Source organism: Modestobacter sp. SYSU DS0290, assembly GCF_054050955.1.
Window position 1 is genome coordinate 1 of the sequence record NZ_JBJHAI010000024.1, and the last position, 57,671, is coordinate 57,671.

Here is a 57,671-nt window from a genome sequence, read left to right on the forward strand (position 1 = left end):
CCCCCCCCCCCCCCCCCCCCCCCCCCCCCCCCCCCCCCCCCCCCCCCCCCCCCCCCCCCCCCCCCCCCCCCCCCCCCCCCCCCCCCCCCCCCCCCCCCCCCCCCCCCCCCCCCCCCCCCCCACCGGGGTCAGGACGACGGGGTCAGGGACCGGACCCGCTCGATCAGCTCGTCCTTGCAGACCTGCATGAACCCGTCCGGGTCCGGGCCCGCGTTCTGGAAGACGATGTGGTCGAAGCCGGCGTCCACGTAGGGCTGCGCCTGCTGCACGTGCCGGTCGAGGTCCGGGCCGCAGGAGAACTGGCCCTTGATGTCCTCGGGCGTCACCGTGCTGCTGGCGGCGTCGAAGTTGACCGGGTTGGGCAGCTCGCTCATCACCGGCCAGCCCGACAGCGCCCAGCGGCTGGTCTTCAGCGCCTCCTGCGCGGCGGCGTCCTCGTCGGGCGCCCAGGCCATCGGCACCTCGGCGTACTTCGGCCCGCTGCCGCCGTGCTCGGCGTAGGCCTGCACCAGCTCGGGCTTCGGCTCGGTGGCGAACAGTCCGCTGCCGTACTGGGCCGCCAGCTTGGAGGCCCCGGGCCCGCCGCTGGCCACGGCGATCACCGGCAGCTGGTCGGGCAGGTCGAACACCCGGGCGTCCTCCAGGGTCAGGTACTTGCCTTCGTAGGACTGGTAGCCGCCCTGCCAGAGCAGGTTGATGATCTCCAGCGCCTCGCGGAGCATGTGGTGGCGGATCCGCACCGCGGGCCAACCACCCCCGACGACGTGCTCGTTGAGCCGCTCACCGGCGCCGATGCCCAGGGTGAACCGGTTGCCGGAGATGATCTGCACGGTCGCCGCGGCCTGGGCGATGACCGCCGGGTGGTACCGGATCATCGGGCAGGTGACCCCGGTGGCCAGCTGGATCCGCTCGGTGCGCGCCGCCATGGCGCCCAGCATCGACCAGGTGAAACCGCTGTGGCCCTGCTCCTCCAACCACGGGTGGTAGTGGTCGCTGAGCTCGACGAAGTCGAAGCCGGCCGCCTCGGCCGCCACCGTCTGCTCGATGATCTGCGTGGGGCTGAACGCCTCGGTGGCGAGCTTGTAGCCGACCTGCATGGGGGTCCCCTCGTCATCGTTCCCGCTGTCGTCTGCCCCGGTGCCCGGGCGGTGCGCAGGGGAAACGGCGGGCGCCGCCCTCAGCCCGCGACGAGCGCCCATTCGTCGTCGGCGACCTCGTCGGCCTCGGCCCGGGTGAGCTCGCCGACGGCGACCAGGCGGTCGAGCACGTGCGCCTGCCGGGCCGCGGCCCGCTCCGGGTGGACGAACGGGTCGTAGGCGCTGGGCGCCTGCAGCAGACCGGCCAGCAGGCTCGCCTGCGTCCAGCTGAGCTCACCCGGGGCCCGGCCGAAGTAGCCCTGGGCGGCGTCGACCACACCGGTGAAGCCGTGGCCGAAGTAGGCGTCGTCGAGGTACATCCGCAGCAGGTCCTCCTTGGACCACTCGGCGTCCAGCTTCAGCGCGAGCACCACGGCGGAGACCCGGTCGAGCACCCCGGCCTGGCCGTCCTCGTAGACGTTCTTGGCCAGCTGCTGGTCCAGCGTCGACCCGCCGAGGTCCTCCCCGGTCACGACGCCGATGGGCGCCCGCAGCGCACCTCGCCAGTCGACCCCGATGTGGTGCTCGAAGTGGCTGTCCTCGGTGGCCAGCACCGCGGCCACCACCCGGTCCGGCAGTTCCCCCTCCAGCGGGGTCGCCCCGGCCGCGGCCAGCCGCTCGGTGACGCGGTCCCGCGCATCGCCGACGTCCGGCGTCAGCACCCAGGCCACGCCGAGGACGGCCACGCAGACGACGAGCAGGCCGAGGGCGGCCGCCACCAGTCGGCGCAGCAACCGGGCCCACCACGGGCGCCGCGGAGGGGTGGCGGGGTGCGGCGACCGGGGCCCCGGAGCCACCACGACGTCGTCCTCCTGCCGGTGGCGGGAGGCGGTCGGGTGAGATGCCAGCACGGGGTTCTCCTCGGTCAGTGCGGTGGACGATCCCAGTCCACCCCGTCCACCCGTCCTCCCGCGTCCGCCTGTCGGGTGATCTTGCGGCTCCCGGCGCTCCGCCCGCGGGTGGACGGTGCGTCCGGTGGGTCGGTCCGGGTAAAGGGGGTGCACCGGCCGCGCCCGTCGCGTTGACTGCAGCGGCTGCGCAGCGCCACCACCCCTTCCACGGAGAAGAGAAAGGACCATGGAGCAGATCACCGGACGCCTGCTGAGCTGGGCGTCCATCCTGGAGCCGAGCACCCGCGAGCAGGCCGAGCGGACGGCCGAGATGCCGTTCATCCAGCCGTACCTCGCGCTGATGCCCGACGCGCACCTGGGCAAGGGCGCCACCGTCGGATCGGTCATCCCGACCGAGGGCGCGATCATCCCGGCGGCGGTCGGCGTGGACATCGGCTGCGGGATGATGGCGGTGCGCACCCAGTTCGACGCGGCCGACCTGTCCGGCAAGGACCTCAGCGTCCTGCACGGCTGGATCTCGCGGGCGGTGCCGCTGTCAGCCGGGCGCTACAACAAGCACGTCAGCGCCACCGCCGAGCCGCGCGTTGAGGAGCTGCGGGCGCTGCCCGGCGCCGATCAGGCGAACGGCACGGCCGGCAACTGGCCGCTGCAGCTGGGGTCGCTCGGCTCGGGCAACCACTTCATCGAGGTGTCGGTGGACGAGAAGGGCCGGGTCTGGCTCTTCCTGCACTCCGGCTCGCGCGGGGTGGGCAACAAGCTGGCCTCGGTGCACATCCGCCGGGCGCAGGAGTGGTCCCGGGCGCAGGGCATCGAGCTGCCCGACCGGGACCTCGCGTACCTCCAGGAGGGGACGCCGGAGTTCGACGCCTACATCGAGGCACTGCGCTGGGCGCAGCGGTTCGCCTACCTCAACCGCGAGGAGATGATGGACCGCGTCGTCGAGCAGGCCGGCCGGTTCCTGCGGGACGACGTCCAGCGGCTGGAGACGGTGAACTGCCACCACAACTACACCGAGCGTGAACGGCACCACGGGCGTGACGTCTGGCTGTCCCGCAAGGGTGCGATCTCGGCGCGGAAGGGCCAGCCCGGGCTGATCCCCGGGTCGATGGGGACGGCGTCCTACGTCGTCGCCGGGCTGGGCAACGAGGCGGCGCTGCTGTCCTCACCGCACGGCGCTGGGCGGAACCACTCGCGCAACGCAGCCCGGCGGCTGTTCACCCGGGGCGACCTGGAGCAGCGGATGGCGGGCATCGCCTGGGGGCACTCGGACGCGTTCCTCGACGAGCACCCCGACGCCTACAAGGACATCGACGTCGTGATGCGCGACGCCGCCGACCTGGTGGAGATCCGGCACACCCTCCGCCAGGTGGTGAACGTCAAGGGCGACTGACGCCCACCTCCCGCAGGAATGGCCATTTCTGCCCTCCCCCCCGGGGCGCAGAAATGGCCATTTCCGGCCTCAGGTGGCGAGGTGGGCGGCGAGGCGGTCGAGGAAGACGACCTGGCCCTTCACCAGCTTGGTGCGGGCCGTGTCGAGGTCGAACCAGGCGGCCCGGTCGATCTCGGGGAACTCCTGCACCCGGCCCGAGCGCGGTGGCCACTCCAGGGAGAAGGTGTTGCTCACCGCCGCGTCGGCGTCCAGATCGCCCTCGGCGGCCCAGACGGCGAGCACCTTCCCGCTGGTCACGCGGGCCTCGCCGAGCGCGGCGAACTCCGCGGCCGGCACCGGCGACCCGAGCTCTTCGGCGAACTCCCGGAGCGCGACCGCGAGCGGCTCCTCGTCCGGTTCCAGCTCGCCCTTGGGGATCGACCAGCCGCCGTCGTCCTTGCGCGCCCAGAACGGCCCGCCCATGTGCCCGATCAGCACCTCGGGCCCGGTGGCCCCGGGTCGGTGGAGCAGGATCCCGGCGCTGCGTCTGGCTGGCACCGGCCCAGTCTGCGCGGTGTCAGTCGGCGCGGTGTCAGTCGGCGCGGTGTCAGTCGGCGCGGTGTCAGTCGGCGGTCGGCCAGGGGCGCTCGTCGCTGATGCCCACCTCGACGCCGCAGGTGCGGTCGGGGTCGACGTCCTGCGGGCGGAAGAAGACGGTGGAGGCGGTGACGTCGTCCCCGAAGGTCTCCGGCGCCTGCGCCTCGGCGGCGGTGGCCGGGTCGGTGAGGACGGCGGTGTCCTGCGGGGTGATCTGGAACCGCATGATCCGGGTGAACTGGCAGGCCTCGGACACGAAGCCGATGGAGAAGCTGATCGGCGGCCGGTCCTCACCACGGACGATGTTGTCCAGGCCACCCGCGCCGGTGGAGCCCTCGATCAGGTTGATCGCGCCGTCGTCGTCCTGCAGCTCGTCGCTGGCGTTCTGCCGGTGCACGTGGCCGGAGACGGTCAGCCGCACCTCGTTGTCCAGGACCTCGCGCACCTCCTCGGCGGCGACGGGCTCGTGGACGGCGAAGACGTCGATCGGTGTGGTGTCGATGGCCTCGTCGGTGCGGGTGGGGGCGGCCGCGCCGGACCCGTCGGCCGGCGGGCTGGTGGCGGCCGGGCTGCCGTCCGCCGTCGGGCTGCCGTCCGCCGTCGGGCTGCCGTTCCCGGGCTGGCTGCCGTTCGCCGTCGGGCCGGTGGTCGTGGCGGTCGAGCCGGTTGAGGTCGCGGCGGCCACCTTCGTCGGGTCGCTCACCTCCAGGGCGTCCTGGACGGCGCGCCGCTGCAGCGGGTCGACGACCGAGGCCGCGTCGGCGCCGTACGCGCCGGGGCCGCCGTAGACCCGCGGGTCGGACAGGCCGGCGATGGTGAGCCCGAAGGCGTCGACCAGGCCCGCGGTGACGTCGAAGCCGTCGCTGGTGGCGGTCTTGGTGCCGAGCACCGTGACGCCGGGGACGGAGCGCATGACGCCGACGGTGTCCGGGGAGTCGTGGTTGCCGGCGATCCAGAGCATCGGGGTCTCGGCGGTGACCACCCGGAGCGCGTCCAGGTAGCCGGGGGTCAGCTCGAAGGCCGGGCCGAAGGCGCCCTCGTCGCCGGTGTTGATGATCAGGTCGACGTCGTAGGTGGCGGCGTACTGGGCGACCAGCGGGTAGTTGGCCGCCAGGTGCATGTCGGAGATGTACATGATCTGCAGCGCCGGCTCCGGGGTCTGGTCCTCCTCGACCTGCGACTGCAGCTCGGCCTGGATGCCGACCACCGAGCCGAGGACGTCCAGGGCCTTGGACCGCTGCGTGTAGTACTGGCTGAGCTGCTCGGGGAAGAGCTGTGCGGCGGCCAGCGAGCCGGTCAGGCGTGACTCCCGCACCCAGTCGGGGTTGTAGCTGACGATGCCGAACACCGAGACGGCGGCCAGGGCGAGGCCCGCGGCGCCCAGTTGCTTGGCCCGGTGCCGGAGCTCGGACGGTCGGCGGGGCCGGCCGCGCAGGTACCGGACGGACATGTTGACGGCGGCGGCGGCGGCCAGGCCGAACGCGATGCCGATCAGGGCCTCCCCGACCAGCCAGATGGCTATCTGGGGCACCTGGGCGGCGAAGTCCGCCTGCAGCCGCTCGACGAACGCCGGCAGGTCACCTTCGGCTGCGCGGGTGATCTGGAGGATGTCGACGTCCTCCGGGGAGATGTGCACGCCGATCGGCAGGTCGACGAAGTCGGGGAACTCCCAGTTGCCCAGAGTGGTGTCAGCCGAGAGGACCGGACGGTTGAAGAGGCTGCCCTGCACCTCGAACGGGATGCCCTGGACGGTGGCGTGGTACGGGAAGGCCTGCAGCGCGGCCGCGGCGCCGAGGAGCGGCAGCGCGATCCGCAGCAGCCAGCGCATGACGACGCTCAGCACGCGGGCGGAGACGTGCCGGGCCCTGCGGGTCACCTGCCGGACCCTCTCCCCCCTGCTCGGGGGGAAGGGCAGCGGGAGCTGATCACCGGGGTCGGGCTGGCGGGACATCGCGATCATTCTCCGTCGCGGGACGACGATCCGCCGCGACCACACCGGGACGTGACTGAACCGATGCGCGAGGTCGGGCCGAATGGAGCCGGATGCTCCGCTCCCCTGCCCCCGGGGCGGAGCGTTCGCCGGCCTGTCCACAGATCGGGTGACGACCGCGACCTCGAGGCCTTGCGGCTGCGTACTCTCCCGGCAACTGTGCGCAGGCACTCGGGAGGACGACGGATGCGGCGGGTTCGACTGGCGGCGGCGCTGGCCATCGGGGCGGCGGTGCTCGCGGGCTGTGCGGGCGAGCAGTCGGCCAACGAGACGCTGCCGTCGGCGAGCAGCACGACGGCGTCGGCCGAGGAACTGCCGCCCCTGGGCCCGCCGGACTTCCCGATGCCCGCTGAGGCGCGAGAGAAGACCCCCGAGGGCGCGGAAGCTCTCGTCCGCTACTACGTGGAGCTGATGAACCGGGCCCAGCTCGACTCAACCTCGGTGTACGTGCGCGAGGTAAGTAGCGACTGCGATACCTGTACTGCTTTCGCTGACGGAGTCGACTACTACGCGGAGCAGGGCTATCGATACGTCGGCGGCACCATCCGCCTGGAGGGCATTTCGGCGGCAGGTTTTAGCGATGGGAAGGCTGACTTCGCGATTTCGCTCCACCAGGAAGCGCTTGACGTCGTTGGCCCCAACGGGTCACCCCTACCGGAGGAACGCGCGGACGGCGCGATGTATCCGGGTTCCGGAATCACCGCCGTCTGGGACCGTGAGCGCTCGTCCTGGCTCGTCCGCGAACTGACGATTGCCTGAACGGTGCGCCGACTCCTTCTGTTCGTCGCACTGATCTCAATCTCGCTCCAACTGGTTCTGCCGAGGTCTGCGCAAGCCGCCGAAGAGCAAGGGCGCCCCTGCCCCCAGCTCAGTTGTCTGGCCCCAGAGGTCGGAGATGCAGAAATCGAGTTGCGTGCAGCGGACGTGGTCCCAGGCAGTCGACCGGGCCTTTACGCCGCCACCCCGTCTGCCCCTGCGATCCCGGCTTATCGCTGGCGCTTGGAGACTCCCTGCAACCTGACTGATCCGGTGACGGGAGGGTGCGAGCAGATCGGACGCGACTGCCCCGAGATACCGGGCAGGCTGATCGGCTACTACGCGATTCAACGTCAACGCCTCGCTCAACCTCTGGACGAGCAGGGGAATCAACCGCCCGTCGACGGAGTCAGTCCACCAGCATTGGTGGAGCCGGGAACTCCCTACTTCCACTGGAGCACGCTGACAACGGCATGCGTGGACATAACGGACCTGAATCCGCCGCCGTCGCCGGATGAGGTGTTCCGGTACTTCCAGACGCTGCCGCTACCGGAGCTGGTCACCCGCCAGCAGCCGCCGGGCAACGCCCTCACCGGCCTGCCGGTGATCTTCTACACGGACAGCCCCTCGACGCAGACGTTCACCGTCGACATCCGCGGCTTCACCGTCGACATCGAGGCCACGGCCACCGGCTACAGCTGGGACACCGGCGACGGCGTCACCCTCACCACCACCCACCCCGGCGCGCCGTACCCCGACCACTCGATCACCCACGAGTACGGCTCGGGCACCTACACCGCCAGCCTCACCACCACCTGGGGGGCGACCTTCTCCGTCGACGGCGGCGTCGAGGCAGAGGTCCCCGGCACCACGACCACCGACGGCCCGCCGGTCACCTTCACCGTCCTGCAGGCCCGCCCGGTGCTGACCAACCCCTACGACTGACCCGATCGGCGGGGAGGGGTCCAGCAACGTCGTGCTCTGCCCACCGGGAGTGGGCAGAGCACGACGTCCGGCGGAACACCTGTGCGGACGGGCTCAGCCGACGACGACGTCCCCGGTGCCGTTGGGCACCAGCTCCACCCAGGTGTTGCCGGGCGCCAGCTGCACCGGCATCCCGTCGGGCCCGGTGAGGATCACCCGGTCGGCCACGCCCGCCTTGGTCCAGGTCGCCTGCAGGGTCTGCCCGCCGGTCGCCACGACGGCCTGGCCGGTGCCGGTCAGCACCGTCTCCGGCACCGGGTTGCCCGCCGGGTCCAGGTAGCTGGTGTTCTGCACGTCGACCCGCAGCACGACGACGTTCACCGCCCGCAGCGGCGTCCCGTCGGCCTCCACCGCGGGCGTGGTGCCCTCGGCGCGCACCCACCGGCCGTCCGACGGGTTCCAGGTCCACTGGGGCCGGCTCACCCCGGACAGCTTCAGCTGCAGCGTCGTCGCCGGGGTGCCGGCGACGACGGCGGTGGGCTGGGCACCCGCACGGGCGACCTCGAACGCCGACGGCGGCGCCGCGAGGTGGTCGGCGTCGGCCTGGGCGACCAGCGCCGCCGGGTCGGCGTAGACGTTGTGCGGTGCGGACCGGGTGGTGATGCGAGTGAACCCGGGCGCTCCGGAGTCCTGGCTGATGATCTGCAGCCCGGCGGCGGCAGCGGCGTCGATGAACGGCGCCTGCCCGCCGGAGAACGCGAAGAGGCCGTGCAGCGGGCCGGCGATCGCCGCGTCCATCGGCCGCACCGAGCGCACCGGCCCGATCTGCGGCGGCAGGGTCGAGTGGTAGACGGCGACGTAGCGGGTGATGCCGCCCTCCACGACCGCCTCCCAGACCACATCGGCGGCGTTGAGCCCGGTCTGCGGCCGCGCGGCGACCGAGTTCTCGATCTTCACCGCGAGGGCAGGGCGGGCCGGCACCTCACCGCTCTCGACGCCGGTCAGCGGCCACAGCACCGGCGGCGGGGGCGGTGGCGGAGCAGACGACGTCGGCGCCTCGGCCACCGGCTCCTCCCCCGGGCCACAACCGACCGCGCCGGCCAGCACCGCACCGATCAGCAGGGCGGCACGCAGGACTCGACGGGGACGCCGGACGGCGGGGTGGTGCACGGGGTGGCCTGCTCTCGGTCGACGGCGCGGCGGATCGCCGCCCACGCTAGGTCGGCGAGCGGCTGCCCCGGGTCAGGCCGGACCCGCCAGCGCCCCATCCGACCCACCGGCGCCGTCCCGCCCCAGCACCACCGGCCGGCCCCCGCGGGGCGCTGGAGGCAGGGGCTCAGCGACCGCTGAAGGCGGCGACGCCGAACTGCTTGACGCCCTCCTCGTCCTCCTGGACCAGGATCGTGTACGCCGAGCCGCCGATGATCGCGCTGCAGATGTCACCGTTGCACTCCACCGTCGACACCTGGGCCCCCTGCGACTCGATCGACTGGCGGAACGCGGCCTCGGTGTCGGCGTTGCGGTCGGCGACCCGGTCGCGCCAGAGGATGAGCCCAGTGATCGCCACGGCGACGACGATGACGGCGACCATCAGCGCGATCAGCGTGCTGGTGTGCCGGCTGACCCAGCCCGGCTCGCCCTCCTCACCGCTGGTCGCGTCGGCGGCGCCCGTGGTGTCGGTGGGCTCGGTGGCCTGGCCGGCCGCGGGGACCGTCGTGGGGCCGGCGGCGGTCGCCCCCGGCTGACCGGAGGTGTTCTCGGGCGTGCTGGTGCCGTCGGTGCTCATGAGTGGAGTGCCTCGTCCTGTCGGTCTCGGGTCCGCACCGCACGGGGACGGGGTCCCGCGCCCGGCGCGCCCCCGCCGGCGCTGCGCCGGGCGGGGGGACGCGGGGGCCGGCACACCGGCCGCGGGAACCGGCCGACGCTCAGCCCTCCAGCTGACGGGCAGAACGATGCCACACGTTCCTGTGCCGCCGGTGTACGTCGCCCCCTTCCCCGGCCGGTGCCGTCAGGCGGTGGTGGCCAGCTCGGCAACCCGGTCCCCGCGCAGAGTGAACCGGTAGGTCAGGTCGGCGGGCCCCCGGCGGATGTCCCCGGTCAGGTGCTGCACCGCCACCCAGCCCTCGGCATCCCCGCGCTGAGCACCGGTCAGCTCGCCGGTGGAGCGGTACTGCGCCGCGGAGCCAGGCGGCGACATGGGTGACGCCCGGGTGCTCCGGCCCTCGACGGACGGCAAGCGGTCAGGTCGATCGTCGATGCGGTCATGCCCCCCGGCCGCTGCCACGACGCGGCCTGCTGACGCCCGCGGCACCCTCATCGCCGGCCACCCCCGTGGCGGTGATCGCGGGCGTCGTCGCCCCGCCGGCGACGACGACCCGATCGACGTCACCCACGGCGAACTCGGCGCCTGGTGGCCGGTCCGGTGCGGGAGACGTACCTGGTGGGTCTCCCGCACATTCCGGATGCGCCTTAGTGGCGCACCGAGATCGGCGGGCCGGTCTCCCGTCTCGCCTGAGAGGTCCGTGGTGCAGGACGCCGCTACCCCGCCCGTCGACGACGCCGACCTCCACGACCTGGGCACCCGGCTGCGGGCTGCGCTGGCGCTGTAAAGCGGTCGCCGCCGGCGCGACCGCCCGGGCAGGCTGCGCCCCGTGTTCTTCGACGAGCAGGTCGCCGCCGGCTACGACGACAGCGGCATGTCCGCGCCGGAGGTGGTCGATCCGGCGGTCGACCTGCTGGCCGAGCTCGCCGACGGCGGGCCGGCGCTGGAGTTCGCCGTCGGCACCGGCCGGGTCGCGCTGCCACTGGCCGCGCGCGGCGTCCCGGTGAGCGGCATCGACACCTCGCCGCCGATGCTCGCCCGGCTGCGCGCGAAGCCCGGCGCCGACGCCGTCCGCGCGACCGAGGGGGACATGACCAGCACCCGGGTGCCGGGCACCTTCTCGCTGGTCTTCCTCGTGTTCAACACGATCATGAACGTGACCAGCCAGGACGGGCAGGTCGCCACCTTCGGCAACGCCGCGGCCCACCTGGCCCCCGGCGGGCGGTTCGTGGTCGAGGTGATGGTCCCCGCGCTGCAGCGGCTGCCACCCGGGGAGACGGTGCGGGTCTTCTCGCTCACCCCGGAGCACCTCGGCGTCGACGAGTACGACGTCGTCACCCAGGGCCTGGTGTCGCACCACCACCCGGCCGGCGGAACCCCGGTCCGGGTGCCGTTCCGCTACGTGTGGCCGGCCGAGCTGGACCTGATGGCCCGGCTGGCCGGCCTGGAGCCCGAGCACCGGTGGGCACGCTGGGACCGCTCACCCTTCGTCGCCGAGAGCACCTCGCACGTCTCGGTCTGGCGCCGTCCTCCCGGCTGACGCACCTCTACGGCCCGCGGGTGTTGGCGGACCGGCGCGACGGGTAGCCGGGGTGCATGCGGATGGACAAGCGCCAGGTGCTCGAGCTCCTGCTGACCGAGGGCAACCAGACCGACCTCGCCGAGGCCGACGATGAGCTGCCCGACACGGTCGACACCGAGCAGGACGCCGAGCTGCTGCGCCGGATCGGCCTCGATCCCGACGCGCTGGCCGCCCGGGAGAACCCCGTCGGCGACGGTCTGCTGGAGACCTGACCCGCGGCAGGACGGCGTCAGCGGGCGGGGGTGAGCCCACCCAGCCACTCCTCGAAGGGGATCCGGCCGCGGTCGGCGCCGGGGCCCGGGAGCAGGCCGCCCGCGCGCATCCGCCGGCCGAGCTCCCCGGGCAGCGGCACCCGCAGCACCCGCCGGCGCTGCCCGGTCGCGGCGAGGTACTGGCGGACCAGGTCGGCGAGCTCCGCCTCCGCCGGGCCGCCCAGGTCGGTCACCCGCCCGCGCGGTGACCGCTCGGCGAGCGTGACGAGCGCGGCGCCGACCTCGCTCGCCGCCACCGTGCTCACCCGTCCGGCCGGGACGGCGACGACCGGGCCGATCCCGGTGCGCGGCACCAGCTGCCCCGCGAACTCGTGGAACTGGGTCGCCCGCAGCACCGTCCACGGCACCGGGCCGGCCGCGACCAGTCGCTCCTGGGCGACCTTGCCGGCGTAGTAGCCGCTGGCCTCCCCGTCGATGCCGACGATCGACAGCGCGACGTGGTGCCCGACGCCGGCGGCCTGCTCGGCGGCGAGCAGGTTCTCCGTGGCGCGGGTGAAGAAGTCGACCGACACCCGAGCCTTGGTGGTGACGACGCTGGTGACGTCGACGACCACGTCGGCGCCGGTGAGCGCCTCGGCCAGCCCCACCCCGGTGACGACGTCCTGCCCGGTGCCGCGCGAGAGCGGGACGACGGTGTGCCCGGCCGCCCGGGCGTGCGTGACGACGTGCGTGCCGACCACCCCGGTGGCCCCGGCGACGGCGATCCTCAGCTGCTGCGGTGTTGTCATGCCCTGTTGACGACGCAGCCCCCCGGGATGTGAGGCTGCCCGCGTGACGGTGGACGAGCAGCGCGGGCACCTGATGGGCGTGGCCTACCGGATGCTCGGCACGATGGCCGACGCCGAGGACGCCGTCCAGGAGACCTTCGCCCGCTGGTACCGGCTGACCGACGCGGAGCGGGCGGCGATCGAGCAGCCGGCCGCCTGGCTGACCCGGGTGGTGAGCCGGGTGTGCCTGGACGCGCTCGGGTCGGCGCGGGTCCGGCGGGAGCGCTACGTCGGTGAGTGGCTGCCCGAGCCGGTGCCGGTCGACGCCGTCGACGACCCGGCCGAGCGGGTGGCGCTGACCGACTCGGTGGGCCTGGCGCTGCTGGTCGTCCTGGAGTCGCTGACCCCGGCCGAGCGGGTCGTGTTCGTGCTGCACGAGGCGTTCGCGGTGCCGTTCGGCGAGATCGCCGAGGCGGTCGGGCGCACCCCCGCGGCGTGCCGGCAACTGGCCACCTCCGCCCGCCGCCGCGTCGACGCCGCCCGGGCCGCCACCCCGCCGCGGGCGCGACGCGACGCGGTGGTGCGCGCCTTCGCCGCGGCCTGCGCCGGCGGCGACCTCACCGCGCTGGTGGCGGTGCTCGATCCGCAGGTCACGCTGCGCTCCGACGGCGGAGGGCTGGTCAGCGCGGCCCGCAACCCGGTGCGGGGGTCCGCGAACGTGGCGCGGTTCCTGCTCGGGCTGCTGGCGAAGAACCCCGACGTCACCCTGGAGGAGATGACGACCGGGGACGGCGTCGGCTGGCTCTGGCGGGACGACGACGCCGTCCGCGGGCTGCTCGTCCTCGGCGTCGCCGGCGACCGGGCCACCGACGTCTGGATCGTCCTGAACCCGGAGAAGCTCACCCGCTGGGCCTGAGGCGCGGCGGACTCGCGGACCTCATCCGTCACATCCCGGCCGGGCTCCCGGACTCCGCGGTTCCGCCGGGGTAGACAGGCAGCATGGGCGACTCCCCGTGCCCGCAGCAGCCGGTGACGATCGCGGTCGAGTGCGTGCCCGTGCTGGGCGAGGCGCTGGCCGCCCTCGCCGTCCCCGTGGTGACCCGGCTGGCCGTCACCGCGGACCGCGAACGGCCCGGCGCCCGCGTCACCCTCGCCGTCACCAGCAACGGGAAGGCCCTCGCGGCGCCGGTCGAGCTGCGCACCGACCTGCTGCCCGGCCGGCCCACCGTGCTGCTCGACGTCCCGCTGCTGCTCGACCCGGCGGCGCTGGGCGCGGCCACCGACCCCGCGCGGGGCCACGTCGAGGTGCGGGTGGAGCACGAGGACGAGGTGCTGGCCCGGGCGAGCACCGACGTGCGGGTGCTCGGCGCCGGGCAGTGGCTGGCCGCGCCCGCGCCCCTGGCGCTGGAGCTGCTCGCCGCCCACGTGCGGCCCGACGACCCGGCGGTGGCCGGGCTGGTCGGCGCGGCGGCGGACCACCTGCGCCAGCGCACCGGCCGCCGCGAGCTGGCCGACGTCGACCCCGCCCAGCTCGACCAGGCCGCCGCGGCGATCGTCGAGGCGATGCGGCGCCGCGGGATCCGGCCCCTCCCGGCGGCCGCCTGCTGGGCGGACGTGCCGCAGCGGGTCCGCACGCCCACCGAGGTGCTCGACGAGCGGGCGGGCACCGGGCTGGACACCGTGCTCACGCTCGCCGCCGCCTTCGAGCACGCCGGGTTGCGGCCGCTGATCTGGGTCACCGACGACGCCGCCGGCCCCGCGCACGCCTTCCTCGGCTGGTGGCGCAGCGGCCCGGGCGCCGAGCACACGGCGACCACCGACGTCGCCGGGCTCGCCGAGCTGGTCGCCCAGGGCGTGATCCAGCTGGTCGAGCCGGCCCTGCTGCACGCCGGCGCCCCACCCGCGACCTTCGGCGACCTGCACCGGACGGCGGCGGCGACCTGGCTCACCGGGAACCGGCACCAGCTCCTCGGCGTCACCGACGTCCACCGGGCCCGGCGGGACGGCGTCCGGCCGCTCGGGGCGGCGCGCCGGACCGCACCGGCCCCGGCGACCGGGCTGCTGCCGCAGTCGCTGGACCTCACCGGCGCGCTTCCCCTCACCGTGCCGGCGGGCCGGCTCTCCGCGCTGTCCGACCGGTTGGTGGGCGGCGCAGCGCTGACCCTGCTGCCGGCCGACCAGCTCGGCGCCGCCGCCCGCCGCCGGGGCATCCGCGCCGCCCGCGACCTGCCCGCGCACCAGCTCGCCGACCTGCTGGTCGAGCACGGCGGCCTCTACACCGACCTGCCCGCGGGCGGGTACGGCCAGCAGGTCGGCGGGCTCGCCGAGCGGGCCCGCGCGATCGTCGAGGAGACCGGCGCCAACGAGCTGTGCCTCGCGCTCGGCTCGGTCAGCTGGGCCCCCGACGGCCGGGTGGTGCGCGTTCCGCTGGTGCTGCTGCCGGTCACCCTCACCGCCGGCGCCAACGGCTCGTACCGGCTGATCGCCGACCCGACCGGCGGGATCGCGGCCAACGGGCAGCTGCTCGCCGAGCTGCGCCGCCGGCACGGGGTCGCCCTGCCGGCACCGTCCGGAACGGACCCGGCCGGCCTGGTCCTCGCGGTGCGCCAGGCACTCGCCCGCAGCGGGGCGTCGGCGCGGGTGGAGGCGACCGCCGACCTCGCCCTCCTGCCGGCCGCGGCCTCCCGGGTGCGGCAGGACGCCGAGCACCTCGGCGCCGCCGCGCTGCGCAACCCGCTGGTGCCGGTGCTGCTGCGGCCGGGCCAGCCGTTCCCGGCGCAGGACCCGGTGGACGCCGACCTGGACGAGCTGGCCGCGACCCTGCCGCTGCCGGCCGACGCCAGCCAGCTGGCCGTGGTCGCCGACGCGCTCGCCGGGCGCACCTTCGTGCTGCTCGGCGCGCCGGGCACCGGGAAGGCGCAGACGGTCGCGAACACCGTCGCCGCCGTGGCCGCCACCGGGCGGCGGGTGCTCGTCGTCGCGCCCCGCCGGGACGCGCTGGACGCCGTGGCCGCGCGGCTGACCGACGCCGGCCTGTCCGCCCTGCTGACCGGGGATCCGGCACCCGACGTCCCGGTGGACGACGTCCCCGATCTGGGCCCGCTGCGCAAGCGGCTGGCCGGGTACTCCGTCCGGCTGCACGCAGCCAACTCGGCTGGCCTCTCGCTGTACGAGGCCTCCGCGGCGCTGCTGGCGTCGGGCTCGGCCGTCCCGTCGCTGCCGGTCCCGCCCACGTTCGTGGTGAGCGCGTCGACCCGGACGACGGCGGCGGTGCGGGCCGCCCTCGCCGGTCTGCCGGAGATCGCGGCCCGCACCCGGCCCGGCCCCGGCCACCCGTGGGGGTTCCTCGACTCGACCGACGTCGACCCGGTGGCGGTGCAGGCCGCGGTCCGCGCCGTCGACCGCGCGGTGGACGCGGTGCCGCCGGGTCCGGTGGCCCGGGTGGTGGCGGCCGCCCCGACGCCCGCCGAGCTGACCGCGGTCGCCGTCCTCCTCGACGGGCCGGCCGTCCCGCTGGCCGACCTCGACCGGGCCGGCACCCCGGAGTGGGAGGAGGCGGTCGCCGAGCTGCGGGCCGACGTCGCACTGTTCTGCGCCGAGGAGCACCCGGGTCTGGACGTCGCCGATCCGCGGGTGCTGGACCTGCCGCTGGCCGCGATCGCCGAGAACGCGCGGCAGGCGGCGGCCTCGGGCCGGCTCGGCCGCGGCAAGCGCCTGGCCGCGGTGCTGGCCGAGCTCGCGCCCGCGCTCCTGCCGGACGCGAAGGTGCTGCCCGCCGAGGTGCCGGTGCTGGCCGACGAGCTGCTCGCCGTCCAGGCCGCCGCCCGGGAGCTGGCCGGGCGCGCCGGGGACCTGCCGGGGGTCGACCTGCCGTGGAACTGGAACCCGTTCACCGAGGTGGACCTGCTCGACGCCCAGGTCGAGAGCGCCCGCCGGCTCGCCGCGGCGCTGCGGACGAACCCGGCGTTCACCCCGGCGCTGCGCCGGTTGCTGGACACCGGGCCCGTCCACGACCCCGCCCGGGCCGCGGTCGCCGTCCGATCGCTGCAGCGGGCGCTGGTCACGCTGCCCCGCGTCTGCGCGACCACGCCGGAGCGGCTGCTGGCCTGGGCCGGGGACCGCCGGCTGGTGGCGCGCTGGGAGGAGACCCGGGCCGGGCGGGCGATCGACGAGTTCGGCCTGCCGTCGCTCGCGCACTGGCTGGACCTGCTGCGGGCGGTGCACCTGCTGGACGCCGCGGGGCTGACCGAGATGCGGACGGCGCTGGTCGCCGGTGCGGTCCCGGCCGCGCAGGCGGTCGCCGCCTTCGACCGCGGGCTGGCCGAGGCATCGGTGGCGGAGCGCGCGATGGCCGCCGGCCTGTCCGCGGCCGACGCCCGCGCCCACGAGGACGCGGTCCGCCGGTTCCTGACCGGCTCCGCGGCGGCCCGCGCGGCCGCAGCGGGACGGGTGCTCGCGACCGCGAGCCCGGGCAGCTGCGTGCTCGCCACCCCCGACGAGGTGGCCCGGCTGCTGCCGCCGGAGCCTGGCTCCTTCGACCTGGTGGTGCTGGCCGACGCCGGAGGCCTCGCGGTCGCCGACGCGCTCGGCTCGCTGGGCCGGGCCCGCGCCGCGCTCGTGGTCGGTGGGCCGCCGGCCGCGGACGACGACGGACTGCTGGCCGCCTGCCTGCGGGCCGGTGTGCCCCACCGCGAGCTGGCGTGGCATCACCGCAGTGCCGACGAGCTGCTGTTCGCGGTGCCGAACGCGGCGCACCGGGTGGGCACCTTCCCCTCGGCGGTGCCGGGGCCGGCGCTCGGGCTGGTCGCGGTGGACGGCCGCTTCACGCGGACCGGGCCCTCCGCGGGCACGAACGAGGCGGAGGCGGCGGCGGTGGCGACCGAGGTGGCACGGCGGTTCGCCGACTCCCCCGGTGCGGCGCCGTCGCTCGCCGTCCTCACGGTGCACGCCGCGCAGCGGCGGCTGGTCGAGAACCTGCTGCGCGCGGCGGCGGACCCCCGGCTCACCGCGGCGCTGTCCTCCGGGCAGCTGGTGGTGCGTGAGGTCGAGGCGGTGCACGGCGGGGAGTGGGACGTCGTGCTGGTGTCGCTGGGCGCCTCGCTGGACGAGCGGGGCGAACTCCCACTGGACCTGGGGCCGCTCAACCGGGCCGGCGGTGAGCGGCGGCTGCGCGCCGCCGTCACCCGGGCCCGCCGGCAGCTGCTGGTGTACGCGTCGTTCCCGCCGGCGGCGCTGGTGCCGGCGGGCACGGCGCAGCGGGGGGTGCGGGAGCTGCGCGCCTTCCTCGACGTCGTCACGCAGGGCGTCGACGCGGTGCCGCGGGACGGCGCGGGCGCACCGGTGCGGGACGCGCACCGGGACGCCGTGGCGTCGGCGCTGCGGGAGCGGGGGCTCGCGGTGCGCACCGACGTCGGGCTCTCGCGGTTCCGGATCGACCTGACGCTGGCCCCGGTCGACGAGCCGGGGCGGCCGCGGGTGGCGGTGCTGCTCGACCGGCCGGACCGCGCCTCGACGTTGACCGACCGGCTCGAGCTGCCCGCGCTGGCGCTGGCCGCGCGGGGCTGGGCGGTGGAGCGGGTGTGGCTGCCGGAGTGGGTCGCCGACCGGGACACGGTGCTGGACCGGCTGGCCACGGCGGTGCGGACGGCCCGCCCACCGGCCGGACTGCCGGTGCCGCTGCGGCCCGAGACGCCCGTCGACAACCCGGTTTCCGCCGACGGCCCGGTGTCCGGTGGCGGCCCGCGGGACGAGCCGCGTCGGGTGCCGGCGCGCCCGCTGGTGCCGCCGGTGCGGCTGCCCGGTGAGGAGCCGTTCGTGCCGTGGACGCCGGGGCCGGTGGGTGAGCCGCGGGACCTGCGCCGGCTGGAGGACCCGGCGATCGCGCGGCTGGTGCGGGAGGTGCTGGTCGAGGGGATCGCCGCGGAGGGGCCGGTGCACCGGGAGCGGCTGGCCCGGCGGGCAGCGCGGGCGTTCGAGGTGCCGCGGCTGACCGATGCGCGGATGGCGGAGCTGCTGGCGCTGCTGCCCGCCCCGGCGGCGGAGTGGCTCTGGCCGGACGGGACGGACCCGGGGTCGTGGGCGGGGTTCCGCCGGCAGGGGTCGGCGGGTGACCGGCCGCTGGAGCACGTGCCGCCGGAGGAGATCGGCAACGCGATGGTGGCGCTGCTGCGGTCCAGCGGTGGGCTGACGCACGAGCAGCTGGTGGCGCAGACGCTGGCGGTGTTCGGGCACCGGCGACTGCACCCGGTGCTGATGCCGGCGCTGGAGGCGGGGCTGGCGCAGGCCGTGCGGGCGGGCCGGGTGACGCGATCGGGCAGCGGTCAGCCGATCACCGCGACCGACGCGGTGGGCGCGGACTTCTTTGCGGGTGCATGACGAGGGTTGACCCCGCCCCGGGGTGCCGGGGAGGTTGGAGGTGCGAGGCGAACCGTCTCAGGTCGACCGCCTTGTCCGCCGGCCACCGATGTCCGGCGGACTGGGCCCCCTGCAACCGAGAGGACCCCGCACGATGCTGACCCTCACCACCGGCGCCGCCACCGCGATCAAGGGGATCCTCGGCCAGTCCGAGGTGCCCGAGTCCGGCGGTCTGCGGATCGCCAACGACCCGACCGGCGCCAACCTGGAACTCAGCCTGGCCGCCGTGCCCGCCGAGGACGACGCGGTGCTCGACGCGGCCGGGGCCCGGGTCTTCCTGGACTCCCGCGCCGCGGAGCTGCTCGACGACAAGACGCTCGACGCCGCCGCCGGCCCCGACGGCTCGCTGCAGTTCGGGATCGGCGAGCAGATCGTCTGACCCGCAGCACAGAACGCCGACAGCGCCGCCGAGGACCACTCCTCGGCGGCGCTGTCGTGTGTCGGCACCGCGGCTGCCGTCGCGCCGCTGGCGGTGGTGCCGGCCGCTCAACGGGTCGTTGGCGCGCGAGCACTGAGCGTCGTTACACGCCGCGCTTCGGCCACGTCGTAACGTCCCGAGACACGCCGGGGCCGGCCTCACATCTGCCACGGTCACGACGGCGAGTCGCATTCCGAGACCGTCCGGATCCGGCCGACGGCGGCGGCTGCGGGCTCCGCCGAGCCGACCTAGCGTCGTCGCGGCCGACCGGGTCCGACCGTCACCGCACCTGGTGACACCCGGACGGCACCGCCGAACCGGACGTCGGCTGTGCACGTTGCAGCCGCCGCCTGGACCGGGGACCCACCGCAGTTCTGGGGTGAAGCGCGGCCGCACGTGCGGTCGGGCCGGGCGAGTTCCCCGCCCGAACCCGTCAGCTAACTCGGTAGGCGGTTGCGGAGAACAAGGAGAACCCGTCGTTCCATGACGACCCTGCGCACCACCTCAGCTCGTCGTTCCACCCGCTCGGCCAAGGGCGCGCTGATCGCGTTGCTCACCGGCGCCGGCGTGGTGCTCACCCCGCTCGCCGCCCAGGCCGACGCCGGGGGCGCCGCCCCGCCGGCCGCGGCTCCGATCGCCGCGCCGGTCGCGGCCACCGCCGCACCGAACTCCGCCGCCCAGGTGGCCATCGACACCGCGATGGCCCAGCTCGGCAAGCCCTACGTGTGGGCCGGGGCCGGTCCGGACGTCTACGACTGCTCGGGCCTGACCCAGTTCGCCTTCCGGGCCGCCGGGATCGACCTGCCGCACTCGTCGCGGATGCAGTCCACGATGGGCGTGCACGTCGACCGGGCCCACCTGCAGCCCGGTGACCTGGTCTTCTACTACTCCCCCGTCGGGCACGTGGGGATCTACCTGGGCGACGGGCTGATGGTCCACGCCCCGACCAGTGGCGACGTCGTCCGCGTCGCCAGCGTCGACATGTGGGGCTACAACACCGCGCGTCGGCTGGTCTGAGTCCGCCCCTTCCGGGGGCGCCACAGCGGCGCCCCCGGCTGGCTCAGGCCGCCTGCGCCAGCCGGCTGGTGGCCGGCCAGCCGGGCGGGAGCGCCCGGGTGGCCTCGCCGCCGCGGACGGCGAGGAAGGGGCGCGTGAGCCGCTCCTTCTCGATCTTGTCCCAGGCGGTGAGCAGCTCGGCGACCCAGCGGGCCAGCGTGAGCGCGTCACTGGCCAGCGGGTCACCGGCGGTCTCCGGTCGCGGCCGGGTCGGGATCCGCGGCCAGCGCGGGGTGACCAGGCTCCGCTTGCTCGACGGCAGCGACGCGACGTGCGCGGCGAAGGCGGCGTCCAGCGTGCTGGTCTCGGCCACGATCGCAACGGCGAGGGCCGCGGCGTCGGCGCCGGGGCCGAAGCGCAGCGACGCCTTCTCCGTGGGGACCAGGATGCGGCCCACGAGCAGCCGGGCGATCCGGTCGTCGTCGGAGGGCAGCACCCAGGCGCCGGCCATCGTCGACTCGAGCCCCTCGCCGACGTTGACGTGCCAGCCGACCACCCGGTCCTCGACCGGCTGGTCGATCACGACGATCCCGCGCATCCCGTACTCCTGACTCCGATGACGCTCGTGTTGCTGCGCAGCATCGAGGACGTTGCCGACGGAAACCGCCGACACGGGGCGTCGTTGCCGAGTCGTCACACCACCCGTCCCGCTCGTCACACGCGGCCCGCCGGAGTTGCGGAGCCGGCCGTCCACGCGGTCCCCCGGGAGGGCAGCGATGACCATTCCTGTCCCCCCCAGCAGGCCGGCTACTCGCAGGCGACGCCGTCCTTGTCGCGGTCGAACTTGTCCTGCCAGCCCGGCTGACCGCGGTAGATCGGTGCGGCGCCCGCGGCCTTGACCTCGGTGCAGTTGGCGTAGCTCGAGCCGACCGGTGCGGGCGCAGGAGCAGGCGCCGGGGCGGGCGCGGGGGCCGGCGCAGGGGCGGGCGCCGGCGCGGGCTTGGGTGCCGGGGCCGGGGCCGGTGCAGGAGCGGGCGCCGGGGCAGGGGCGGGCGCGGGCGCGGGCGCGGGCACGTTGGCGACGACGCCGCCGGGCAGCGGCTCGGCCGGGCAGGTGGCGAGCACGGTGGCGATGGCGTTGCGCTCGGCCTGGGTCATCCAGAGGCCGTAGCTGACCTTCACCGCGACCTGCCGGGCGACGTAGGTGCAGCGGTAGGACTTGTTCGGCGGCAGCCAGGTGGCGGCGTCGGCGTCGCCCTTCTGCATGTTCAGCGGGCCGTCGACGGCGAGCAGGTTGAGCGGGTCGTTCGCGAAGGCGGTGCGCTTCGTGGCGTCCCAGCCCTGCGCGCCGGTCTGCCAACTGTTCGACAGCGCCACGACGTGGTCGATCTGTACGTCGCTGCTGGTGTCCTGGCCGCGCTGGAAGGCGATGGCCTTCCCCGAGTACGGGTCGGCGAGGGAGCCGGTGAGCACGACGCAGTTCTGCGTGCCGGGCTTGAACGTCTCCGCGGTGAGGTCGCGGGCGAGGACGTCGTTGCGGGTGTCGCAACCGTTGCGGTCGACGTCGGTCCACGCTGAGCCGTAGTTGTCGCGGTCGTAGCCGGTCTTCGGGGCGCGGCCCTTGACCTCGACGGCGGCCAGCGCGGCCAGGGCGGTGGTGGGCTGGGCGGCGGTGATCGCTCCGTTCGCGTCGGCGTCGGTGAGCAGCCCGGTGGTGTTCTCGGCCGCGTTGGCGGCCTCCTCCGTCTCCGCGCGGGCGAGCGACGCCTCGGCGGCGGCGATGGCGGCCTCCTCGTCGGCCGCCGTCATCGTCGGGGCGGAGGTCGCCGCGGAGTCGGCACTGGCGGGGACGGCGTCGGTCGGCGGGAGCACGGCCGCGCCGGCGGCGAGGACGACGACGCCAGCGGCGGCGACCCCGGCACCCATGGCGCGGGAGCCGATGAGCGCCCAGCGGGCCCGGCCGACGACGACCGCGCCGAGACCGACCAGCAGGACGGCGAGCCCGGCCATGACCAGGGCGCCGGCGAACCCGCCGGAGACGGCTCCGACGACGACGAACAGCAGCGCGACGGCGGCGACCGCGGCGCGGACCGGAGTCAGCCAGTTGGTGCTCGGCTCGGCGGGCACGGGCACGGGCTGCGGGGTGACCGGGGGGACGGCCGGGAGTTCCGCCGTCCGCGGATCGACGGCCTCGCCCATCGCGGCGGCCCGGAAGCCCCCGAGCACCTCGGCGGGGTCGGCGGCGTCGAACGGGAACTGGACGTCGCGCGGCCGGACGACGGCACCGGGCATCGCGCTGGCGAGGTCGCGGAGGCCGGAGCCGGCGGCGGTGAGCCGCTGCGCGTCGGCGTAGAGGGTGACCGAGCTGCCGGGGGCGTCGTAGACGAGGCGGAGGTACCGGGCCGAGCCGGTCGGCTCGGCGATGGTGAACCCGAGGTCGATGGCCTGCTCGACCACCGGCCGGACCGGGGTGCCCGGGTTGCGGGTCTCCCAGCGCTGGATGAGTTCCTCGATGGCCGACTCGGACCGTGACATGCGCTGACCCCCGTGATGTTGCGTGAGCGCCCATGGTCAGTCGCCGGGTGCGCCGTCCAGCGCAGGACAGGCCGGAACGAACCCGTCAGTCACACCTGCCTCAGCCCACTCGTCGCCTGCCGGACGGGGGCAGGCGGCGAGGCCGATGCGGACGCACGTGGTCACGAACACCCACACCGCACCGCCTCGCTCAACAGATGACCGAGCCGCTCGTGTCGTTGTGGCCACCGAAACCGACCGCCGCAACCCTGACCGTTCCGTCGAACGGCGCGCTCGATCCGTCGGACGTCGGGCGGTCGGAGTAGAGCACGGCGTTCGCCTCCCCCTCGGTTCCCCAGTCCGGGTTGATGCGGGCGACCACCCGCTCGACGGTCGGCGAGCTCCAGACGACGCTCAGACAGCCCCCGGGTGCGGGTGCGTACGGCGGGTTGACGCCGTCGCGCATGCTCGGTGCCCCCAGGTCCTCCGGCAGGATTGCGGCCACGGCGAGCAGCGCCTCGTCGACCGGCACCGGCTGCGGGAAGACCACGTCGAGATTGATGAAGTGGTCATCCCACGGGCCGCCGGGCAGGTAGTCCCCGCACAGCAGCTGACCGCCGGGAAGGGCGTACGCACGAGGGTCGCCGAACGGCTCCCCCGTCGCGGCAGCGCACTCGGCCAAAGACCCAGGCGCCAGTGCGCCATCGAGGTGGTCGACCGAACTGAGCAGTCCACGTGTCCCGTCCGACACGTGTGTGGCTCGCGTAGGAGCCGGACTACCGGGAGCTGGGTCCAACGGCCGGACCGCGGGGCAGAAGGAGTCGCGGAGGAACGCCGCCATCGTCCGGGCGTCCGCCTCGCCCGCGCCGCCGGCCATGTCACTGGCCACCAACTCGTCCAGGGACCGGAAACCCGACGCGAGCTCACGGCACGTACCGATCTGGACGACCGCGAAACCTCGAGCCTCATCGCCGGTGAGCGGCGTACCCCGCCGCAGGCCGTAGCCCGTGTCGCCGGCCACTCGCCCGAGCTGACTCACCAGGTCGCTGCTGATCCCCGCGGCGTCGATGGCGTCCTGCAGTGACGTGTCCTCGTCGACCGCGTCATCGGTGGTCTCGGGAGTGGTTGATGCGGCCACCTGCTCAGGGACAGCGTCCTCAGGAGCTGCGTCGCCGCATCCGCTCACGAACACCAGTGCCATGGCCAGCACGGCGATCATGCGACCGCCGGGGGCACGGCTCATCGAAGTTCGACGGGCCCTGGGAAATGCGGCCCACTGCGCTCCGACGTAGTCCCGTCCGCCGTCTGTCATGTCGCCCCCGCCATCGCCGTTCATGCATCCTCGTCCCGAGCGCTCAGCGACCCGGGGCAGCAGCGTGTCATCCTGCCTCCGCAGGTCCGGAACACTCTGCTGCGCTCGCTATCCGCGATCGTTCGGACACCCTGAAGCCCGCACACCTCGGACGGCACGCCAGCAACAGCTGACTCCCGACGCTCCCAACGCCTCAGGCGAGGGCTGTCGCGGAAGGACCTCGTCCCGGAGCTCGGAGCGGAGCAGCGGCTGGAGCACCGCACCGCGACATTGCCCGTCGACCTCCACGAGCGGTACGTCTCCGCGCGGGATCCGGGCTGACGCTGCACCTTCGATCGCTGGTGGGGTGAGCCGGACCTGGCGGCGTCCGACGTCTGAGTGCTGCTGAACCCGGCCGCGAGAGATGCGGCTGCGGCCGACGCTGGACACGTGCATCGCCCGTAGCCGGGACGCCCGCCGCAGCGCCGTCCCCGCGGTCAGCGGCGGATGCGCTCCCGGCCTCGCGTGAGCGCGGTGTAGCCGTGGGCGAACGGACGGCCGTCCTCGTCGACCGAGACGAAGACGACCTTGTCGATGGTGAGGATGCTCGCCCCGGTCACGATGTTCCGTGCCTCGGCGCGCATGGTCAGCGACGTGCGTCCGAAGTCGGTGGCGACCAGCCCGATCTCGATGATGTCACCGAGCCGCGCGGAGCCGACGAAGTCGATCTCGGAGATGTACTTGGTGACCACCTTGGCCGTGCCGAGCTGGATGGCCGCGTACACGACGGCCTCGTCGTCGATCCACCGCAGCAGGCTGCCGCCGAACAGCGTCCCGTGCGCGTTCAGGTCCTCGGGCCGCACCCACTTCCGCGTGTAGAAGTTGATGCTCGGCTCGAGGTCGCCGTCCTCAATGCTCACGCCGGCGACCCTAGCCACGGCTCCGTAGGGCAGGAATGGCCGTTTCTGCCCTGGAAGGTCAGGCCCAGCGCGGGTCGGCGGGAAGGCGCGGGTTCAGCAGGTGCGCGACCAGCGCCGTCCAGCCGGTCTGGTGCGTGGCGCCCAGGCCCTCGCCGGTGTCGCCGTCGAAGAACTCGCTGAACGTCGGGTGCTCCCGCCACAGCGGTGAGTCGCTGGACTCGATCCGCTTGCCGTCGGCGGGGCGTTTGCCGTCGACCGGGCGGAACAGCCGGGTGAGCGAGTTGTCGATCAGGTCCGCGGCCTCGATCAGCGTGCAGCGCTTCCCCGAGCCGGTCGGGATCTCGATGGTGAACGAGTCGCCGTAGTGCCGGCCCAGCGTGCGCAGCTTGTCGGCCAGCAGCACGTTCACCGGGAACCAGACCGGCCCCCGCCAGTTGGAGTTGCCGCCGAACAGCTTGGTGCGGCTCTCCCCCGGCTCGTACTCGATCGACACGTCGCGCCCGCCGACGTTGGCGAACACCTGCCCGGTCGACTTCGACAGCGACCGGATGCCGAACGGGGAGAGGAACTCCTCGGTGTCGAACATCCGCTCCAGGATCCGGGTCAGCCGTTCCTTGCCGACCAGGGAGAGCAGCATCTTGCGCCCCTCCGGCGTCGACCGGCTGCGCAGCGGGCCCATCAGCTCCGGCCGCCGCTTCTGCAGCCAGCGCACCCGGTCGGCGACGTCCGGCAGCTGGCTCACCCACTGCGGGATCTCCGTGGTGCCCAGGATCGGCAGCAGCCCGACCATCGAGCGCACCCGCAGCGGCTCCGTCGTCCCGTCGGGGGCGATGAGGACGTCGTGGAAGAAGCCGTCCTCCTCGTGCCACAGCGACACCTCGTGCGAGCCGAACGCGTTCATCGCCTGCGCGATCGCGAGGAAGTGCTCGAAGAACTTCGTCGCGACGCCGTCCCACGCCTGGTCGGTGCGCGAGAGCTCGAGCGCGATCTTCAGCATCTGCTGGCAGTAGAACGCCATCCAGCTGGTCGCATCCGACTGCTCCAGCTTGTAGCCCGGCGGCAGCGGCGCGGACCGGTCGAACAGCGCGATGTTGTCCATCCCGAGGAAGCCGCCCTCGAAGACGTTCGAGCCGTCGGCGTCCTTGCGGTTGACCCACCAGCTGAAGTTCAGCAGCAGCTTGGTGAACACCCGGATGAGGAACGTCTGGTCGCGGTAGCCGTCGATCCGGTAGACGTGCCAGGCGGCCCAGGCGTGCACCGGCGGGTTGACGTCGCCGAACGCCCACTCGTAGGCCGGCAGCTGACCGTTGGGGTGCATCGCCCACTCGCGGCACATGAGCAGCAGCTGCTCCTTGGCGAAGTCGGGGTCGACGTGCGCCAGCGGGAGGCAGTGGAAGGCGGTGTCCCACGCGGCGAACCACGGGTACTCCCACTCGTCGGGCATGGAGATGACGTCGGCCAGCGCGAGGTGCCGCCAGCCGACGTTGCGGCCCCCGCGCTTCTTGCGCTCGTCGGGGGCCGGGGCCTCCGGGTCGCCGTCGAGCCACTGGGCGACGTCGTAGCGGTAGAGCTGCTTGGTCCACAGCAGGCCGGCGTAGGCGCGGCGGGCGACGTGCCGGTCGTCGGCGGACAGGCTGGGGTGGATGACGTCGGCGTAGAACTCGTCGGCCTCGGTCCTGCGCTGGTCGAGGACGGCGTCGAACTCGGGGCCGAACGTCGCGTCGTCCGGGTCGGGCTTGCGCAGCCGCAGCTTGACGCTGACCGTCTCCCCCGGCTCGACGGCGTCCCACTGGTACCAGAAGGCGGCCTTGGTGCCGGTGTCGGCGGGGTTCACGGCGTCGTGGTCGCCGTGGACGACGCGGCGGTTGATGCCGTCCTTCGTGTACTTCGTGGCGTTGCGGGCGGCGCCGAAGAGCTCGACGGCGTTCGTCTCGTTGTTGCAGAAGAGGACGTTCGGCGCGCCCTCGGCGGCGAGGACGTAGCGGCCGAGGAAGCCGTGCTCGGCCTCGATCGCCTCCAGGCCGTTGACGGTGAGGGTGGGCGCGAGCAGCTGGGTGAGCAAGCCCTGGCGCTTGTCCAGCCCCCAGGACCAGGTGTTGCGGAACCAGACCTGCGGCAGCAGGTGCAGCGGCGCCGGGTCGGGCCCGTGGTTGGTGGCGGTAACGACGATGCAGACGTCGTCCGGGGCGTTCTTGGCGTAGGTGACCTGGACGTCGAAGAAGCGGTCCTCGTCCAGGACGCCGGTGTCGGCGAGCTCGTACTCGCGCTCCAGCTTGCTGCGCTGGGCGTTCTCCGCGCGCAGCTCGGCGTAGGGGAACTCGGCCTGCGGGTAGCGGTAGAGCCACTGCATCCAGGAGTGGGTGGGGGTGCCGTCGACGGCCCACCAGTGCTCCTTGGCGTCCTCACCGTGGTTGCCCTCGGCGTTGGTCAGCCCGAACAGGCGCTCCTTGAGCACCGGGTCCTTGCCGTTCCACATCGCCACGGAGAAGTTGAGGAACCCGTAGCGGTCGCAGATGCCGCCCAGGCCGTCCTCGCCCCAGCGGTACGCGCGGGCCACGGCGTGGTCGAACGGGAACGACGCCCACGCGTCGCCGTCGGCGGAGTAGTCCTCGCGGACGGTCCCCCACTGCCGGCCGGCCAGGTAGGGGCCCCACATCCGCCACGGCGCGGACATGTCGGCGGACTCGGCCAGCCGCGCGTGCTCGGCGCTGCGCGGGGTCGCCTCGGGCTGGGGGGTGGGCTCGTGGATCGGCGCGGCGCCGGGGGTCGCGTCAGTCACGTACCCCACGGTCCCACGGGTTGGTTGCCGGGGCGTGTCAGGCGGGACCGTCCGAGACACGGCTCACCACCGACCGCCTCGTCCGTCGCACCCGCCTCGGCCGGTCAGCGGGCGATGGAGAAGGCGCCGTCCACCGAGCGGGCGCGCAGCCAGACCGCCAGCTCGGTGACCGGCATCGGCCGGCCGTAGAGCCAGCCCTGCGCGTACCGGCAGCCGAGGCGCCGCAGCTCGGCGTCCTGCTCGACGGTCTCGACGCCCTCGGCGACCAGTCCCAGGCCGAGGTTCTCGGCCAGCGCCACGATGCTGGCCAGCAGCTGGGTGCGGCGCGGGGAGGTGGTGATCGAGGCGATGAAGGACGTGTCGAGCTTGAGGTGCCGGACGGGGAGGACGTCGAGTCGGCTCAGCGACGAGTAGCCGGTGCCGAAGTCGTCGGCGGCGATGATCGGCCCCAGGCGCATGAGCGCCTCGAGGTTCTGCCGGACGACGGCCGCGTCGGACTCCAGCTGGGTCTCGGTGACCTCGACGACGACGTGGTCGGCCGGCCAGCCGAACTGGGCGAGCAGCGCGGCGACCCGCTGCGGGTAGTCCGGCTCGGCCACCTCGCGCACCGACACGTTGACGCCGAGGACCAGCTGCACGCCCGTCGCCTCGCGGAGCGCGGTGAGCTGCACGAGCGAGGTGCGCAGCACGTGCTCGCCGAGCGCGGAGATGAGGCCGTGCTGTTCGGCGAGAGCGACGAACTCGTCCGGCGGGACGGCGCCGCGCTCGGGGTGGTCCCACCGCGCCAGCGCCTCGACGCCGATCACCCGGTTGACGCCGAGCTCGACCACCGGCTGGAACACGACTCCGAGCTCCCCCGCGGCGACGGCCGCCGCGAGGTCGGTGGACAGCTGGGTGCCGGCTGCCCCGTCGAGGGCGCAGCGGTCCCGGCCACCGTCCTTGGCGGCGTACAGGGCGGCGTCGGCGCGGCGCATCAGCTGCGCCTTGGTCTCGCCGGGGATGTGCTGGGCGACCCCGCAGGAGACGCTTACGTCGGGCAGCAGCGCGGTCAGGCGCTCCACCTCGGCCAGCGCCGCGGGGCCGGTCAGGCCCGGGAGCAGCAGGGCGAACTCGTCGCCGCCGTGCCGGGCGAGGACGGCGGACGGCGGCAGCTCGCGGCGCCACACGTCGGCGACCTCGCAGAGCACCCGGTCACCGGCCTCGTGCCCGGCGGTGTCGTTGATCTGCTTGAAGTGGTCGAGGTCCAGCAGCGCCGCGGACAGCGGTTCGCCGCGGCGGTCCGCCGCGCCGAGCAGCTCCTGCAGCGCGTCGTCGAAGCCCCGTCGGTTGGCCAGCCCGGTGAGCGGGTCGCGGCTGGCGCTGGACGCCCGGATGACCAGCCCGCGGACGACGGTGCCGAGTGCCACGATGATCGCGTCGAGGGCCAGCGCGATCGACGTCGGGACGTCGCCCTGGGCGAGCAGCGCGGCGGTCACCGCGCCGAGCCCGAAGGCCAGGTGCAGCCAGGCCAGCGGCAGGCTGAAGAAGAAGCAGGCGTCGACGGCGATGAACGCCATGATCGAGGCGGCGGCCATCGCGGTGGCCGCATCGGGGCTGACGGTGACCGCGAAGGCGACGAGCGCGGCGGCCGAGGCGACCGGCCAGTGGAACACGTGCCGCGGCCAGCGACCGGCCCAGCGGAACGAGACCGCGCCGCAGGCGAGTGCGACCAGCGCCACGGTGAGGATGACCCAGCGACTCTGCTGGCCGGCGTCGGGCCCGAAGACGGCGAACAGCCCGGCGATCCCGGCGGCGATGTAGAAGGTCGCGAGGATGCGCGCCATCATCCGCGGTGTCGCCACCGCGGGCGCCGTCGACCAGGTCACCCGGTCTTGGTCGGTTGGGTCGTGCACGAGGTTGACGGCGCCGGGCGGACCGGCTGGTTCAGCTACCCCTCGGGGGTGAGGCGCCCTCTACTGCTAGGGCCCTGATGGACCGTCCGCGCGCTGGCGGACGATGTCGGCGAGCTCGTACTACCACTCCAGCTTGCTGCGCCGGGCGTTCTCCGCGCGCAGCTCGGCATAGGGGAACTCGGCCTGCGGGTAGCGGTAGAGCCACTGCATCCAGGAGTGGGTGGGGGTGCCGTCGACGGCCCACCAGTGCTCCTTGGCGTCCTCGCCGTGGTTGCCCTCGGCGTTGGTCAGCCCGAACAGGCGCTCCTTGAGCACCGGGTCCTTGCCGTTCCACATCGCCACGGAGAAGTTGAGGAAGCCGTAGCGGTCACAGATGCCACCCAGGCCGTCCTCGCCCCAGCGGTACGCGCGGGCCACGGCGTGGTCGAACGGGAACGACGCCCACGCGTCGCCGTCGGCGGAGTAGTCCTCGCGGACGGTCCCCCACTGCCGGCCGGCCAGGTAAGGGCCCCACATCCGCCACGGCGCGGACATGTCGGCGGACTCGGCCAGGCGCGCATGCTCGGCGCTGCGCGGGGTCGGGGTGTCCTGGGGAGCGGGCGCCGGGTCCACGTTCTCGACCGAGACGCGGGAATCTCCGGCAGACGCGACCTTCAGGTTCCCAGGGCCGCGTTGCACTCTCGTGTCATGAAGGTGCACCCGAGACCAGGGTCACCGCCTGGTCCACCCGAGTCCCACCCGTCACCCGCGCACGCATCGGCGCCGTACCCCGAGCGGTCGGGTACCGCCTTGCTGGGCATCAAGGCGGTACGCGCGCGATCACCGCTCCCGGGGGTTGACCAGTTCGGCGAGCTTCGCCCGCGTCGCCTCGTCGGTGGCGTAGATGGTCGTCGAGGCCATGGCGCGAGTCAGGAGCACCCGGTAGTGGTTGCGCACCAGGTCCTCCGCGTCCGCAACGGCGTTCGGGTCGTCGGCCCGACGCGCGGCCGCGAGCAACTTCGGGTACTTCGTCTGGGACACGTCGACCACCCACTCGTCGGCAGCGGGATCCCACCGGAAGTCCGGGCCGATGATGACGCCGCAGCGGCCGAACTCGAAGCCCTGCGCGGTGAACACCGAACCGACCTGCTCGGCGCCGGCCGGATCCGAAGCCCAGGAGATGTCGGCCGGGTACCCGTCCACGCCGCTGTGCAGGTTCCAGCGCTTCTCCCACTGGCCGATCTTGATGTCGAGGGGGACCTCGATGATGCTGCGGGCACCCTTCGGCCAGGGCTGCCAAGCCCAGCAGAATCCCGCGAGCAGGCGAGCTCCTGAGTCCGCTCCAGCCCCGTCGGCGTCGAAGGTGACTCGTTCCAGCTCCTCGGGCGAGTCGACGACCCGGACCTCGAAGTTCTCCTCGTCCCGCCAAGGCCGCGGAGCGCCAGCCACCAGCGCGTCGACCCACGCTTCGTAGGCCTCGCTTCCGCCCGAGCGGTGCTGTTCGGTCAGGTGGAACTCCTCGAAAGAGGCACCGACGCGTTCGGCGACGGCCCTGATCCGATCGATGGAGCAGTCGTCCTTGGGTGTGATGGCCTGGTCCTCGTCGATGAAGAGCACCAGCACCGAGGCCGATCTGGCCAGCTCGTAGAGCTGCGTGATTCCCCGCGTTTCCAGATCGTCCTGGATGTCCCGCCTGTTGGCGTGTCCGGTGCGGACGGTGTACTCGGCGATGCGGTGGGCCTCGTCGACCAGCAACACGTCCAGGCGCTCCCGTCGTCCCCAGCGCTGCTCGTTCCAGTACGTCCGGGCGGAGGTGATGAGGGCGTCCACCGGCCGGTCGAGCATGCGCAGCCCTCGCCGGGCCCGTCGGGAGAGGGCCTGGCGGAGTGACGACGAGTTCGTGGCGTAGCTGACCTGCCGCCTCGCCTGCGCGTTGGACCCGAGCAGGTGCATGGCGATCCAGGTCTTGCCCGTCCCCGGGCCGCCGTTGACCACGATGATCGCGCGGTCCCGGTCGGCCGAATCGGAGAGCGCCTGCTGGACGGCGTGCAGCACCTTCGCGTGGACCTCGCCCTGCTCCACTGTCATCGGGTAGTTCGCGGGATCGGTGAGGATCTCGCTGGCGGCCTCGAGGAGCGCCGGCGCCTGGTGGTAGCGCGCCTCGAGCAGCACGCGCCCGACCGCGGCGTGGTCGGCACCGCGGGCGAACCACGAATGCAGGGTGTCGACGAACCGCGTCTCGCCGGCCAGGTCACCGGTGAACACGTGGCGCTCCCGCTGCCAGTCACCACTCAGGAGCGTGCGGACCGAGTCCTCGGTCGCGTTGTGCAGGTAGGCCACGGGGCGGATGGCGACCCGGTCCTCGTCGTGCATGCCCTCGGTGTAGTTGCGGATGAAGGCGGCGTAGTCGCGCGCCTGGTCGTACGGGTCCTTGAGGCCTTCGGGCGTCTCGTAACTCGCCCCCGTCCTCCGGATGCGTCCCGTCTCGGGGTCGCGCTCCCCCGCCGACCACTGCTTGAGCTCGACGACGACGAACGTGGCCTGCCCCGACGGCGACCAACCGGCCAGGACGGCATCGACCCGCGCGTTACCGGACTGGTAGGGGTTGTACTCGAGGACGACGTGCACGTCATCCAGCTGTGCACGCCGGAGCACGTCCGCCAGGCGAGGGAGGCTGTTGGTCCAACTGCCCGTCTCACCGCGCCGATGTGCGTGAGCCCGGGCGAAGGAGGTCGGCGGGGCGATCTGCTCGACCAGTCGATCGATGGTGCCCCGTCGGGTGCTGTCGATGAAGTCCTGGCCGGATCCCTGCCAGCGGTGGCGGTTCATGTAGCTGTTCGCCCTTCCCGTCGAGCCGAGGCCGTGTGGTGTCGCGGTGCTCGTGGGGTCCGCGCGTCGGGCGGGCCCAGGGCGCGCCCGCGTCGGCTTTCCACCCCGGTCCGCCGTCCTCCTCGTCGCGCACACCAGTCGGAAGTGCTCATCGGCACGTGCGACGCCGAGTGGCAACACCGATCCGACATGGACACCCCCATGAGTGGGCGAGCGCGCCTTCAGGCGGGGGCGGCCGGTAGGCCAGCAATACCTCACTAACGGCGCAGGAGAAGGGCCGGGGAACGTAGGACTGGTCGACCCCAGTCGCCCTCGGCCCGTGTAGGAGGCTGACCGGGTGACCGCCGACCCGGATTTCGACGTCCTCCGCGACCGCCTCAGGGACTTCGCGGAGGCCCGGCAGTGGGGTGGCTTCCACCGCCCCAAGAACCTCGCGATGGCACTCGGCGGTGAGGTGGGCGAACTCCTCGCAGAGCTCCAGTGGCTCTCCGAGGCGGAAGCAGCGGACTTGTCCCGAGCCGGCGCTCGGCGGGACCGGGTGGTCGACGAGGTGGCGGACGTCGCGATCTACCTGATTCGCTTCTGCGACGTCCTGGACATCGACCTAGCGGCCGCCATCAGCCGGCGCATCGACCAGAACGAGCAGCGGCTACCGGCGGAGCGGGTCCGGGGGCGGGCGGTCCGGACGCGGGAGGTGCTCGACGAGCTCTCCGGGGCCGGGGGCGACCCGCCCCCATCCTGATCGACGGTCGGATGAGCGCTCGTCGCGGCTTCTCCACAGGTTCGGCGCAGTGGCCCCAAGCCCCCGTCCGCTGCGCTTGACTCGACCAGCGCACCCGCCCGTTCCGTGGACGGCTCACCCAGGAGCGTCCCGGCCGGTGCGCTGGGAGCCGTGGGTATGACCGACGAGATGGGCGCACCGACGACGGTGCCCGCGGCCCTGCGCCGCTCACTGGACCGCAAGATCACCAATCTGACCTCGCCCAACGGCAAGACCGCACGGATCGCCAACACGTTCGGGCTGCCGGCCGGCCGCGACTCCTCCTGCCCCGGAGCGACGGCCACCTGCGAGCGGGTCTGCTACGCGGGCAGACTCGAAAAGCGGTACAGCGGTGTACGGCACCTTCTCGACGGCAACCTGCGAGCTCTCACGGGGCGAGACCGCGCCGGCATGGCCGAGCTCCTGCTGGAGATGATCGCCGCCTTCCGAGCGGACTGCGAACGCGCACAGTGGGCAGGGGCGGTCGTCCCACTGGACTTCCGCATCCACTGGGACGGGGACTTCTTCTCCCTCGCCTATGCGGAGGCCTGGGCCGACACCGTCCGGGACAACCCGGACATCCGGTTCTGGGTGTACACGCGCAGCTTCGACCCAGCCGCCCTGGACGTCGTCCCGGCGCTGTCAGGTCTGCCGAACCTGACGCTGTACCTGTCCGTCGACCAGGACAACAGGCCCGCGGCGGAGCAGGCGCGGTTGCGACACCCCTGGGTGCTCTGGGCGTACCTCGCCGAGACCTTCGCCGACGGCGAAGCGGCGCTGACCGACGTCTCGGTCAAGCGTTACCCCTGTCCCGAGAACGGCGGGCGCATCCCGCTCATCAGCACCAGAGGCTCGGCGTGCATCCGCTGCGGGATCTGCCTCGACGGGCGCGGCGACGTGCTGTTCTCCAGCAAGAGACGGTGAAACGGCGGATCACCGCTCGACGTCGCAGAGCCGCCAGAACCGGCTGCGGCGGGCGCCCTGCTGCCCTTCTCCCGGGATGCGGCTGAGCGCCCGGTCGAGCCGCGCCCACGCCGCCGGGTCGGCGCGGAGCCGTGGCAGGTCCTCCACGCCCAGCACGCCGTGTGCCACGAGGGTGCGGGCGTAGCGCAGCGCGGCCTCGGCCTTGGTCACGCCACCGCGGGTCGACGTCCGCTGCCGGTTCTGCGCCGCCTCCTCCAGCGCCTGCTCGTCGGGGAAGCGGGCGAGCAGGCGCGGCAACGGGTGGCTGTCGGCAGCCGGCACCTCGGTCGTCACCATCGGCCCGGTCGCCGCGGGGCCGAGCAGTCGGTGCACCAGGGGGACGACGACCCGGTCGTGCGAGGTGCCGGGCGTCCAGACCGCGTCCAGGACGAGCGCCGACAGGCTGGCCCAACGAGGTCGCCCGGGCTGCGCGACGACCACGGACTCACGAACCGCGTCCTCCGCCGACTCGAAGTCGAGCATCGGCACCCCGGTGTCCTCCACACGCACCCCTCGATCCGGTCCGCTGCGCCAGTCGCAGCGGGTTGGTTCAGCATGCCGTCGGCTACGGGCTGCGGACGGACAACACAGCGGAACGGGGGCCGTAAACGCTGCGGGGATGCGTCACCTAGCTGGACAGGCTCGCCTATCGAAGTGAGCCGGCGGCCGCTATCTCCATCCCCTACGCGCCTGCGGAAAGCTGGCCCGGATGTGGAGGCTCGTGGCTCCTGATCGCTGCGTGCCCCCGCCGAGGTCGAGCCCCAGCTTCTTGAGCTCGATGGCCAGGTCACCGTCAACGGCGTGCGTCCGATTGTTCCGAATGTTGATCACCACCTGCGTGGCCCCGTTCTCCAGCACGCTGCTCACCGCTGCCGCAAAGCCAGGCTCATTCGGCCAGCGCAACGGACGCGGGTCACGAGGCGCGCTGCCGGCGCCGTCATGACGGAAGTCGAACCCACTGTTCTCGATTCGCTGCTGTGTCAGCTCGGCACCGCGTCCCAACACCTTCGCCCGAATTCCGCGCCGCACGGTGATCTCGCGAAACGTCTCGCAGGTGATCGCCGAGGCACCGAGCGTGTTCATGATCCGGATCGCCTCGTTGTACCGGTCACGGAGCGACCACTCGTCGTACTCCCCGAATGGGACCAAAAACGGCCCCGCCTCGCTGGGCACCTCAACGTAGACGAGCGACGTCCGGACGGCGCCCTCGACCGAGCGTGCTCCCGTCGCTGACGCGATGGGAGCCTGGTAGATCTCTACCTTGCTCTTGAGCTCCATCGGCTTCTCGTCGTAGTAGGCGACAAGCTGACTCAACGTCCTTCCCCCTGACTTGTCGATCTGGGCACATCTCACACGCTTGCCCGCCACAGCCCACGGTGCATGGCGACGCGTGGGCCACACCGAAGCGGCCTTCAGGTCGCCAATCTCTTGGCCACGGGTTGAGCGATTGCCCGGGCGAGCTGCGGCGGGACCGCATTGCCGATCTGGCGGGCGATCTCCGCCTTGGTGCCGCACCATAGATGGCGCTCATCGAAACCCTGGACCACCGCCGCCTCGGCGTGGGTGAGCGCGCGGTTGATCTGCTCACCGCCGTTCTCCCACTGCGGGTGGAGGAAGCGCCCCTTCTCCGGCTTGAAGAACTCCGTCCGAATTGTCACGGCAGGCTCATCCCACCGGAGCCGTCCCAGGACGTCGCCCGCCCCCTTCGTGTGCCTCCGCCAACAGGGGTACTGGAGCTCTTCAGGTAGCTGGAAACGGCTCTCCCCTGGCTGGATGTGCGCGTAGCGGATCAACGACGTGAGGTCGTGGTTCCGGGTGATGTGCAGGTCCCGCAGCTTGAACGCGCCGGGCACCTCGTCACCCTGAAAGTCGATCGAACTCTCGGGGAGCCACTCCTCACGGACGGCCGGCTCCAGGACCACTGGGCCCCCAAGGAACGCCTGCCGGAGGCTGACCCACCGTGCTCGCCCTTCCCCCGGGACCTTGGCATGGGTGGGCGCGGGTTCGGCGACCGGACCGATCCTTGAGCCGACGATGATCGTGCGGATGCGCTTCTGAGGGACGCCGAAGTTGGCGGCGTTCAGCCGGAAGACCTGTGTCCGGAACTCCGCCAAATCTCCACCTTCGCTGGCTGTGGCACGCAGCAGCTGGAACTCCGGCGTCTTCGCGAACCGGTCGACGTTCTCGAAAACGAACATGCGGGCACCCGACTCACGGACGACCCGGACGAACTCCCGCCAGAGCTGGTTGCGCACATCCGCTGGATCGCGCTTGCCGAGCGCCGAGAAGCCCTGGCACGGCGGCCCGCCGACGACCAGGTCTACGGGGGGCACTTCTCCGTAGAAGGCGATATCCACCGCGAAGGTGTGCCGTCCGGTGGGATCGAAGTTGGCCGCGTAGGTCGCTGCCGCCGCACGATCCAACTCGACGGCCCCGACACTCTGAAAACTGCCCTCGTCGACAAACCCGCGGGTGAGGCCGCCGCAACCAGCGAACAGATCGAGCATGGTGAAGCCAGTCCCCCGCACGACCCCACGCTAGCCAGCGGGACCACAGCGAACGTCACCGACTCGCAGCCACGCTCCCGGACGGGCGCGACCTGCCCGGGAAATACCTGACTACCGCAACACCCGCCTCGTCGGACACAACCGTCCCAGTGCTCACCGGCGGATGAGGTCGTCCGGGAGGTGGCCGACCCGTGTGTGTCTACCCTCACCGCAGCACGCCAACGGAGGGGGCTCGGTGAAAGCCAGCACGGGGGAACAGGTCGACCAGCTCTACAAGGTCTTCCAGCAGTTCACGCAGTCCATGACGCCGCACGACGCCGTTAAGAACCTCCAGCTCTTCGGCGCGGACGAGTCGATCATCCGCGCCGTTCGGGAGCGGCACGACGCGGAGAGCCTGCGCATCCGCAACCTGGACGAGCCGTCATCGGTCTTCCTGGACGGGCGGCAGACCTGGTACACGGGCCCCGACATGGAGAACGACCGCAACTGGCCCGCGCTCGTCACGTCCATGCGAGCCAAGGGCTTCGGTAACGAGAACATCGAGTCGATCGACAAGTCCTCCACCAAGGTGGTCGCGCTCCTAGAGCACCCCAAGCAGGCGTCCTTCCGCACCCGCGGGCTCGTCGTCGGTTTCGTCCAGTCGGGGAAGACGACCAACTTCACCGCCGTCATGGCCAAGGCCGCCGACCGCGGGTACAAGCTCTTCATCGTCCTGTCCGGCATCCACAACACGCTGCGTCGCCAGACGCAGGTCCGCCTGGTCAAGGACCTCGTCGAGTCGAACCCCGGACAGTGGCACCAGGTCACCAGCGAGACGCACGACTTCGTCCCGCCACCGAACCCCAAGGCGTTCTTCGCCTCCACGGACCAGTGCCTGCTGCTGGTCGTGAAGAAGAACGCCGCCGTGCTCAGGAAGCTTCGGACGTGGCTCGGGAAGGCCGGTGAATACCTCGAGGACTGCCCGACGCTGATCATCGACGACGAGGCCGACCAGTCCACGGTCGCCACGGCCAAGATCAACCCATTGCTGTTCGACGTGCTGAGCAAGTTCCCCAAGGTCGGGTACGTGGGCTACACGGCGACACCGTTCGCCAATCTCCTGATCGACCCGTCGGTCGACGAGGACTTCTATCCGCGCGACTTCATCGTGAACCTGCCTCAGCCCATCGGTTACCACGGCACCGAGGTCCTGTTCGGGCGCGAGTTGCTCGACGGAGAAGACCCGGCCGACCTCCCGGGCGGTTACGACATGGTCCGGACAGTCCCCGACGACGAGGTCGACGACCTCAAGCCGCGCAACAAGAAGGAGGCGGCGACCTTCCAGCCGGCCGTAACCCGCTCACTCCAGGCAGCGGCCGAGTGGTTCTGGCTCGCCACAGCCGCTCGACGTGCACGCGGTGGCGGCAACCCGCACTCCACGATGCTCGTCCACACGACGACCGAGACCCTCGTCCACGAGGCCTTTAGGGAGCCGCTGCTCCACCTCCGCACCGTGATGACGGACCGGCTGAGCAGCGGTGACGCGCGGACGATCGATCGTCTCCGCGCCACCTGGGAACGAGAGACCCGGCTGGTCCCCGCCTCCGATTTTGAGGAGGAGGCGGTCCCGTTCGACGTCGTGCTGCAGCACCTGTCGACGGTCGTTCATGAGACCAAGATCGTGATCGACAACTACCGCAGCACCGACCGCCTGAACTACGAGGCCGGCCCGGTCACCGCCATCGCGATCGGCGGCAACACCCTGTCGCGGGGGCTGACCCTTGAAGGGCTGGTGTCCAGCCTCTTCGTCCGCGCCGTGTCCGCCTACGACACGCTGCTCCAGATGGGACGGTGGTTCGGCTACCGCACCCGGTACGGCGACTTGCCGCGGATCTGGATGACCCAGGAGCTGGCCGAGTGGTTCGGCCACCTGGCAACCGTCGAGGCTGACATGCGCCGCGACATCGACCGCTACATGCACAACCCGGCGGAGAACCCGCTGACGTTCGCGGTCCGCCTGCGGTCCCACCCCAAGATGGCCATCACCGCCAAGGCGAAGATGAAGTCCGCCGTGCTCGCCCACGCTGCCTATGGCGGAACGCTTGTGGAATCCCGCTTTTTCGACGTCACCTCGGGCGGGAAGGACTGGCTCGCCTCGAACGCTGCCGCCACCCGCTCACTCGTCCAGGACGCACAGCGGCATGGGGTCCGAGAGGAAGCCCCCCGCCCCGAGACCGCTCTGTTCACCCGGGTGCCTCACGACGACATCGCGGCCTTCCTCAACAGCTACGCCTTCCACGAACGGTCGTCCGACGCCGACCGTGAGCGGCTGCTGGACTACATCGGCAAGCGGGTGCGGGACGGTGCCCTGAAGCAGTGGAGCGTGGCGGTGGTGGGGAACTCGCAGCCCAGCTCCTCGACGAACCGGTGCAACCTCGGGGCCGAGGTCGAGGTGCGGATGGTGAAGCGGTCACGGCTCGGGCACGAGTCGGAGTCGGCGTTCGACGGGGTTGCCGACATCAAGACCCTCAGCAGCCGGCGTGACGAGACAATCGATCTCGATGTCACCGGCAGGGACATCGGTGGACGCACCCAGATCCTGACGCTGCGCAACGAGCAGCGACCCGATCAGGGCCTGCTGCTGATCTACCCGATCGAACCCGAGTCGGACACCGACCGTGAAGGCCGTCGTCCCCTCGCGGCACCCACCGACGATGTCGTCATCGGTGTGGCGTTGGTCTTCCCGAGGCCCCTCCCGGGCACCTCCGACTCCGAGGTCGAGTACTGGAGCGCGGACCTGTCCGGTGTCGCGGTCGAGGAGGAGGACCTGTCGGTCCTCGATCAGGACGACGAGGCCGCGTGACGCTCGACAGCAGTCGGCTCGACCTCATCTGGACCACCGCTGCGGGGCGTCCGGTCGTTTCCGCGTTCCGGACGGCCCCCGTCGGCGTCGACACACCGCTCGGGCCGCTCCAGGCGGGTGTCGACGCCGACGGGCACCGGCATCTCCTGGTACCGATCGCGTCGAGGCACACGCTCCAGGAGATGCTCGACGGCGACGCCGTCGTGCTCCGGCGTCGCGCACTGGAGGACAAGCACCGGTATCAGCAGTTCGCCTCGCTGGAACTGGTCGACGACCGCCTGGCCGACCTGTTCACCTCGCTGTGCGTCGAGGTGGTGGAGAGGGTCGCCGCAACTCCTGACCGGGCCGTTGCCGCGCTGCGGAACGCGCTCAAGGACTGGCGTGCGCTGCTCGCCGGCAACCGTCAGGTGCTCGGCTCGTCCGCCCTGGCGGGCCTCTTCGGGGAACTCCACCTGGTTCGGTCGATGATCGCGGAGGACCCGGGCGCCACGGCCTTCTGGACGGGGCCGAGCGGGTCCGCCCAGGACTTCCACCGGGGCGCCCGCGCCGTCGAGGTGAAGACCACGGCTGCGCCCGAGGGCCGGACCATCCGTATCCACGGGGCCGATCAGCTCGACGTCGAAGCGCCCGGTCGGCTCGTCCTGCACTGGCTTCGGGTCCGTGGAGACGAGGGGACGTCCGTGCCCGAGCTCGTCGACGACATCCTGCAGAGGACGGACGACCCCGCCGGCTTCCGGAAGCTGCTGTACAAGGTCGGCTACCACGAACTGGACCGTGAGGTTTACGCGCGGAAGCGGTTCGATGTGGTCGAGTCACGCACCTACGAGGTCGGCCGCGGATTTCCGCGCATCGTTCCCGCAGGCCTGACCGGCGACGCCGTGCTCGGCGGAGTGGGGCCGCTGGAGTACAGCGTCGACCTGGACGCCGCATCCGCCGACGCCCACCGCGTCGACCTCGACCCGGCCGAGTTCTTGCTGGAGACCGCATGACCACACCGCGCTGGTGGTCCCAGCCGTTCCCCCCTACGGGCGCGATCGCCTCCGAGGGCATCCGCAACCAGCTCGGTCGACCACCGGTGGACCCGCTGACCGTGTTCGTCCGCGAGACCGCCCAAAACTCCTGGGACGCCCGGCTCCCCGGCGTCGAGACGGTCTACCGCCTCGAACTAACCACCGTGGCCCCGACGCACCGACCCACCTGGGAGCGGCTGCTCACGCCGCCCGCGGCGGTCCAGGAGCACCTGGGCGTCGGCCGGGCGGTGCGGACGCCCAACCTGCGCCTCCTGTCGGTGGTCGACCGAGCGACCAAGGGACTCGGCGGCCCGACGCGAGCCGATCAGCTCACCGATGGCCGCCGCGACTGGATCTCCTTCGTGCTCAACGTCGGGGAGAAGCGCGACACCGCATTCGGTGGCGGCACCTACGGCTACGGTAAGGCCGTCCTCTACCGGCTGTCACGGGTGGGGGCCATCCTGGTCTACACGCGGACGACCGACGAGTCCGGTGCGTTGACGTCGCGGCTGATCGGCATCGCCCTGGGGCGCTCGTTCGACAACCGCGGCCGGGTGGACGCGGAGAGCAGGCCCTTCACGGGGCGCCACTGGTGGGGCGACGTGCAGGACGACCACGTGGAGCCGCTCGTCGGCGATGCTGCGGACGATGTCGCACGAGCCCTCGGACTCGCCCCGTTCGACGTGAGCGAGTCCGGCACGACCCTCGTCGTCATCGACCCGGACCTCGACGATTTCGAGGACACGGACCACGCTGCCGGGCACCTCGCCGAAACGATCGCGTGGCAGCTGTGGCCGATCATGCTGCCCGAGCGCGGCACCGAACGCCTCGTGCCGGACGTCGTCTCGGGCGGTCGGTCCTTCCCCGTGCCGGACCCGGCCCGGCTCTATCCCCTGCGGATGTTCGTGGCCGCATACCGCCGGCTCCATGGTGAAGGCGCGACGATCCTCGAGTGCGGCAATCCGAGGAGGCGGCTCGGCCGCTTCGCCCTGGAACGTCAGGTCGTCGTCCCCATGGCGCCGGAGGCGGTGTCGCTGGCCGCGAGCTTCGCCGGGGTCGACGGGGATCCCCATCACGTCTGCCTGATGCGCTCACCGGAGCTGGTGGTGCGATACCAGGAGGGCCCCACGACCAGCTCCGTGCACAGCGTCTATGCGGGCGTCTTCCGTGCCGACGACGACATGGACGACGTCTACGCCGCGGCCGAACCGCCCACCCACGACAACTGGGTGTCCGAGCAGCTGACCGGGCACGAGAGGACGTTCATCAGGGCGACGTTCATGCGCCTTCGCGAGCAGCTGAGTGTCTTCCGCACCCCGGCGCAGAGCGTGGTGTCGACCACGTCCCGGACGGCCCTCGGGGCGGTCAGCGACTATCTCGGCGGGCTGGTGGCGGCTGCTTTCGTCTCTCCCGACGACGGGCGGACCGGGTCTACTCCCAACCGGCCCGCCGGCGGGAGCACCCCGACGACCGGCAGCGCATCGGCGGCCGGCGACGCGCAGGCCGGGAACGCCGGCGCACGACCTGCTCCGGCCTCCCGCTCACGCGTCACCACGTTGGTCGAGCCGCACATCGAGATGAGGGACGGAGCCGTCGTGCTGGTCGCCAGGTACGGCGTCACCACACCCGGCCCCCTACAACTGACCGCGCGTCTCTCGATCGTGACCTGGGAGGGCCGCGAGGACGACCCGCCGGCTGGAGCCGCCCGCCCGCGCGTCCGTGAATGGCACACCACCCGCGGCAGGACCAGCGACGAGACGTGCCTGGTCGAGGGCCCGACCGAGGTGGATCTGGTCGTGGTGCCGGTGCCGGACACTGCAACCGACGTCACCGTCCTCGCCACTTCGCTACCGGACACCGAGGCCATCGCGTGAGCCGCGTCTTACCGTTCCTGCGCCCACCGGCGGACGTCGTCTCCGCCGGTCCGTGGTCCCGGCGCTCCCCCGACGGAACCGAGCCGCTGCCCGACACCCTCACGGACTGGGACTACAGCACCACCCTGTCGCTGCACCGACCGGTGTCCGTGGACGGTCTCCGACTGCGGGAGTCGAGCGGTCTGAGCGAGGACTCCGCGGTCGACCTGAGCGTTCAGTGGTTCGCCTCGAACTCACTGCTGCGCGGGCGTGCCTGGCGGGCGCCCCTACCGGCCACGGATGCGTACGAGATTGCGATCGAGTTCGACCTCTTGGGAGACGACCTTGGCGGGACGCTCGAACTGGTCACGAGCGCCACACTGAGGTCGGCGTCCTCGGGTGCGGCTCCGGCGGCTCCCGCCAGACCCGGGAGCGTCCTGTGGTCCGATCGGCAGCGGATCGTCCTCGAGGGGGACAACACCCTGTTCCCCATCGCGACCGCGGACTTCCACGACCTGCCCTACCCGACCGGGGCCGGCTGGTACCTCCACATCGACGAGGACCTCGACGGTGCAGCGCTCGGCTCGATCCAACTGCTCGTGAACGAACGCCACGACGTCGTGATGCGCGCCGTGGCGGCGGCGTCCGCACCGAGCGAGGCCGACCGGCGGGTGCTGTCGACTCTGCGTTCGGACGTCCTCCGGCTGTTGGTGGAACGGGCACTCACTGACGAGTCCCTGCAGGATGGGACCGACTACCCCGCGGGTTCGCTCGGGGCGCTCCTGGTCAACGTCGTCCGGAATGCCTTCCCCGCATTCTCGATGGAGGCTCTGCGTCGGGAGCGCCAGACGGCGCCGGCGCTGTTCGGCAGCCGACTCCAGGAGACCTCGCAGCTGTTGGTGGAGTCGTGAGCGTCCTTTATCCCCGGCTGATCGGTGATGCTGCCAAGGAGCTTCACCGCGAGTACCAGCAGGCATCGATCGACGAGCTCAGGAGCCGCCACGCGCTGCGGCACCCCTCCGCGGTGTTCGCCCCCACCGGGGGCCGACGAGTCAACACGGACGAACTCCAGCGTCTGCGGGACGACGTCCTCGAGATCGCCACTCGAGCGGGCTTCCCGGACGAAGGACGCCGCCAGGACCGTATGACCTTCGACCTGGAGGTCGCCCAGCTGCTCCACCGACGGTGCGGACTGGTCGCCGGCGAAGCCGCTGTCCGACCGATCTGGGCGTTCCTGGCGCTCGTGCTGCTGCCCGACGTCTCCTACTGGCGGTATCCGCGTCCTCCGAAGGACCGTGTGCTGGGGACCGATATCACCCGGCACGTCTGGGGCAGGCTCTGGTGGCGAGCACACCTGCTCGCTCTCCCCCAGGAGCACGAGCCGTACCGCCTGCTCGAGACTTTCGGCGAGGCCGCGTTCGACCAGATCTTCGCCCGGAGGCGTTCGATCGGCGGCAGCCGTGCCCTCGTCCGGACCATCGCCGACGTCTGGCCGTCGGTGGACCGCGGCCGCGTGGCCGAACGCGATGTGCTCGTCGACGTGCTGAAGCGCTTGTCCCGCCTCGGCGCAGTGGTCGAGTTTGAATCACTCGACGAGGACGAGGTCCGCCGCCAGGTACAGGATGCGGCTCTCGAGTCTGCAGCCCTGCTGCGCGCAGACGCGCAGGGGACGGGGCCCCGTCACGCTAGCGACTGACCGGTGGGTCAGGTTCTACGGACGACGCGCTCGATGATGTCGACAGCCGAAACCGGGTCCTCATGCTCCCAGAAGCGGAGCACCGTCCACCCAAGCTTTTGAAGGTGCTGGTCGGTCTGCCGATCACGCTCCCGATTGCGCTGCAGCTTCTCCACCCACCAGTCGTGGTTGGCCCTGGGCGTCGTCGCATGGACGGGACACGAGTGCCAGAAGCACCCGTCGACGAAGACCGCGACGTGCCGGGCACCGAAAACCATGTCCGCCCTCCGACGCGACAGCCCAGGTAGCGGGGCGTCCACTCGGTACCGAAGTCCCCGGCGGTGGGCCTCACGCCGGATCGCCACTTCCGGTGCCGTGTCCCGACGCCGGGCACGGCTCATCCGTGCTGCCACCTGAGGACTCGATGCGGGAGGGCGAGGAGTCGTCATCTCAAATCTCCCGCTCTCGTCCAACCGGTGTCACCGGTGTCTCATCAGCCCATGCACACCCAGTGGCTCACCGTCGGAAGGAACTGTCGGTCGGCGCGCTTACGGTCAGCGGGAGCCCGCGCTCGATAGTGTCGCGGGGAAGGACGCGCGTGCCACTGCGAGGCGTGCGCCGGCAAGAACGGTGGGTGCTACCTCGGTGGGCGAAGCTGACGGCAACCTGCATCCGGGTTCAGCTGGGGTGGCGCCCTTGCGGGTCGTCGACCTGTTCGCCGGCTGCGGCGGCCTGACCGAGGGTTTCAGGCTGACCGGTCGCTTCCAGCCGGTTGCGGCGGTCGAGCACGATCTCGCTGCGGCTGCCACCTACGCGGCCAACTTCGGCGAGGACCACGTCTACTGGGGCAAGATCGAGGACTGGGTCCAGCGCGGCGACCTCCCCGGTGCCGACGTCGTCGTGGGCGGTCCTCCCTGCCAAGGCTTCTCCAACCTCGGCAAGCGGAGCCCCGACGACCCACGTAATGAGCTGTGGCGTCACTACATGGACACAATCATCAAGGTCCGTCCCAAGGCGTTCCTCATCGAAAACGTCGACCGGTTCGGCTCCAGCGACCAGTTCCAGATGCTCCGGCAAGAGACCGAGCCCGGCGGGCGGCTCGAGGACTACCGGATCGATGCCCGGCTCGTCCGGGCGACCGACTTCGGTGCCGCCCAGCTGCGCCGGCGATTCATCGTCATCGGTACGCGTCGGGACCTAGCGCAGATCGAGGTGCCCACCCACACGCTCCCTCGAGATCAGTGGAAGACCGTGAGGCAAGCCCTCGAGGGACTCGCCGAGCACGTCGACCCGGAGGACCAGCGACTTCCCTCCATGACCACCGAGGCGTTCGGACGGGTACTCCCCGGCACCTTCAAGTCCCCGGACCTGCACATCACCCGGCATTACACTCAGCTCTCCCTCGACCGGTTCGAGATGATCCCAGAAGGCGGCAATCGCCTGAACCTGCCGGACGAGTTGAAGGCCAACTGTTGGATCGGCCATGACAAGGGCTCACTGGACGTTATGGGCCGGATGCACTGGGACCGCCCATCAGTGACCATCCGGACGGAGTTCTTCAAGCCGGAAAAGGGCCGCTACATCCACCCGGAACAGCCTCGTGCGATCACCCACCACGAGGCGGCCCGCCTACAAGGGTTCCCGGACGAGTTCCAGTGGTGCGGCACGAAGCTCGCCATAGCCCGCCAGATCGGTAACGCGGTGCCAGTCGAACTGGCACGTGGGCTGGCCGAGCACATCGCTGTCCAACTCGAACGCTGAGACACCACGCGCGAGGGCGGATTGCTCGCCCACTAGTCAGAACGTGCACCTCATCCTAGGAATAAGAGCGTGACTCTCCCCTCGACGAGTCGACAATAAGCACACTGGCGCCGCGTGTCGCGAGGTCAGCGTGCGGCACGACCACTGTTACCTCGAAGCCATCACGCCCTTGTCGCTTCATGAAGGCTGTTGACGACACGTGATCATGCCGCCAGTGACTGATGTGCAAATTCTTCTCCAGCGGCACGGATAGACCATGCCGGCGACACTGCTCAACGACGGCAATCTTGACGTAGCTGTTAAGCACCTCGTTAGCAGGCGGCAGACCCGACCGCTTGAGTGAACCGCGGCCAGCAAGGCGCTCGCGAGCGTTTCGTGCTGCGGCAGCTACCAGTGCAAAGCCAGCACCCCCGACGACGCCCTCAGCGAGCACCTCGCCCCAGTGACCCAGCTCAAGTGCATACCCAAGCGCCGGCTCCGACCGCTGTCGGTCAGCATCTTCGCGATCGCGTACAGCTTGTGCCACCTGATCTTCCAAGCGAGCATTCAAACTGGATAGCTCACGTTCGCGCTCGTTGAGGCCAGACTCACGGACGCGCTCCAGAATTTTGGCGGGTTCGCGTTCGCCAGACCAAAGAGCTTCCTCGATAGTCAACTTCACGCGCGCACGTCGACTTCTTCGCAGCAGTAGCACTTCAAGATCTCGTGCAAAAAGTTCAGACTCACGCTGGTCCGACATTTACCCCACCCCTCCAACTACCTGCTCGATATCCAACGCACGTTGCCATGGAGCCCGTGCGACGGCGGTCATTAACACGGTACCAATGGCACAACTGAAGTATGTCCAGGCGAAATGGACAAAGATTAGCCTCCACCACCGCATGTCACACTCGGACACGCCGTCTACGCCACCGACTCCAAAGCGCCTCGCTCACCGCGGCGAACAGTAGGCGCGCCGCTTCAGGAAAGCGCACCATAGTCGTCCCCGCGACATAGCTGGGCCTCGAACAGCGCGGCCAGCAGCCACTTGAGGAAGCGTTCGGCCGAGGGGGCGGTCGGCGTTCATGTGCCGGGGCACGGTTGCGGAAGCAGCGGTTCGTTGTCTCCGGCTGGGCGGACCGCTCAGGTCGCCCCTCACCGCCATGACCGTCGGAGCCGGGCCCGCCACCGACGGCTGCTCGGTCGACGCTCATCTCGGGCCTCTTCTATTGCCTATGGTGGCGGCCAGCAATGAAGCTGTGCCGATTGAACACCGCCAGAGACATCGATGCGCCCGACGCGGGCCGCCGTTTGGAATACCTGCCCAACTCCAGCGCCCGCCGGCCGGCGCGTCACGTGCCTTCCACCACCCGGGACGACGTCCTGTGCGACCCACGCCCGCTGCCTAACGTCCCCGCCACCACTACGGGCGCGAGGGAGCGGACATGGCTGTGGGCTTCGAACTGATGGACCCGACCGAGCAGGCCAAGGACGAAGGCACGGCAGTACTGCTCGCCGACCGACCGGCCGACCTGCGGGGCAAGCGCCTGGTCCTGATGGACAACGGCAAGCACAACGCCCGCGAGTTGCTGGAGGCGGTCTTCGCGCTCGTCGAGCCGGAGCTGGCGCCGTCCGAGGTGGTCTGGAAGACGGTCCCGGCCACCTGGCCGGCGCCCGACGAGACGCTCGACGCCATCGCCGCGGAGTGCGACCTCGTCATCGAAGCGGTCGGTGATTAGGGCAGCTGCAGCGCGGCCAGTGTGGCCGACGTCATCCTGATGGAGAAGCGCGGAATCCCGTCGGCAGCGATCTGCACCGACGCACTCAAGGCGAGCGCCGACGCCATGGCGCGCATCCAGGGCGCACCCGGCTACACGTTCGCCGTCGTCCCCCACCCGGTGAGCAGCCTGGACGCCGACGGCATCGCCGAGCACGCCCGGCTGGCGGCACCGCAGGTGATGGCAATCCTGCGCGGGGAGGTCTCGTGACCGAGCAGCAGACCGGCCTCACCCCCGAGGACCTGATCGCCGCGATCGAGGAGTGCCACGCCAACGGCTGGACCGACGGCCTCCCCGTCGTCCCGCCCATCCCGAGCCTGGTGCACCGCTTCCTCGAGCACACCGACCGCTCGCCGTCCGAGGTCATCTGGACGATGACGCAGGTCAAGCGCGGCTGCACCGTCCAGGCCGCGGCGATCAACGCCGCCATGGCCGGCTGCCTCCCCGAGCACTTCGCCGTCGTCCTCGCCGCGCTGGAAGCCGCGGTCGACGAGGGCTGGCCGGGCCTCGGCGGCTGGCAGAGCACCACCGGCGGCGGCCCGCTGCTCATCGTCAACGGACCCGTCCGCACCGAGCTCGGCTTCAACAGCAAGGGCAACGTGTTCGGGCCGGGCTTCCGGGCCAACGCCACCGTCGGCCGCGCGATGCGGCTGATCATCATGAACGCCTACGGCATCCGCCCGCACGAGCTCGACCAGGCCACCCAGGGCTTCCCGGGCAAGTTCTCCCTCTGCATCGCGGAGAACGAGGAGGAGAGCCCCTGGGAGCCGCTGTCGGTCACCCTCGGGCACGACGTCGGGGTGAGCACCGTGTCGGCGCTGCACACCCGCAGCACCGAGCACGTCGACAACCGCAACACCGGCGACCCGAAGGCGGTGCTCAACGACATCGCCGACACCTGCGGCCGGATCGGGTCGATGACCCGCCGGTTCCGCCGGGTCGGCGTCGTCATCGGCCCCGAGCACGCCCAGCTGCTGGCCAAGCAGGGCATGTCCAAGCAGGACGTCCGCGAGTACCTGGCCGAGCACAGCGGCCGGCCGGCGGGCACGCTGCGCGCCGCCGGCCGGGGCGAGTCAACCGCGGTCTTCCAGAACCACCCCGTCGCCGCGGCGTTCGACGAGAAGCAGGCGTCCGACATCGAGCAGATCCCGGACGACGACCTCGTGACCACGCTGCGCACCCCGGACGACGTCGTCGTGGTGGTGGCCGGCGCCGCCAACGCCGGGATCTCCACGGTCGTGCAGACGCTGGGCTTCCCGACCAAGACGATCGGCACGGCCGTCGTCCGCCGCTGATCCCGGCTGGGGGTCACCGACTCGCCGTGGCCCCCAGCCGGTTGGCGATTCACGGAACTGCTCAGACCGACGGCACCACGACACTCATGTGTCGCCACTCGCTGCAGGCCTGATCTGCAGTGAAGAGGGACCGTGCCACCACTCTGGTCAGTCACCCAGCGAGAAGGCGCCGGCCAGCTGCTCGAGAGTGAAGCGGTTGCGCAGCTTGCAGGCGCTGTTCTGGTTGGCGAACATGCCCTTCACCCAGAACGCCTCCCCTCGCGGGCGCGTGGATGTCCACTCGACGGGGACGACGAACTCGCGATGGTCCTCACCGTTGGGCAAGGCGGGATGCCGATACGCGGCCGTGAGCGGCTGGTCCGCCAAGCGAACGATCTCGCCGTCGACATTGACCTCGGCCCGGTCGAACGGCCGCGCTTCCCCGGTTACCGTGCCGACGCCGACGTATCCCACGCCGGGGATGCAGGCGAACACCCGACCACCGACGGGGAGCTTGCGCAGGGTGCGTGAGAACCACTCGGCGCCACCCGCGGAGACGAACCCGTACCTGCGGGCGTCATCCCAGGAGCGGTTGCCACTCTCCTCGCCGAAGCTCACGTACCAGTCCTGCTCGTTCCAGGCCTCCTTGCTGCCGCCCTTACCTCCCCCCGTCCGGGCCGGTGTCCTGGCCTCGTCGAGCAGCCAGGTCCTCGCCAGGTACGCGCGATCGCCGTCCCCGAAGTACCGGAAGAAGACGACGTTGACCGGGACGCCGAACTCCGATAAGTACGCGACGATCCGCTCGGTCGCCGGATCGACGTCGCCGGCCACGATCGTCAAGCGATGGCCGTCGTTGAGTTCCTCGGGAACGTCGCCGCCGAAGGTCGACGTCCACTCCTGCTCGAACACAGCGCCCGGCCGGTAGTCCGCGAAGATCCCCAGCACCTGCTCGTGAGAGAGCGTCCGCACCCACGACCCGTAGTCGAGAACCTGGGCGACGACCTCGCGGGGAGTTCGATCACGCTTCAGCTCCAGCACGTGGAGAGCACCCTCGCCGTCGACAGCGAGCAGGTCGATGAACTTGCCGAAGTCGGTCGGCACCTGCCGGCCGATCAGGAGGAGTGGGGTTCCGAGGATGCCCGGGTCGGCCTCGATCATCGCTTCGAGCTGAGCTTCGAGAGGGACGCCGCTCGGCATCAGCCGAATCGGCCTGTCCCCGTCGACCCGCCAGAGCCCTACTTCGAGTGGCACATCAACCCCCGTTGCCAGCTTCGCTGATCGAGCCGGTCCTCACGGTTCACGACCATCAACCGCGCTTCGTACCCATGCCGCGAGTTCGGCGTAACCCACCGGTGCGCCGGCCAGCGCCTCGACACGGGACAATCGCAGACTCTGCTGCCCGGTCGCCTGAATTGTCGAGCGCGGCACCACCCAGAACGACCACTGAGCGGTGTCGAGCGGGTCGTAGGCATGGTGCTCGGTCGCCATGAGCACCGCGAACACGTAGACGTCCGCGTTGTACGAGCTGGTCGCGGCGAAGCCGTCCCTCGGTGCCCACGTGCGGGCCCTCAGGCCGCCGAAGGTGATGGTCGAGGGCCCGGACTGCGCCCACGCCTGCAGGTATGCGGCCGACTTGACCTCGACACGGAGCCCGTCGTCCGTCACCACGTCGTAGGGCTCCCACTCGATGCGCGGGCGGTGTGCGGCATGCAAGGCGCGAGCGACGAGGAACTCGGCGAGCATCGGGCGGACCGTGTTCGCACGCAGGTCGGACAGAGTCCACGCCCAGAAGTCGCGGACAGTGACTCCGGCACCGGCGATCGGTTCATCTCCGGACATCAGCCGGGCCTCAGGGGGACGCATCGCCCACGGTCCTCCCCCGCTCACAAGGGGGCACCCGTTGTTCCTCGCACGGTTCCCCCGTTCGGTCGCCTGGCGACGAATCAACCACGGCGACGAAGCGACCGCCGGCACCGACCCGCGATGTCCACGGCACTGCTCGCCGCGACGGACGTTTGCGGCGAGGCGCTCAGGGCCGCTGCGCCCCCGGCCGCCAGGCTGCTGCGTCGTTGGACGCGTGGAGCTCGACCCGGCCCGATTCGTCGACCACGTAGACGTCGATCGCGAGCTGCGCCCGCACGTACGCCGGCACGCGCAGCGCCGCGGTGAGCACAGTCTCGGGAACGACGACGGCGAACCGCCGACCGGGCACGGGCTCGTCGGACATCCGCCGCAGCAGCTGGCCGTACAAGACGTCGACGTCCAGTCCCGGGTCGGCCGTTTTTCCCTTGGCCTCGGCGTACAGAGTGCGCTCGCCCCGGGTGGCGACGACGTCGATGTACTTGACCTCCGTCTGCACGTCCCAGCCATCTGCGCGCAGCGCCCCACTGAACGCCGCGACCACCGCTGCCTCGTTCATGACCTCTCCCCTGCCTTCGCTGCATCACGCCAGCGCTTCCGAGCCTCCCGGACGTACGAGTAGAGCGGGTGCGTCGCGTTGTCGGCCTGGTTGAGCGGCGGCTCCAGCTCGGCGATCACCGCGGCCTCCACCGTCCACGGCTCCGGGTGCTCCGCCCAGGTCAGCCGCAGCTTCTCCCCCATCCACGCCGACAGCCGCAGCTCGTCGGCGTTGACCAGCACCGGCCGCGTCGTCCATCGGCTCCGCCAGCCCTGCTGCTCGCTGAGCAGCGCAGCCAGCGACCGGCGCAGGGTCGACGAACCCGTCGTCCCGCGGAGGTGGTCGCCCACCACCCGACTGCGCAGCGTCGCCCGCGATGCCGTCCCGTTCGGCGCGATACCCACGTACAGCAGCTGGAGCGCCGCCTGCGGGTGCCGCGGCCCGGAGATGCCGGGGAGCGCACCGAACCGCCCCCACCACGCGTACAGCCCGGGTGCCGCCGGCAGCTGGGCCGCGGCCTCGTCCACGGCAACCGGCTGCGAGCAGAGCGCGGCGGTGACGTCGTCCATGCTGCCAGTCAACGGCACGACGCCCGTCGACCTGTGGACGACGCCAGCGGCGAGGTGTCGGTGCGCGGCAGAGTCCTCCGCCATGCGCACCCGACCGCACCCCGACATCCCGGTGACCACCGACGCCGAGCTCACCGAACGGTGGCGCGGACTCCTGCACCTCGACGGCCCGCCGTCCCAACGCCGCCTGTTCCTCGCCTGGCTGCGGAGCGACGGCACGATGGTCCACCTGCTCATCCCGGTCGAGGAGCTCCCGGCCGAGCCCGACCGGGTGGTGATCGGTGCCCTCGCCGACCTGCACGCCGTCGTGGTCGACGCTGAGCACGTCGACCGGGCGGATCTGCACCTGGCGATGTGCCTGGAGCGGCCCGGGCCCGCAACGCCCACCCCGGAAGACGCCGCCTGGTGTGCCGCGATCGAGTCGATCGTCCGCGAGCGCGACGGCATCGACTGCAGCCTGCACCTCCTCGACGGCCGCACGGCCGTTCCGCTCCTCACCCGGCGACCGTGGCCCGAGTCCTGAAGACGGATACGCCGTCATCGTCGTGCCGGCTGACCGAGGGGTCGCAGCGCAGCTGCCCTCGACCAGGCATTTGCGTCAGTCCATCGAACTACTGTTCGAATCATGACGACGACAGCCCAGCCCTCCAGCGCCCCGAGTGTCGACCAGCTCCTTGCTCAGGCCCGGGAAGCCGTGAGTCGAGGATTGCGCGAGGGACTCGACTCGAGCACGCCTGGCGCGTTGCTGGGCGTGGCGTCGTCGATGCTCGACTTCACCAGCCAGCCCGACGTCGCTCCGGAGAAGACGACGGAGGTCGTCCGCCACCTCGTGGCCTGGGACCGCCCCGAGACGTCGGCCGGCGCGCTCGCGATCGCCACGCTGGCCGATGACGCGGGCCTGCGCCGGTGGGTCCGCCGGGACATCGCCGACCGTGGCCACACCGTGCCACGCTGGCTCGCCGACCTGTACCTGGCCGCCCCGGTCGATCGGGGCGTCGAGCTGATTGGCCCGTTCCGCGAGGCCGACGACGTCGTCCTCGGCGTCACCATCCCGGGCGGACACGCGCTCACCGCCGCCGTCCGCGTCGACAACGAACTGGGCGTCCGCGCCGTCGACGGCGCCTTGTACGAGCACCCGATGGAGAAGGTTCTGCACTCACTGCGAGCGGATGACGATCCGGACGTCCGCATCCGCGACATCAGCGCGGCCGACGCCCGCGCCCGCCTCACCGCTGCGTTCACCGGGGTGAAGCTCGACGAGGCGCTGAGAACCCGCACGCAATGGAAGAGCCAGCGCTGCATCGTGCGGTGGATGCTGTCCCGCCTCCCCGACGGAGGTGACGCCACCGTGCCCGGATGGCTCGAGGACGTCGACACCGACGAACTCACCGCCCAGTTCCTGGCCTCACCCTGGGGCCGCCCGTGGACACGGAGCCCACTCCCGCTGCTGGTGGAGCAGGTCCTGGGCAGCGGCCTGAGCAACGGCGTGGGCGACCCGTTCCTGTGGGCGCCGCACCACGTCCGCCGACTGCTCGACCCGAAGCTGCACGATCTCGACCTCGACAAACTGGACCTCGAACGCACCCCCGAGCTGCTGCGCGACCTCATCCGGTACGGCCATGGCGAGCGCGCCATGGGCCCGGAACTCACCGACACGTCGCTGCAGGCGGTCGACCGGTGGGCGCCCGCCTTCCTCGCCGCTGTCCGCAGTTGCCAGGACGAGGACATCGCATAGCCGTGCTGGACGTCCTCCTCGCGGACCTCGAGGCCGCTGTCGTCCAGACCCCCGACCGATGCCCGCCGCCCGCGTCCCAGCCATTCACGCGAGTAGACCGGCGAGCGCGGACGCGCACTCACGGACGCGGCCGGGAAGTTCCCGCACCTCCACCCGGCCGCTCAGCACCACCCCGGCCACGAGCTCGCCGGCTTGTGACCGGACCGGGGCCACCGCGCACCCGACGTCGCCGTGCAGCTCCCCCGTCTGCGCCGCCCAGCCCTGCGCGCGCACCTCGGCCAGGCACGCGTCGAGCTGGTCGGGCCGGGTGACGGTCGCCGCGGTGAACCGCGTCAGCCGCGATGGCGGCAGCAGGTCGCGCCACTCGGGCTGCTCGGCCAGCAGCAGCTTCCCGGCCGCCGTTGCGTGCAGGTGCCGCTCCACCAGCGCCGGGTCCTGCAGCGGCAGGTCGGGGTCCATGTCCGCCACCCGCAGCGTCGTCGCCGTGTAGAGGATCAGGTGCACCCCGGCCCGCACCTCCCGGCGCAGCTCGGCGAGCACGTCACGCGCCGCCTGCGGCACGCGCACCGGAGCGATCGCACCCGCCAACCCGGCCACCTTCCGGCCCAGCGCGAACCCGCGCAGGTCGGGCAGCCGGACCAGGTACTCCTCCCCCACCAGCAGGTTCAGCAGCCGGTACGCCGTCGCCGGCGGCAGCGACAGCGTCTCGGCCACCTCCTTCGCCGTCACCCCGGCCCCCATCCGCGCCACGCACTCCAGCACCGCCAGCGCGCTCTGCACCGCCTTCGGCTGCCGCCCGGTCAGCCCCGCGTCCGACACCGCCATCAGTTCGACACCGCCATCAGGCCGCCAGCGACCCGGGCAGCACGCTGGCCACCGTCGGCTCGTCGTAGACGCCCACCCGCCGCAGCCGCGCAGGCCGCCGGAACCGCAGCCATCCCAGCCACGCCACCCCGGGTGCCACCGCGCCCAGGTACACCAGCGCCGCCAGCCGACCGTCCACCCAGCCCGACCCACTCACCGCCACCACCAGCACGACCGACCACAGCCCCGCCGCCGCGATCCCGCCGACCAGCGGCGCGCGGGTCAGCTCCCCGATCCGGCGCAGGAACAGCGGCATCGCCACGCAGACCAGCACGTAGGCGACCACGTAGCCGATCGCCGACACCGTCAGCGTCCCGGTCAGCACCGCCCGCCCACCGGCACCGGCGGCCAGCGCGACGAACGGCACCCCGACCACGAGCGGCAGCACCAGCAGCAGCGCCACGAACGGCGTTCCGAACCGGCGGTGCGTCCGACCCAACCGGGACGGCAGCACGCCCTCCCGCCCCATCGAGAACAGCACCCGGGCCAGCGCGTTCACCGACCCGGTCACGCAGGCGAGGAACGACGCCGCGATCCCCGCCTCCAGCGCCCACGCCACCGGCCCGATCTCCGCCGCCAGCCGGCCCACCGGCACCGGGCTGAGCAGCACCTCCAGCGGCGCCGCCCGCAGCAGCACCACCTGCGCCGCCGTCCCGGCCAGGAACAGCACCCCGGCCACCGCCGGCGTCCACAGCACCGCCCGCGGCACCGCCCGCAGCGGCCGCTGCGCCTCCACCCCCAGCACGGTCGCGCTCTCGAACCCCATGAACCCGACCACGCCGAGCACCACGCCGATCGCCAGCCCACCCCACCGCACGTCCGCGTCGACCACCGCCGCCGCGGAACCCGGCAGGTCACCGACCCGGAGCACCAGCACCGCCAGGACGGCGAGCACCAGCCCGATCGACACCACCTCCAGCGCCAGCGCCACCCGCGCCGAGAGCTGGATGCCGCGCACCGTGCACCACCCGGCCAGTCCGCCCACCAGCAGCACCAGCACGGCCAGCGCCGACGTCCCCGAGAGCCCGAGCAGCGCCCGCAGGTACAGGGCGCACCCCACCAGCGCCGACATCGACACCGCCGCGTAGCCGATCGCCAGCGACCACCCGCCGACCAGCGCCCCCGAGGGGCCCAGCCCCTGCGCGGTGTAGGTGTAGACGCCGCCGACCGCGGCCAGCCGGCGGGCGAACTGGGTGACGCACCAGCCCACCAGCAGCACCAGCGCGGTGGCCGCGGCGAACGCCGGCAGCGTCGCCGCGCCGCTCTGCACCAGCACGATCGCCGGCGTCGTCACCATCGCCGCCGACGGCGCCAGCGCCGACACCGACTGCGCCAGCACCTCCCAGAACGACAGCCGCCGCCGGTGCAGACCGGCCACCGGTGATACGCGGGCGAGTCGGGTCACGCGGCGGCCTCCAGCGGTCGGGGAACGCCGCAGGGTAGGCAGCCCCGCTTTGCGCCGGTGTTACGTCGCGGCCCCCAACCGGTCGCGCCCCGAATGAGAAAACCGGGCGCCGCGTCTCTCATTCAGCACGCGGCAGAACGTCAGCGACGGGAGACGCCGCGGCAACCGGCCGCGATCAAGGTCTGCGGGCAACACGGCGCCACCCGGGCGCCGCCGGACCCAGGAGACCGCAGATGGCCATCTCCGACCCGCCCGCCACCGGCGCGCCGACCTCTCCGGCCGGCAGCAAGCCCAGCGCCGTCGCCACCCGCAGCCTGTCCGGCTCGCTCGGTGTCGGCGCGATCATCTTCATGGTGGTCGCCGCCGCGGCGCCGCTCACCGTCGTCGCCGGTTCGGTGCCGATCGGCATCCTCGCCGGCAACGGCGCCGGCTACCCGGCCAGCTACGTCATCGCCGCCGTCGTCCTGCTGTTCTTCGCCGTCGGCTTCGTCGCGATGACCCCGCACGTGCCGCAGGCCGGCGCCTTCTACTCCTACATCTCCCGCGGCCTGGGTCGACCGCTCGGGCTGGGTGCGGCGATGCTCGCGCTGCTCACCTACATCACCATCCAGGGCGCGGTGCTCGGCTACATCGGCCAGGCCATGAGCGACCTGCTCGGCCGCTACGGCGTCGCCAGCCCGCCCTGGTGGGTCTGGACCGCGGTGATGATCGCCGCGATCGGCGTCCTCGGCTTCCGGCACATCGACCTGTCCAGCAAGGTGCTCGGGCTGCTGCTGATCGCCGAGATCGCCATCGTCGTCGTCCTCGACATCGCCGTCGTCGGCCAGGGCGGCGGACCCGAGGGCTTCTCCGGCGGCATCATCAGCCTGCCGGAGATCACCAGCGGCTCCCCCGCGCTCGGCCTGATGTTCGCCATCGCCGGGTTCATCGGCTTCGAGGCCACCGCCGTCTTCCGCGACGAGGCGCGCGACCCGGCCCGCACCATCCCCCGGGCCACCTACCTGGCGCTGGCGATCATCGGCATCTTCTACGCCGTCTCCAGCTGGGCGATCGTCACCGCCTGGGGCGACGACGCCGCCGTTGCCCGCGCCGCCGAGGACCCGGGCTCGATGGTCGTCGACACCGCGCAGACGTACCTGGGCACCGTCGCCGCCGACGTCCTCAACGTCCTGCTGGTGACCAGCCTCTTCGCCTGCGCGCTCAGCTTCCACAACGTGCTGGCCCGCTACTTCTTCAACCTCGGCAACACCGGGGTGCTGCACAGCCGGCTGGGCAACGCGCACGCCACCCACGCCTCCCCGGCGTCGGCCTCGCTCACCCAGACGGTGATCAGCGCGGTGCTCATGGCCGTCTGCGCGATCGCCGGCCTGGACCCGGTGCTGGAGGTCTTCACCTGGCTGTCCGGGATCTCCACCGTCGGCATCGTCGCGCTGATGCTGCTCACCTGCGGCGCGGTGCTGGTCTTCTTCCGCCGCACGAAGGTCGACACCCGGCCCTGGCAGACGCTCATCGCGCCCGGCCTGGGGTTCGTCGGGCTCGCCACGATCCTGGTGATCCTCGTGCAGAACCTGCCGCTGCTGATGGGCGAGTCGACCGCCCTGGGCGTGGGCGCCGGCGTCCTGCTGCTGGCCTGCCTGCTCGCCGGCCCAGTCATCGCGAGGACCAGGCCGCAGGCCGCCGCCCTCACCGACACCGACCTCTCCCACTGACCCACCGCTGGAAAGGAACCACCCCCATGACGATGACCGCGCCCGTCAGCACCGCCACCCACCCGCTCTCCCGGCTCTCCGCCGAGGAGTTCACCGCGATCCGCGGGATCGTCGCCGAGGCCGGCCTGGTCGGCGAGCAGACGAAGTTCGTCTACGTCGGCCTCGACGAGCCGCACAAGGACGTCGTCCTCGCCTGGCAGCCCGGCGACCCGATCGAGCGCCGGGCCCGGGTGCTGCTGCTCGACCGCGCCACCGGCGACGGCGCCGACCTCACCGTGTCGATCACCGCCGGCCTGGTCGAGCGCAACACGCCGATCGACGCCCTGGTCGACGGGCAGGTGCCGATCCTGGACGCCGAGTTCGAGGCGATCGAGCCGATCCTCGCCGCCGACGAGCGCTGGGTCGCGGCGATGACCAAGCGCGGGCTGGACGTCGCGGACGTGCGGTCGGTGCCGCTGTCGGCCGGCTCCTACTTCCCCGACGAGTTCGGGCACCGCGTCGTCCGGGTGCTCGGCTTCCACCAGGCCGACCCCGACGACCTCCCGTGGGCG

The 57,671-nt window shown here is 72.2% G+C and carries 49 protein-coding genes, 1 pseudogene and 1 riboswitch (1 of these 51 running past the window's edge); of the genes and pseudogenes, 23 read left to right on the forward strand and 27 right to left on the reverse strand.

Features of this window, described 5'->3' with window-relative positions; genetic code table 11:
- Window positions 1-128: 128 nt before the first annotated feature.
- Complete coding sequence (locus tag ACI795_RS16875) at window positions 129-1,097, reverse strand: TIGR03557 family F420-dependent LLM class oxidoreductase (protein ID WP_457076716.1); 969 nt, start codon at window positions 1,095-1,097, stop codon at window positions 129-131.
- 80 nt (window positions 1,098-1,177) lie between these two features.
- A complete protein-coding gene (locus ACI795_RS16880; RefSeq protein WP_457076717.1) occupies window positions 1,178-1,987 on the reverse strand; it encodes a transglycosylase domain-containing protein in 810 nt (269 codons plus the stop codon).
- Between the two features lie 226 nt (window positions 1,988-2,213).
- On the opposite strand from ACI795_RS16880, the gene ACI795_RS16885 reads away from it, so the two are divergent.
- A complete protein-coding gene (locus ACI795_RS16885) occupies window positions 2,214-3,377 on the forward strand; it encodes an RtcB family protein (protein ID WP_457076718.1) in 1,164 nt (387 codons plus the stop codon).
- 69 nt (window positions 3,378-3,446) lie between these two features.
- Here the strand turns inward: ACI795_RS16885 and ACI795_RS16890 are convergent, their stop codons facing one another.
- Both ACI795_RS16890 and ACI795_RS16895 read right to left on the reverse strand, forming a co-directional pair.
- Window positions 3,447-3,914, reverse strand: coding sequence for an NUDIX domain-containing protein (locus tag ACI795_RS16890; protein ID WP_457076719.1), 468 nt, complete (start codon window positions 3,912-3,914; stop codon window positions 3,447-3,449).
- A gap of 64 nt (window positions 3,915-3,978) precedes the next feature.
- On the reverse strand, window positions 3,979-5,829 hold the full coding sequence (locus ACI795_RS16895; protein ID WP_457076720.1) for a metallophosphoesterase family protein: 1,851 nt from the start codon (window positions 5,827-5,829) through the stop codon (window positions 3,979-3,981).
- A 300-nt stretch (window positions 5,830-6,129) separates the two neighbouring features.
- Between ACI795_RS16895 and ACI795_RS16900 the strand changes: the two genes are divergently transcribed.
- The gene (locus tag ACI795_RS16900) at window positions 6,130-6,702 is read left to right on the forward strand and encodes a DUF6318 family protein (protein WP_457076721.1); all 573 of its coding nucleotides are present in this window, start codon (window positions 6,130-6,132) and stop codon (window positions 6,700-6,702) included.
- A 474-nt stretch (window positions 6,703-7,176) separates the two neighbouring features.
- The gene (locus ACI795_RS16905; protein ID WP_457076722.1) at window positions 7,177-7,644 is read left to right on the forward strand and encodes a hypothetical protein; all 468 of its coding nucleotides are present in this window, start codon (window positions 7,177-7,179) and stop codon (window positions 7,642-7,644) included.
- Between the two features lie 93 nt (window positions 7,645-7,737).
- Here ACI795_RS16905 and ACI795_RS16910 read toward each other — a convergent pair whose 3' ends face one another.
- The 3 genes from ACI795_RS16910 to ACI795_RS16920 all read right to left on the reverse strand — a co-directional run bounded on the left by ACI795_RS16910 (window position 7,738) and on the right by ACI795_RS16920 (window position 9,820).
- Window positions 7,738-8,793, reverse strand: a complete 1,056-nt coding sequence (locus tag ACI795_RS16910) for a DUF3048 domain-containing protein (RefSeq protein WP_457076723.1) — start codon at window positions 8,791-8,793, stop codon at window positions 7,738-7,740.
- 166 nt (window positions 8,794-8,959) lie between these two features.
- Entirely contained in the window at window positions 8,960-9,409 is a 450-nt protein-coding gene (locus tag ACI795_RS16915) for a hypothetical protein (protein ID WP_457076724.1), read from the reverse strand.
- A 222-nt stretch (window positions 9,410-9,631) separates the two neighbouring features.
- Complete coding sequence (locus tag ACI795_RS16920) at window positions 9,632-9,820, reverse strand: hypothetical protein (RefSeq protein ID WP_457076725.1); 189 nt, start codon at window positions 9,818-9,820, stop codon at window positions 9,632-9,634.
- Between the two features lie 454 nt (window positions 9,821-10,274).
- Here ACI795_RS16920 and ACI795_RS16925 point away from each other — a divergent pair, with 454 nt between their 5' ends.
- Together ACI795_RS16925 and ACI795_RS16930 are read left to right on the forward strand one after the other, a co-directional pair.
- Entirely contained in the window at window positions 10,275-10,985 is a 711-nt protein-coding gene (locus ACI795_RS16925; protein ID WP_457076726.1) for a class I SAM-dependent DNA methyltransferase, read from the forward strand.
- A gap of 62 nt (window positions 10,986-11,047) precedes the next feature.
- A complete protein-coding gene (locus ACI795_RS16930) occupies window positions 11,048-11,239 on the forward strand; it encodes a hypothetical protein (protein WP_457076727.1) in 192 nt (63 codons plus the stop codon).
- 17 nt (window positions 11,240-11,256) lie between these two features.
- On the opposite strand, the gene ACI795_RS16935 is transcribed toward ACI795_RS16930, so the two are convergent.
- Entirely contained in the window at window positions 11,257-12,027 is a 771-nt protein-coding gene (locus ACI795_RS16935) for an SDR family oxidoreductase (protein ID WP_457076728.1), read from the reverse strand.
- A 43-nt stretch (window positions 12,028-12,070) separates the two neighbouring features.
- Here ACI795_RS16935 and sigJ point away from each other — a divergent pair, with 43 nt between their 5' ends.
- The 4 genes from sigJ (at window position 12,071) to ACI795_RS16955 (ending at window position 19,855) form a co-directional block, all read left to right on the forward strand.
- Window positions 12,071-12,922 carry an RNA polymerase sigma factor SigJ gene (sigJ, locus tag ACI795_RS16940; RefSeq protein ID WP_457076729.1) on the forward strand — a complete coding sequence of 284 codons (852 nt, stop codon included), beginning with the start codon at window positions 12,071-12,073 and terminating at the stop codon, window positions 12,920-12,922.
- Window positions 12,923-13,005: 83 nt separating this feature from the next.
- On the forward strand, window positions 13,006-18,381 hold the full coding sequence (locus tag ACI795_RS16945; RefSeq protein ID WP_457076730.1) for a DUF4011 domain-containing protein: 5,376 nt from the start codon (window positions 13,006-13,008) through the stop codon (window positions 18,379-18,381).
- Between the two features lie 133 nt (window positions 18,382-18,514).
- Complete coding sequence (locus ACI795_RS16950) at window positions 18,515-18,799, forward strand: Fe-S cluster assembly protein HesB (RefSeq protein WP_457076731.1); 285 nt, start codon at window positions 18,515-18,517, stop codon at window positions 18,797-18,799.
- Window positions 18,800-19,172: 373 nt separating this feature from the next.
- Window positions 19,173-19,304: riboswitch (cyclic di-AMP (ydaO/yuaA leader) on the forward strand.
- A 17-nt stretch (window positions 19,305-19,321) separates the two neighbouring features.
- Entirely contained in the window at window positions 19,322-19,855 is a 534-nt protein-coding gene (locus ACI795_RS16955; RefSeq protein WP_457076732.1) for a C40 family peptidase, read from the forward strand.
- A gap of 43 nt (window positions 19,856-19,898) precedes the next feature.
- Here ACI795_RS16955 and ACI795_RS16960 read toward each other — a convergent pair whose 3' ends face one another.
- The 8 genes from ACI795_RS16960 to ACI795_RS16995 form a co-directional block, all read right to left on the reverse strand.
- On the reverse strand, window positions 19,899-20,432 hold the full coding sequence (locus ACI795_RS16960; RefSeq protein ID WP_457076733.1) for a hypothetical protein: 534 nt from the start codon (window positions 20,430-20,432) through the stop codon (window positions 19,899-19,901).
- A 209-nt stretch (window positions 20,433-20,641) separates the two neighbouring features.
- On the reverse strand, window positions 20,642-22,369 hold the full coding sequence (locus ACI795_RS16965; protein ID WP_457076734.1) for a GmrSD restriction endonuclease domain-containing protein: 1,728 nt from the start codon (window positions 22,367-22,369) through the stop codon (window positions 20,642-20,644).
- A gap of 190 nt (window positions 22,370-22,559) precedes the next feature.
- The gene (locus tag ACI795_RS16970) at window positions 22,560-23,567 is read right to left on the reverse strand and encodes a hypothetical protein (RefSeq protein ID WP_457076735.1); all 1,008 of its coding nucleotides are present in this window, start codon (window positions 23,565-23,567) and stop codon (window positions 22,560-22,562) included.
- A 569-nt stretch (window positions 23,568-24,136) separates the two neighbouring features.
- Entirely contained in the window at window positions 24,137-24,559 is a 423-nt protein-coding gene (locus ACI795_RS16975) for an acyl-CoA thioesterase (RefSeq protein WP_457076736.1), read from the reverse strand.
- 58 nt (window positions 24,560-24,617) lie between these two features.
- A complete protein-coding gene (locus ACI795_RS16980) occupies window positions 24,618-27,338 on the reverse strand; it encodes an MGH1-like glycoside hydrolase domain-containing protein (RefSeq protein WP_457076737.1) in 2,721 nt (906 codons plus the stop codon).
- A gap of 104 nt (window positions 27,339-27,442) precedes the next feature.
- On the reverse strand, window positions 27,443-29,203 hold the full coding sequence (locus ACI795_RS16985) for a putative bifunctional diguanylate cyclase/phosphodiesterase (protein ID WP_457076740.1): 1,761 nt from the start codon (window positions 29,201-29,203) through the stop codon (window positions 27,443-27,445).
- Window positions 29,204-29,350: 147 nt separating this feature from the next.
- Entirely contained in the window at window positions 29,351-29,842 is a 492-nt protein-coding gene (locus ACI795_RS16990; RefSeq protein ID WP_457076741.1) for a hypothetical protein, read from the reverse strand.
- Window positions 29,843-30,049: 207 nt separating this feature from the next.
- Complete coding sequence (locus ACI795_RS16995) at window positions 30,050-32,038, reverse strand: DNA/RNA helicase domain-containing protein (RefSeq protein ID WP_457076742.1); 1,989 nt, start codon at window positions 32,036-32,038, stop codon at window positions 30,050-30,052.
- Window positions 32,039-32,375: 337 nt separating this feature from the next.
- Here ACI795_RS16995 and ACI795_RS17000 point away from each other — a divergent pair, with 337 nt between their 5' ends.
- Window positions 32,376-32,780, forward strand: a complete 405-nt coding sequence (locus ACI795_RS17000; protein WP_457076744.1) for a nucleotide pyrophosphohydrolase — start codon at window positions 32,376-32,378, stop codon at window positions 32,778-32,780.
- Between the two features lie 156 nt (window positions 32,781-32,936).
- Window positions 32,937-33,722 (forward strand): GP88 family protein, encoded by a 786-nt coding sequence (locus tag ACI795_RS17005; RefSeq protein ID WP_457076745.1) that lies wholly within the window; start codon window positions 32,937-32,939, stop codon window positions 33,720-33,722.
- A gap of 9 nt (window positions 33,723-33,731) precedes the next feature.
- On the opposite strand, the gene ACI795_RS17010 is transcribed toward ACI795_RS17005, so the two are convergent.
- From ACI795_RS17010 to ACI795_RS17020, 3 genes are all read right to left on the reverse strand, one after another.
- Complete coding sequence (locus ACI795_RS17010) at window positions 33,732-34,271, reverse strand: hypothetical protein (RefSeq protein WP_457076746.1); 540 nt, start codon at window positions 34,269-34,271, stop codon at window positions 33,732-33,734.
- A gap of 159 nt (window positions 34,272-34,430) precedes the next feature.
- On the reverse strand, window positions 34,431-35,039 hold the full coding sequence (locus ACI795_RS17015) for a hypothetical protein (RefSeq protein ID WP_457076748.1): 609 nt from the start codon (window positions 35,037-35,039) through the stop codon (window positions 34,431-34,433).
- 134 nt (window positions 35,040-35,173) lie between these two features.
- Window positions 35,174-36,268, reverse strand: coding sequence for a DNA cytosine methyltransferase (locus ACI795_RS17020; RefSeq protein WP_457076749.1), 1,095 nt, complete (start codon window positions 36,266-36,268; stop codon window positions 35,174-35,176).
- 235 nt (window positions 36,269-36,503) lie between these two features.
- On the opposite strand from ACI795_RS17020, the gene ACI795_RS17025 reads away from it, so the two are divergent.
- The 5 genes from ACI795_RS17025 (at window position 36,504) to ACI795_RS17045 (ending at window position 43,669) form a co-directional block, all read left to right on the forward strand.
- The gene (locus ACI795_RS17025) at window positions 36,504-39,110 is read left to right on the forward strand and encodes a Z1 domain-containing protein (protein ID WP_457076750.1); all 2,607 of its coding nucleotides are present in this window, start codon (window positions 36,504-36,506) and stop codon (window positions 39,108-39,110) included.
- Window positions 39,107-40,099, forward strand: a complete 993-nt coding sequence (locus tag ACI795_RS17030; RefSeq protein ID WP_457076751.1) for a PD-(D/E)XK motif protein — start codon at window positions 39,107-39,109, stop codon at window positions 40,097-40,099. Before ACI795_RS17025 ends, ACI795_RS17030 begins: the two co-directional genes overlap by 4 nt.
- An 86-nt stretch (window positions 40,100-40,185) precedes the next feature.
- The gene (locus ACI795_RS17035; RefSeq protein WP_457076752.1) at window positions 40,186-41,994 is read left to right on the forward strand and encodes a hypothetical protein; all 1,809 of its coding nucleotides are present in this window, start codon (window positions 40,186-40,188) and stop codon (window positions 41,992-41,994) included.
- The gene (locus tag ACI795_RS17040; RefSeq protein WP_457076753.1) at window positions 41,991-42,884 is read left to right on the forward strand and encodes a hypothetical protein; all 894 of its coding nucleotides are present in this window, start codon (window positions 41,991-41,993) and stop codon (window positions 42,882-42,884) included. The genes ACI795_RS17035 and ACI795_RS17040 overlap by 4 nt, the downstream gene beginning before the upstream one ends.
- Complete coding sequence (locus tag ACI795_RS17045) at window positions 42,881-43,669, forward strand: DUF6339 family protein (RefSeq protein WP_457076754.1); 789 nt, start codon at window positions 42,881-42,883, stop codon at window positions 43,667-43,669. The genes ACI795_RS17040 and ACI795_RS17045 overlap by 4 nt, the downstream gene beginning before the upstream one ends.
- Before the next feature lie 8 nt (window positions 43,670-43,677).
- Here the strand turns inward: ACI795_RS17045 and ACI795_RS17050 are convergent, their stop codons facing one another.
- Complete coding sequence (locus ACI795_RS17050; protein WP_457076755.1) at window positions 43,678-44,097, reverse strand: very short patch repair endonuclease; 420 nt, start codon at window positions 44,095-44,097, stop codon at window positions 43,678-43,680.
- Window positions 44,098-44,293: 196 nt separating this feature from the next.
- Between ACI795_RS17050 and ACI795_RS17055 the strand changes: the two genes are divergently transcribed.
- Window positions 44,294-45,409 carry a DNA cytosine methyltransferase gene (locus ACI795_RS17055; protein WP_457076756.1) on the forward strand — a complete coding sequence of 372 codons (1,116 nt, stop codon included), beginning with the start codon at window positions 44,294-44,296 and terminating at the stop codon, window positions 45,407-45,409.
- Window positions 45,410-45,464: 55 nt separating this feature from the next.
- Here the strand turns inward: ACI795_RS17055 and ACI795_RS17060 are convergent, their stop codons facing one another.
- The gene (locus ACI795_RS17060) at window positions 45,465-46,070 is read right to left on the reverse strand and encodes a hypothetical protein (protein WP_457076757.1); all 606 of its coding nucleotides are present in this window, start codon (window positions 46,068-46,070) and stop codon (window positions 45,465-45,467) included.
- Window positions 46,071-46,854: 784 nt separating this feature from the next.
- On the opposite strand from ACI795_RS17060, the pseudogene ACI795_RS17065 reads away from it, so the two are divergent.
- Together ACI795_RS17065 and ACI795_RS17070 are read left to right on the forward strand one after the other, a co-directional pair.
- Window positions 46,855-47,376, forward strand: a pseudogene (locus tag ACI795_RS17065) (UGSC family (seleno)protein).
- Entirely contained in the window at window positions 47,373-48,461 is a 1,089-nt protein-coding gene (locus ACI795_RS17070; protein WP_457076758.1) for a hypothetical protein, read from the forward strand. The pseudogene ACI795_RS17065 and the gene ACI795_RS17070 overlap by 4 nt, the downstream one beginning before the upstream one ends.
- Before the next feature lie 147 nt (window positions 48,462-48,608).
- Here ACI795_RS17070 and ACI795_RS17075 read toward each other — a convergent pair whose 3' ends face one another.
- The 4 genes from ACI795_RS17075 to ACI795_RS17090 all read right to left on the reverse strand — a co-directional run bounded on the left by ACI795_RS17075 (window position 48,609) and on the right by ACI795_RS17090 (window position 51,407).
- Complete coding sequence (locus ACI795_RS17075; protein ID WP_457076759.1) at window positions 48,609-49,637, reverse strand: endonuclease NucS domain-containing protein; 1,029 nt, start codon at window positions 49,635-49,637, stop codon at window positions 48,609-48,611.
- 93 nt (window positions 49,638-49,730) lie between these two features.
- Complete coding sequence (locus tag ACI795_RS17080; RefSeq protein WP_457076760.1) at window positions 49,731-50,183, reverse strand: hypothetical protein; 453 nt, start codon at window positions 50,181-50,183, stop codon at window positions 49,731-49,733.
- Window positions 50,184-50,469: 286 nt separating this feature from the next.
- Window positions 50,470-50,859: a hypothetical protein gene (locus ACI795_RS17085; RefSeq protein WP_457076761.1), complete on the reverse strand. Its 390-nt coding sequence runs from the start codon at window positions 50,857-50,859 to the stop codon at window positions 50,470-50,472.
- Complete coding sequence (locus ACI795_RS17090) at window positions 50,856-51,407, reverse strand: GIY-YIG nuclease family protein (protein WP_457076762.1); 552 nt, start codon at window positions 51,405-51,407, stop codon at window positions 50,856-50,858. Before ACI795_RS17090 ends, ACI795_RS17085 begins: the two co-directional genes overlap by 4 nt.
- A gap of 82 nt (window positions 51,408-51,489) precedes the next feature.
- Here ACI795_RS17090 and ACI795_RS17095 point away from each other — a divergent pair, with 82 nt between their 5' ends.
- Both ACI795_RS17095 and ACI795_RS17100 read left to right on the forward strand, forming a co-directional pair.
- On the forward strand, window positions 51,490-51,930 hold the full coding sequence (locus ACI795_RS17095) for a hypothetical protein (protein ID WP_457076763.1): 441 nt from the start codon (window positions 51,490-51,492) through the stop codon (window positions 51,928-51,930).
- Between the two features lie 102 nt (window positions 51,931-52,032).
- Entirely contained in the window at window positions 52,033-53,142 is a 1,110-nt protein-coding gene (locus tag ACI795_RS17100) for a hypothetical protein (protein WP_457076764.1), read from the forward strand.
- 84 nt (window positions 53,143-53,226) lie between these two features.
- On the opposite strand, the gene ACI795_RS17105 is transcribed toward ACI795_RS17100, so the two are convergent.
- Both ACI795_RS17105 and ACI795_RS17110 read right to left on the reverse strand, forming a co-directional pair.
- Window positions 53,227-53,967: an IclR family transcriptional regulator gene (locus ACI795_RS17105; protein WP_457076765.1), complete on the reverse strand. Its 741-nt coding sequence runs from the start codon at window positions 53,965-53,967 to the stop codon at window positions 53,227-53,229.
- A 16-nt stretch (window positions 53,968-53,983) separates the two neighbouring features.
- Window positions 53,984-55,411, reverse strand: coding sequence for an APC family permease (locus tag ACI795_RS17110; RefSeq protein WP_457076766.1), 1,428 nt, complete (start codon window positions 55,409-55,411; stop codon window positions 53,984-53,986).
- 233 nt (window positions 55,412-55,644) lie between these two features.
- On the opposite strand from ACI795_RS17110, the gene ACI795_RS17115 reads away from it, so the two are divergent.
- Entirely contained in the window at window positions 55,645-57,120 is a 1,476-nt protein-coding gene (locus ACI795_RS17115) for an APC family permease (RefSeq protein WP_457076767.1), read from the forward strand.
- A 32-nt stretch (window positions 57,121-57,152) separates the two neighbouring features.
- Window positions 57,153-57,671, forward strand: the start of a protein-coding gene (locus tag ACI795_RS17120) for a primary-amine oxidase (protein ID WP_457076768.1). The gene runs 1,389 nt beyond the window's last position; only the first 519 of its 1,908 coding nucleotides appear in the window; the start codon lies at window positions 57,153-57,155; the stop codon falls past the right edge of the window.

Bases quoted from the DNA above. Each gene is read 5' to 3' on its own strand.
- ACI795_RS16875 (WP_457076716.1), bottom strand. From the start codon at position 1,097: ATGCAGGTCGGCTACAAGCTCGCCACCGAGGCGTTCAGCCCCACGCAG.
- ACI795_RS16885 (WP_457076718.1), top strand. From the start codon at position 2,214: ATGGAGCAGATCACCGGACGCCTGCTGAGCTGGGCGTCCATCCTGGAG.
- ACI795_RS16900 (WP_457076721.1), top strand. From the start codon at position 6,130: ATGCGGCGGGTTCGACTGGCGGCGGCGCTGGCCATCGGGGCGGCGGTG.
- ACI795_RS16915 (WP_457076724.1), bottom strand. From the start codon at position 9,409: ATGAGCACCGACGGCACCAGCACGCCCGAGAACACCTCCGGTCAGCCG.
- ACI795_RS16920 (WP_457076725.1), bottom strand. From the start codon at position 9,820: ATGTCGCCGCCTGGCTCCGCGGCGCAGTACCGCTCCACCGGCGAGCTG.
- ACI795_RS16930 (WP_457076727.1), top strand. From the start codon at position 11,048: ATGGACAAGCGCCAGGTGCTCGAGCTCCTGCTGACCGAGGGCAACCAG.
- ACI795_RS16935 (WP_457076728.1), bottom strand. From the start codon at position 12,027: ATGACAACACCGCAGCAGCTGAGGATCGCCGTCGCCGGGGCCACCGGG.
- ACI795_RS16945 (WP_457076730.1), top strand. From the start codon at position 13,006: ATGGGCGACTCCCCGTGCCCGCAGCAGCCGGTGACGATCGCGGTCGAG.
- ACI795_RS16950 (WP_457076731.1), top strand. From the start codon at position 18,515: ATGCTGACCCTCACCACCGGCGCCGCCACCGCGATCAAGGGGATCCTC.
- ACI795_RS16955 (WP_457076732.1), top strand. From the start codon at position 19,322: ATGACGACCCTGCGCACCACCTCAGCTCGTCGTTCCACCCGCTCGGCC.
- ACI795_RS16960 (WP_457076733.1), bottom strand. From the start codon at position 20,432: ATGCGCGGGATCGTCGTGATCGACCAGCCGGTCGAGGACCGGGTGGTC.
- ACI795_RS16965 (WP_457076734.1), bottom strand. From the start codon at position 22,369: ATGTCACGGTCCGAGTCGGCCATCGAGGAACTCATCCAGCGCTGGGAG.
- ACI795_RS16970 (WP_457076735.1), bottom strand. From the start codon at position 23,567: ATGATCGCCGTGCTGGCCATGGCACTGGTGTTCGTGAGCGGATGCGGC.
- ACI795_RS16995 (WP_457076742.1), bottom strand. From the start codon at position 32,038: ATGAACCGCCACCGCTGGCAGGGATCCGGCCAGGACTTCATCGACAGC.
- ACI795_RS17005 (WP_457076745.1), top strand. From the start codon at position 32,937: ATGACCGACGAGATGGGCGCACCGACGACGGTGCCCGCGGCCCTGCGC.
- ACI795_RS17015 (WP_457076748.1), bottom strand. From the start codon at position 35,039: ATGGAGCTCAAGAGCAAGGTAGAGATCTACCAGGCTCCCATCGCGTCA.
- ACI795_RS17020 (WP_457076749.1), bottom strand. From the start codon at position 36,268: ATGCTCGATCTGTTCGCTGGTTGCGGCGGCCTCACCCGCGGGTTTGTC.
- ACI795_RS17050 (WP_457076755.1), bottom strand. From the start codon at position 44,097: ATGACGACTCCTCGCCCTCCCGCATCGAGTCCTCAGGTGGCAGCACGG.
- ACI795_RS17075 (WP_457076759.1), bottom strand. From the start codon at position 49,637: ATGCCGAGCGGCGTCCCTCTCGAAGCTCAGCTCGAAGCGATGATCGAG.
- ACI795_RS17080 (WP_457076760.1), bottom strand. From the start codon at position 50,183: ATGCTCGCCGAGTTCCTCGTCGCTCGCGCCTTGCATGCCGCACACCGC.
- ACI795_RS17085 (WP_457076761.1), bottom strand. From the start codon at position 50,859: ATGAACGAGGCAGCGGTGGTCGCGGCGTTCAGTGGGGCGCTGCGCGCA.
- ACI795_RS17090 (WP_457076762.1), bottom strand. From the start codon at position 51,407: ATGGACGACGTCACCGCCGCGCTCTGCTCGCAGCCGGTTGCCGTGGAC.
- ACI795_RS17095 (WP_457076763.1), top strand. From the start codon at position 51,490: ATGCGCACCCGACCGCACCCCGACATCCCGGTGACCACCGACGCCGAG.
- ACI795_RS17100 (WP_457076764.1), top strand. From the start codon at position 52,033: ATGACGACGACAGCCCAGCCCTCCAGCGCCCCGAGTGTCGACCAGCTC.
- ACI795_RS17105 (WP_457076765.1), bottom strand. From the start codon at position 53,967: ATGGCGGTGTCGGACGCGGGGCTGACCGGGCGGCAGCCGAAGGCGGTG.
- ACI795_RS17115 (WP_457076767.1), top strand. From the start codon at position 55,645: ATGGCCATCTCCGACCCGCCCGCCACCGGCGCGCCGACCTCTCCGGCC.